Raw genomic sequence first — 57,292 nt, 5'->3', positions numbered from 1 at the left:
TCGTCTCATGCTCAACGTGTGATGACAGGCCGCTCCGGCGACACAATTGCGCCGATGATAACACGAAGCGCGCCGGATCTCTGCCTCAGCGTTGGAGATAGGTTGGAGTGAAACGCGCGCAACGTTATACTGACACTCCAATTAACCACGCCGAAGCAAAATTAAACGCTATGCCAGTTTTCTCCATTGTGGCTTTGATGGCCTACCTGCTCAGCCTTGGACTGATCATTCCCAGCTTGTTGCGGAAGAACAGCGCATACCGTCGGCTTGCCCTCGTCTCGGCGGTGGTGGCGCTGATTTGCCACGCCATCGCGCTGCAGCAGCGCATCTTCGACGTCAGCGCCGGGCAGAATCTCAGCCTGCTGAACATTGGCTCGATCGTCAGCCTGATCATCTGTTCGGTCATGACCTTCGTCGCCTCGCGCGACCGCGGCTGGTTCCTGTTGCCGATCGTCTACAGTTTCGCGATGATCAATCTGGCCTTCGCCAGCTTCATGCCCGGCGAGTTCATCACTCACCTGGAGTCCAGCCCGGAATTGATGGTGCATATCGGCCTGGCGCTGTTCTCTTACGCCACCCTGATCATCGCCGCGCTCTACGCCTTGCAGCTTGCCTGGCTCGACTACCTTCTGAAAAACAAGAAGTTGACCTTTAGCGCCGACATGCCGCCGCTGATGAGCATCGAGCGCAAGATGTTCCATATCACCCAGATCGGCGTGGTGCTGCTGACGCTCACTCTGTGCACCGGCCTGCTGTACATGGATAACCTGTTCAGCAAAGAGAACGTGCATAAAGCGGTGCTGTCGATCATGGCCTGGTTCGTGTATATCGTGCTGTTGTGGGGCCATTACCATGAAGGCTGGCGCGGCCGCCGCGTCGTCTGGTTCAGCTTCGCCGGCGCCTTCCTGCTGACGCTCGCCTACTTCGGCAGCCGTCTGATTCAGCAAGTGATGGTGCGCTAAGCCGGCCGCCTCAACTTTCCCTCTCTATAAGGAATACTGCATTGGAGCATGTGTCGACGGGGACCCTCATCATTATCCTGGTGATCATGATCGTGGTCTCCGCTTACTTCTCCGCCTCCGAAACCGGCATGATGACGCTCAACCGTTATCGCCTGCGTCACCTGTCCAAACAGGGCAATCGCTCGGCGCGCCGTGTGGAGAAGCTGCTGCAAAAACCGGATCGGCTGATCGGCCTGGTGCTGATCGGCAACAACCTGGTCAACATCCTCGCCTCGGCGCTGGCGACCATCGTCGGCATGCGGCTGTATGGCGACCTCGGCGTGGCGATCGCCACCGGCATACTGACCTTCGCCGTGCTGCTGTTCGCCGAAGTGCTGCCGAAAACCTTCGCCGCGCTCTACCCGGAACGCATCGCCTTCCCCAGCAGCTTTCTGCTGGCGCCGCTGCAAAAAGTGATGTTCCCGCTGGTCTGGCTGCTCAACGGCATTACCAGTATGACGCTGCGCCTGTTCGGCATTCGCACCAACGTGCGCATCAGCGATGCCGTCAGCAAGGATGAGCTGCGCACCATCGTGCGCGAATCCCAGTCGCAAATCTCCCGGCGCAATCAGGACATGCTGATCTCGGTGCTGGATCTGGAAAAGGTGACGGTTAACGACATCATGGTGCCGCGTACCGAGATTGTCGGCATCGACGTCAACGACGACTGGAAATCGATCATGCGCCAGTTGACCCACTCGCCGCACGGCCGCATCGTGCTGTACCGCAGTTCGCTGGACGACGCCATCGGCATGCTGCGCGTGCGCGAAGCCTACCGCCTGATGACCGAGAAAAAAGAGTTCAACAAAGAGAACCTGCTGCGCGCCGCCGACGAGATTTACTTCGTGCCGGAAGGCACGCCGCTCAACGTGCAGCTGGTGAAGTTCCAGCGCAACAAAGAGAAGGTCGGCATCGTGGTCGATGAGTACGGCGACATTCAGGGCCTGGTCACGGTGGAGGATATCCTCGAGGAGATCGTCGGCGACTTCACCACCTCGATGTCACCCACGCTGGCGGAAGAGGTCACGCCGCAGAGCGACGGTTCGGTCTTGATCGACGGCACCGCCAACGTGCGCGAGCTGAACAAGGCCTTCAACTGGACCTTGCCGGCCAACGAGGCGCGCACCGTCAACGGCATGCTGCTCGAAGAGCTGGAAGAGATCCCCGAAATCGGCACCCGGTTGCGTATCGGCCATTACGATATCGACATTCTCGACGTGCAGGGCAACATGATAAAACAGGTGCGGGTCACGCCGATCACCTCGCTGCAGTCCAGCGTCGGCCATCACTGACCGCTGGCCAGAACGTAAAAAAGACGCGAAATCGCGTCTTTTTTTCTCTGCGGGAACTCGCGGCTAGATATGCAGTTCCTGCAGCTTCTCTTTCGGCAGCGCCAGCTCGTCGTTGTGGTTCACCACCACGTCGTTATCCAGGATGTGCTTGGCGATCTCCTGCGCTTCTTCCAGCGAGTGCATATGGTAAGTGCCGCACTGGTATTCGTTCAGCTCAGGGATTTTGCGCTGGTCGGTCACTTTCAGCACGTCGGCCATCGCCGCTTTCCACGCATCAGCTACGCGCTGCTCTTCCGGCACGCCGATCAGGCTCATGTAGAAACCGGTACGACAGCCCATCGGGGAGATGTCGATAATCTCCACGCCCTGGCCGTTCAGGTGGTCACGCATAAAGCCGGCGAACAGGTGCTCCAGCGTGTGAATGCCGCGCTCGGGCATCACTTCCAGGTTCGGGCGGCAAAAGCGCAGATCAAACACCGTGATGGTATCGCCGTGAGGCGTCTTCATGGTTTTCGCAACGCGGACAGCCGGGGCTGCCATACGGGTATGATCGACGGTAAAGCTATCCAGCAATGGCATTTCGCTACCTCCTCGTAAAAGAGCATTTATTTCGAAACTTTTTTTCCTAACCGGGAAACCTTTTCCAACCCTGCGAGTCTCAGTATCTGAAAGACGCGCATTTGTTATCATCATCCCTGTCATCAGAGATGCATATTTGGCCACATTGATGTGGCCTTTTTCTTTTTCAGCTTCCGCCGTTTTGCTTCAGGAACGCTTCAAAGCTTAGCGTATCATTGGCTTCTATGTCGCGTTGGCGTTGCCACGAGGCTTCCCGCTCTTTATCCAGCTCGGCCTCGTTCAGGATTTCCAACGGCTCTTCCAGCAGCATCTTGCGATATTGCTCCGCCAATTGCAGGCCGACGCGCCCGGTGCCTTCCGCTTGCATCGCTTTCAGGATGCGCGCGGAGAAGGTCAGCTCAGGGTCGTCGAACGCGGCGACCAGCTCATCGCACACCTGCTGGTATTGGCGATCGCCGGCTTCGCCGTCCAACACTTCCGCCACTCGACGCAGATCGGCGAACAACGCCTTGCCCACTTTTTCGAGCGGTTCATGGCTGGCGCCACAGCCGATGCCGATGGTCTGGCCCGGCTTGCGGCCCTCCAGGATCACCCGGTTCCAGTTCTTGCGCGTGCACAGCAGTTCATCGCTGCTCATCTCCGGCGCATCGGCCAGCGCGCACCACACCAGGAACAGATCCAGGAAACGCGCCTGCACCGCATCCACGCCGATCGGCGAGAACGGGTTGATGTCCAGCGAACGCACTTCGATGTATTCGATACCACCGCGCAGCAGCGCGTCCGACGGCGTCTCGCCGCTTTTGGTCACGCGCTTCGGCCGGATCGGCGCATACAGCTCGTTCTCGATTTGCAGCACGTTGCTGTTCAGCTGCAGGTAACGGTCACCCTCTTTCACGCCCAGCTTGGCGAACTCTTCGGAAGGCGTCGCGATCGCCCGTTTCAGACCGGCCACATAGCTGTGCAGATCGTTAAAGGTGATGCCCAGATTGCTCTGCGACTTGTTGGTATAACCCAGGTCGCTCAGGCGCAGCGAAGTGGCGTACGGCAGGTAGCACATCCCCTGCTCGGTGCGCTCGAACGGCAGATTGGTCTCGCGCCCCTTGAGGAACGAAGAACAAATGGCCGGCGATGCCCCGAACAGATACGGGATCACCCAGCCGAAACGGTAATAGTTGCGGATCAGGCGGAAATAGCCCGCCGAGATCTGCTCTTTACCGCTTTCTGCGTCCTGCACGCCGGCCCAGGCCTGCCAAAACTCCAGCGGCAGCGAGAAGTTGTAGTGCACGCCGGAAATGGTCTGCATCAGCGCGCCGTAGCGATTCTTCAACCCTTCGCGGTACAGCGTCTTCATGCGGCCGATGTTCGACGAGCCGAACTGCGCCAGCTCGATATCCTGCTCAGCTTCGATAAAGCACGGCATGCTGAGCGGCCACATGCGCTCATCGCCGATATTGCGCGCCACGTAGCGATGAATATCGCGCAGGAACGTCAGCAGGTGGTCGATATTGTCATCAACCGGCGTAATGAACTCTAACAGCGCTTCGGCGAAATCCGTGGTGATCCAGTGGTGCGTCAATGCCGCGCCCAGCTTTTCCGGATGCCCGGTGGTCGCCAAGGTGCCGTTCGGCGTGACCCGCAGCGTTTCACGCTCGATGCCGCGACGAATGCCTTTTAATGCCTGGGGATGGGCTTCCAACCAAGAAAGCGCCTGTGATACGTCCGGGATCAAATTGACCTCCCGCTTCTAAAAACAATAACTCGTAAGCATACTGAATCCGCACCCGAGAGAATATTGAGTTATATTCACTTGGTTACTGCCACCAGGCGATGCCCTGTACCGTTATCATAGCCAAAACGATGTAACGCAGCGCCTTTCCGATACACAGAAACAGCGCGACAGAGCCCCAGGGCATGCGCAGCCAACCTGCCAACACGCACAACAAATCGCCCACCACCGGCACCCAGCTGAGCAACAGCGCAGCCGGGCCGAAGCGTTGCAGCCACCCGAGCGCCGTTGCCAGCCCCCGCTGTGGTTTCAACGCCGGTAACAGGCGCCCGATAATGACATTGGTCAAGCCACCCAGCGTGTTGCCCAGGGTCGCGGCCAGCACCAGCAACTCCGGCGAGACGCGACTCTGGGTCAGCAAGGCGACCAGAACGATTTCTGAATTTCCCGGCAGCAGCGTCGCACTGAGGAAGCTACTGCCAAATAACGATATTACGGCTAGCGTACTACTCACAGCGTACGGACGTCTACCACCGCCATACCGGCGCTTTTCGCCGCCTGAATGCCGAAATCAGCGTCTTCAAACACCACGCATTTTTCCGGCGGCACGCCGATCAGTTCGGCGCAGCGCAGGAAGGTGTCCGGCTCCGGTTTGTGGCGCTGCACGTCGTCCGCACCGACGATCGCGTCGAAGCAGTTGAACAGGCCGAGATGACGCAGCAGCATTTCCGCCATGCGGTGCTCGCTGCCGGTGCCGACCGCCATCGGACGGCGGCCATGATAGGACTTCACCACCTCGATCAGCGGCAATGGACGCACGCTGTCCAGCAGCATCGCTTCCACCGCGCGGGTTTTCTCCGCGGCCAGGTGATGAGGATCGAGATCGGCCTGATGGCTGGCGATAATCGCCTGCGCGATGCGCCAGGTCGGCGAACCGCTCAGCGCCACCATGGCCGCTTCATCAAACGTCATGCCATAACGGGACAGCACTTCCCGCCACGCTTTACGGTGCGTTGGCTCGGTGTCCAGAATCGTGCCGTCCATGTCGAAAATAAGACCCTGATAGCGGTCGTACATCGTTACTCCATGATCGTTGAGGAAAGAAAACTACTTTAGCGTAAAGCCGTTGGGTTGTCGCTGACTGCGTCATAACGGAATGTGCTGTGCCCTATCGGGCGCAAAGGAGGACAGGGGTGAAGAGAGAATGGTTAAATGCTGAAAAGCGAAAAACCCGCCGAAGCGGGTTTCTCTTAGATGGTGCATCCGGGAGGATTCGAACCTCCGACCGCTCGGTTCGTAGCCGAGTACTCTATCCAGCTGAGCTACGGATGCATTACTGTTTTTACTGCTTGCCTGCTTCGCTAATGAAGCCAGACTTAAAGAATGGTGCATCCGGGAGGATGATTCGGCGCTTGCGCCTCACCCTGCGAGCCGTTGCTGAAGCAACGTTACCCTCCCTAAGGGACACTTTCTTTTTTACTGCCCGCCTGAAGATTTCTCTTCGCAGTACGGGAAGTGAAGAATGGTGCATCCGGGAGGATTCGAACCTCCGACCGCTCGGTTCGTAGCCGAGTACTCTATCCAGCTGAGCTACGGATGCACAGTAATTCTTTGATACCCTATGGTACTTTGTTCCCAACTCTACCATACGGCTAATATGGTGCATCCGGGAGGATTCGAACCTCCGACCGCTCGGTTCGTAGCCGAGTACTCTATCCAGCTGAGCTACGGATGCAAATGGCGGTGAGGCGGGGATTCGAACCCCGGATGCAGCTTTTGACCGCATACTCCCTTAGCAGGGGAGCGCCTTCAGCCTCTCGGCCACCTCACCAAACGCTTCTTTCGAATTGTGCCTAACTCGCTTTAGAGAAGCTCATCGGCACTGCGTGGCGCACATATTACTTTCTCCGACTTTTAAGTCAAACAATTTTTCCCAACTCATGCGCGTTTGCACAATTCGCACCCAACATGGGCGATTTCACGGCAAAAAGGGCGTTTTATCAACAGGCAACCGCCGCGTCTGTAGCAACAAAGCAGGAAACTAACCGGGAAAATAATCACGAAAAAGAAGAGGGAGGGCGAAGGAAGTGGGTAAAACGATGCAGTAGCGTCTCGTCTGGCAACGAGACGCTGCTTCGGAATCAGTAAGTCGTCTGCTGAGACTTCTCTGCCTGAATGCGCTGATAGATTTCTTCACGGTGAACCGAAACCTCTTTGGGGGCGTTCACACCAATACGCACCTGGTTGCCTTTTACCCCTAGCACAGTAACCGTAACCTCATCGCCAATCATGAGGGTTTCACCAACTCGACGAGTCAGAATTAACATTCTTTGCTCCTTGAAAGATTAAAAGAGTCGGGTCTCTCAGTTTCCCCGTCATTATCCATCATATGTGGTGAAAACGTAAGCCACGCAACCCACAATAAGTGTAAGCAGACTTGGTCCCACCTCAGATAATGGTAAGTTTAGCCGACCTGAAAAACTTTGTTCCCGCAATTGTAACTAAATTGTGTTAGCACAGTATGAAAACGCCATAATCAACAAAGTATTATGGCGTTTGTGCGTGCTATTTATTTATATTCACAGCTTCGAGGCCACCCAGGCTTCTACGCTGTTTAACGCCGCTGGCAGGGCGTTGATATCCGTCCCCCCCGCCATCGCCATATCCGGGCGACCACCGCCCTTGCCGCCGACCTGCTGCGCCACGTTGCCGATCAACTCGCCGGCTTTCACGCGGTCAGTCAGATCCTTGGTCACACCAGCAACCAGGCTGACTTTGTCATCGGCCGTCGTTGCCAATACGATGATGGCCGAACCCAATTGATTTTTCAGGTCATCCACCATGGTGCGCAGCATTTTGGCTTCGACATTGTCCAACTGGCTGACCAACAGCTTCACGCCGTTAACCACTTTTGCCTGGCTGGACAACGAAGCGCTCTCCTGCGCCGCCTGCTGATCTTTCAACTGCTGCAGTTCTTTTTCCAGCGCGCGCGTGCGATCGAGCACCGAGCGCACTTTATCGGTCAGGGTGTTGCTGTCGCCTTTGACCAGTTGAGCAACGTCTTGCAACAAATCGCTTTGCTGATGCAGCGTAGCGATAGCGCCAGCGCCGGTCACCGCTTCAATACGGCGGATGCCCGCCGCGGTGCCCGACTCGCTCAGAATGCGGAACAGGCCGATATCACCGGTGCGGCTGGCGTGGGTGCCGCCGCACAGCTCGGTGGAGAAGTCGCCCATGGTCAACACGCGCACGTTGTCATCGTACTTCTCGCCAAACAGCGCCATCGCGCCCTTCTCTTTGGCATCTTCCAAGGCCATCAGCTCGGTCTGCACCGGCAGGTTACGACGCACCTGCTGGTTAACCAGATCTTCCACCGCGCGGATTTGCTCCGGCTTCATCGCTTCGAAGTGCGAGAAGTCGAAACGCAGGTATTTGTCGTTAACCAGCGAGCCTTTCTGCGCGACGTGGTCGCCCAACGTTTGGCGCAGCGCGGCGTGCAGCAGGTGAGTTGCGGAGTGGTTCAGACGAATGCTGTTGCGGCGTTCAGCGTCGATCTGCGCGTCCACGCGATCGTTCAGCTTCAGCGAACCCTGCGCCAGTTTGCCCTGATGGCCGATAGCCTGACCGTATTTCTGGGTATCGTTGACCGTAAACTCAGCGCCGGCGGCTTTCAGCACGCCTTTATCGCCGACCTGGCCGCCGGATTCGCCATAGAACGGCGTCTCATCCAGCACCACCACCGCCTCTTCTCCGGCGTTGATCTGATCGACCGGCTGGCCGTCGCGGAACAGCGCGATGACCGTCGCCTGCTGCTCGTCGTGATCGTAACCGCTGAACTGGCTGCTGCCGTCCACGCGGATCAGGCTGTTATAGTCGGCGCCAAAGCCGCTGGATTCGCGCGCACGGCGGCGCTGCGCTTCCATCGCTTCTTCAAAGCCCGCTTCGTCGACTTTCAAACCGCGCTCGCGGCAGACGTCAGCGGTCAGATCGATCGGGAAACCGTAGGTATCGTACAGACGGAAAGCGGTTTCGCCGTCCAGGGTATCGCCCTGCAGCTTGGCCAGCTCTTCGTCCAACAGCGCCAGGCCACGCTCCAGCGTGCGGGCAAACTGCTCTTCTTCGGTTTTCAGCACCTGCTCCACCAGCGATTGCTGGCGTTTCAGTTCGTCGGCCGCCGGGCCCATCACTTCGATCAACGGCGCCACCAGTTTGTAGAAGAAGGTGTCTTTCGCGCCCAGCATGTTGCCATGGCGGATCGCGCGACGAATGATGCGGCGCAGCACATAGCCGCGGTTTTCGTTAGACGGGATCACGCCGTCCGACACCAGGAAGGCACAGGAACGAATGTGGTCGGCGATAACGCGCAGGGATTTATTGTCCAGATCGGTTGCGCCGGTCACTTTAGCCACGGCGGCGATCAGGGTACGGAACAGATCGATTTCATAGTTGGAGTTCACATGCTGCAACACCGCCGCAATGCGCTCCAGACCCATACCGGTATCCACAGAAGGTTTTGGCAGCGGCAGCATGGTGCCGTCGGACTGGCGGTTGAACTGCATGAAAACGATGTTCCAGATCTCGATGTAGCGGTCGCCGTCTTCTTCTGGGCTGCCTGGAGGGCCGCCCCAGATGTGATCGCCGTGATCGTAGAAAATCTCGGTGCACGGGCCGCATGGGCCGGTGTCGCCCATCTGCCAGAAGTTGTCGGAAGCGAAAGGCGCGCCCTTGTTGTCGCCGATGCGGATAATGCGTTCGGCCGGTACGCCGATTTGCTTCTGCCAGATGTCGAACGCTTCGTCATCGGTTTCATACACGGTGACCCACAGTCGCTCTTTCGGCAGGTTGAACCAGTTTTCACCGGTCAGCAGTTCCCACGCGTAGCTGATCGCGTCATGCTTGAAGTAATCGCCGAAGCTGAAGTTGCCCAGCATTTCAAAGAAGGTGTGGTGACGAGCGGTATAACCGACGTTTTCCAGGTCGTTATGCTTGCCGCCTGCGCGCACGCAGCGCTGCGAGGTGGTGGCACGGGAATAGGCACGTTTGTCCAGCCCCAGGAAAACATCCTTAAATTGGTTCATGCCGGCATTGGTAAACAGCAATGTCGGATCATTGTTAGGCACCAGGGAGCTGCTCGCTACAACCTGATGACCCTTACTATGAAAGAAATCGAGAAACGCTTGACGGATCTCAGCGGTGCTCTTGCTCATAATTTTCCTGGAAAGGCTAGAATAACGACACGTGAGCCGGTGACGCGTCATCCCGACGATGACAACCAGCTCACGAACAAAAAGTGGGGATAAGATAAATTTTCTTCAGAGGGAAGTAAAACCCCGTGTGCGCTCATTGCGCAAAATCACGGTAAATTGACTGAATTTCTTCCTGGAAGAAGCCGCGATAGAGCAGATAACGCTGCACTTTGGCTTTCTCTTTCCAGTCGGTTGGCAACGCATCGCCAAATTTTCGCTGCGCCACCTGTTTTGCCTGTTCGCACCAGTCGATATCGCATTCCGCCAGCGCGTCCTGCACCAGCGCTTTGTCGACGCCCTTTTGCATCAGTTCGCTGCGGATGCGCTGCGCACCGTAACCTTTACGGCTGCGGCTGCCGATGTAGCTGTGAGCGAAACGCTTATCGTCTAGCCAATTATGCTGGTAACAGTAGGCAATAACCTGCTCGATCAGCGCAGGATCCACCGGCTCTTCAGCCACCGGCGGCGATGCCGGCGCATGTGGCCCCTTGCCGCCAAAACGGGCTTTCGCCACAAACGGCTGCGCCGCAAGTTTGCGGCGCAGTTCAGCTTCACTATGATCGCGTTGCGACAGCAGGCGCATGGCGCGGCTTAGCAAGTCATTCATCATTCAAGCCTGAATTTATGGGATATGCGCCACACGAACGGCGGCGCACATCTTCAGCGATTAGAACTGCTCGCTGGTTTCCGCTTCGTCGTCTTCGAAGTCGTCACCGGAAGCGGCCACCAGCTCACCGCCGCTGTGCAGCAGCAAATCGCGCAGCTTCTTATCCAGCTCGGCGGCGATAGCCGGGTTTTCTTTCAGGAAGTTACAGGCATTCGCCTTGCCCTGACCGATTTTCTCGCCGTTATAGCTGTACCAGGCGCCGGCTTTTTCGATCATCTTGTGCTTCACGCCCAGATCGACCAGCTCGCCACGGCTGTTGATGCCTTCGCCGTACATGATTTGGAATTCAGCCTGTTTGAACGGCGCAGCGATTTTGTTCTTCACCACTTTCACGCGGGTTTCGCTGCCCACCACTTCGTCGCCCTCTTTAATGGCACCGATGCGGCGGATATCCAGACGCACCGAAGCGTAGAACTTCAGGGCGTTACCGCCGGTCGTGGTTTCCGGGTTGCCGAACATCACACCAATTTTCATACGGATCTGGTTAATGAAGATCAGCAGGGTATTGGCGTTTTTCAAGTTGCCGGCCAGCTTACGCATCGCCTGGCTCATCATGCGCGCCGCCAGACCCATGTGCGAATCGCCGATTTCACCTTCGATTTCCGCCTTCGGCGTCAGCGCCGCCACGGAGTCGACGATGATGACGTCAACCGCGCCGGAGCGGGTCAGCGCATCACAGATTTCCAGCGCCTGCTCGCCGGTGTCCGGCTGGGAGCACAGCAGGTTGTCGATATCGACGCCCAGCTTTTTCGCATAGATAGGATCCAGCGCGTGCTCAGCGTCGATGAACGCACAGGTTTTGCCTTCGCGCTGCGCAGCGGCGATCACCTGCAGCGTCAGGGTGGTTTTACCGGAGGATTCCGGGCCGTAGATTTCGACGATGCGGCCCATCGGCAGGCCGCCGGCGCCCAGAGCGATATCGAGTGACAGTGAGCCGGTGGAGATCGTTTCCACGTCCATGGAGCGGTCTTCACCCAGGCGCATGATGGAGCCTTTGCCGAACTGTTTCTCAATCTGGCCCAGTGCCGCAGCTAACGCCTTTTGCTTGTTCTCATCAATAGCCATTTTTGCTCCTTCGTTTCGCAATGCCGGTGTTACCCCACACTGCCACTGAATGTATGTTGTGCAGGAAATGTCACTAATTATACTGTATGGTCATACAGTATCAAGCCTAATTTACAAAAATTCGTCGATGGCGGTTTGCAGCGCGAAAATCGTCGCCTGCAGCCGCACCGCATCGCGATCGCCCTCGAATTGCATCTTGCGTGACAGCCCCCGGCCATCGCTGCCGGCGAAGCCGAACCACACGGTGCCGACCGGCTTTTCCGCGCTGCCGCCGTCCGGGCCGGCGATGCCGCTTACCGAGAGCGCCAGATCGGCCCGCGCCGCACGCAGCGCCCCTATCGCCATCTCGCGCACCACCTCTTCGCTGACCGCGCCGTGCGCCGCCAACGTGGCTTCGCTCACCCCCAGCAGGTCGTGCTTCGCCGCATTGCTGTAGGTGACGAAACCGCGATCGAAATAGGCGGAGCTCCCCGCGATATCGGTAATGGCCTTGGCAATGCCGCCGCCGGTGCAGGATTCCGCGCAGGTGATCCAGCGGCCCTGAGCCTTCAGTTTTTCCCCCGCCAGCACGCTGAGCCGGCGCAGTTGGTCGTCACTCATAACCCCTCCCTCGCGAATTCAGGTATATGCGCCCGATAGTAGCATTTATCAAGGCGGCGCGACGGCTGGCGCGCAGAAATGCGCAGCGCCTCGCAGGAGGTGCGGTTTTAAGCGCCCGGCCAAGCTGCTAGTATCAAAAGAAGCGCCCCAGCGAGCGGCGGCGCACCAGCACAAGGAACATCACGGAGGCGGCACGCTGCGGCGGCGGCCTCAGGGCGCACCAGAAGAGATTAGGACGATAGCGTGAAAAAAACGTTGGGCGTATTCTTGCCGTTGTACACCACCACCCTGCTGCTGCTGTTGGGCTCGGGCCTGCTCACCACCTACGTCTCGCTGCGGCTGGCCTCCATCCACGTCAGCAGCGCGCTGATCGGCGCCATCATCGCCGCCAACTACATCGGGTTGGTGATCGGCGGCAAGGTCGGCCACTTTCTCATCGCCCGCGTCGGGCATATCCGCGCCTACGTGGCCTGCGCCGGCATCATTACCGCCGCGGTGCTGGGGCACGGCCTGACGGCGTTCATTCCCGCCTGGGTTGCGCTGCGCCTGGTGATCGGGCTGTGCATGATGTGTCAGTTCATGGTGCTGGAAAGCTGGCTAAACGACCAGGCGGAATCCAACCAGCGCGGCATGGTGTTCGGTTTCTATATGGCGGCGACCTATCTCGGCATGTCGCTGGGCCAGATCGTGCTGATGCTGCAAAGCAATCTGGGCATCGCCACGCTGCTGGTGATCGCACTGTGCTTCGCGCTCTGCCTGGTGCCGATCGCTCTCACCACCCGCACCAATGCGCGCCACATGTCGCCGGCGCCGATGGAACTGCGTTACTTTGTCGGCGCTATTCCCAAGGTGCTGGCCACCACGCTGGTGATCGGCATGGTGGTAGGTTCGTTTTACGGCCTGGCGCCGGTCTACGCCAGCCTGCAATCCTTAACCACGCAGCAAACCGGCCTGTTCATGGCGCTGGCCATCTTCGCCGGGCTGGTGGCGCAATTCCCGCTCAGTTGGCTGTCGGATCGCTATAACCGCCCCTTGCTGATGCGCCTCAACGCCATTTTTCTGATCGTGGCGGCGCTGCCGCTGGCGCTGCTGCCGCACATCGATTTCCCGCTGCTGCTGGCGGTGGGGTTCGTCGTCAGCATGCTGCAGTTTACGCTCTACCCGCTGGTGGTGGCATTGGCCAACGATCTGATCGAGCCGGAGCGCCGCGTCTCGCTGGCCGCCTGCCTACTGATGGCGTTCGGCGTCGGCGCCAGCATCGGGCCGCTGGCGGTCGGCGCGCTGATCGAGCCGCTTGGCGGCAATATCCTGTACGCCTTCTTCGCCCTGTGCGGCGTGCTGCTGGCGGCCCTCAGCCGCACGGCGAAAGCGGAGGAGCCGCAGCTGGCGCAGGACGCGCCGGTGCCGCACATTCCGCTGCCGGACAGCCTCGCCAGCTCGCCGCTGTCGCCGGCGCTCAATCCGACCTTTGATGAGCAGATCATTCACGACACCATGCCGCCGCCGGAAGCGGCGCCCGATGTCGACGAGCCGCAGCCTGAAGAACAGGAAGCGGAGCACTTGCCTCAGGGCGCCGATCCGCAAGAGGACACCGGCCTGAAAAAAGCGCACGCCATGCTGTAAACGGCGCGGAGCTACAGATCCAGGAAAGAGCCCAGCAGAAAACCGCGTTCGGCGATCGCCGCTTTCAGCGTCGCCGCGGTCAACACATCCAGCTCGACGAGGCGCGGGTGGCAGTATTTGCTCTGCTGGATCGTCGCGTCGAGGAACGCCGGGTGGCACATCATTTCCAATGACTCGGCGCCCAGCTCGTCGGCGCGCGCCAACCGCTGCAGGAACAAGGCTTCGGAAATCGTTTCGCCGTAGAATCCCGCGTCAAACGCGTCGGTGCTGCAGGGCGTCTGCAACGCAATATCGCGCCGTTTCGCCTCTTCGCGATCGAGGCGCAGCGGCAGACCCTGCGCCTGCGCAAACGCCTCCACCAGCGGGTAAATCTGCGGCTGCATATGTACATGGTGGTGGCTGTCGATGTGCGTCGGCGGCCTGCCGAACAGCGTCACAAACCGCGCGAACTGGCGCTGCAGTTCCTCCTGAATCTCGTCCAGCTGCAGCTCGCCGGCCTCGGCGCGGCGCCACAGCCATTTACCCAGTTCGCCATGCTCGTTGACCAGCGAAGGCATGGCGCCCAGCGGCCTGCCATGGGTCAAAACGAAATGCAGCCCGATCGGCAGCCCCGGATATTGCCGGCTGAGCGCCGCCGCGTGCTGGGCGCCGCAGCCGTTCACCATCGCCGTGGTGGAGGAAACGACGCCATGCTGATACGCCTCGACGACGCCGTAGTTCTGTCCTTTGCTCAGGCCGAAGTCGTCGGCATTCACGATCAGTAGTTTTTCCATAATGGCTCCCGCAGGATGAATTTTCGGCAAGGGAAGGCCGACCGACCGGCGCGGCATTCCCCTTCTCGAAGGTAAAAATCGAATGATTAACCGGCCGGCGGCCTAAAGCCCATCGGCATATCGGCGTTGATACTGATCGGGAGCGGCCCTAAAGAGGGCCGTAACACTTTTTTCGGTAGTTGCCTGGGGTCACGTCGGTGAGCCGCTTGAAGTTTTTAATGAACAGACTGACGTCGCCATAGCCGGAATCAAAGGCGATATCGGAAACTGAATAGTTGGTGACCTCCAGCTGCGTCTTGGCGAAGTTGATGCGGATCTCGTTGATCACCTGCATCGGCGTCTTCTGGTAGTAGCGCCGCATCGCCCGGGTCAGATACTCCTGGGTCTTCCCCGACAGCGCCACCATGTTCGCCAACGCCCTTTCGCCGAACATCGCCTTGTCATGCATGCCGGCCAGGGTGTTCTTCAGCCACTGCGGGATATCATCGCCCCCGTCATTTTCTTCCTTGTAGTGACGAATACGGCTGATCACATAGAAGGTCAGCGTTTCGAGAAATTCGGCGAAGTCATCCTCGCGAAACTGCGGCGAACTCACCACCGATTCGATATAGGCCAAAAACTCGCTTCTCAGGCTGTAGGCCTGCGAGGCGACGAAGCAACGCGGCAGCTGCTGCAAATAGTGCTCTTCAAAAAACGCCTTGCTGACCGCCACGTTGAAGATTTTCGTCGCGCCAAACTCGTAAAAGCTCTGGTGGTAGGAGCCGATAGGGATAAAGACGAAATCCCCGCGTTCCAGCAGCACCCGTTTGCCGTTGATCTCCTGATAGCATTTGCCGCTCAGCACGATGGTGAACTCGTAATAGTCATGCTGATGCAGCCCGGTAGCGCTTTCCACCTTGTTGTAGATAAACAGGTGAAAATCTTTGCAGTTAAAGAAATCCTGCTCGCGAATCAGCTTCACGTCGTTCGCACTCAGCGAAATTCGGTTGTCGGACACGGCGCCGGCCTCCCGTTAGTCAAATCCGTTGCGTCTGGCCGCCTCGGCAAACCAGTAGCCGCTTTTCTTGATGGTGCGGCGCTGATCCGCCCGATCCAGCCGCACCAGCCCATAACGATTCTTGTAGGCGTTCAGCCAGGACCAGCAGTCGATAAAGGTCCACAGATGATAGCCTTTGCACTGCGAGCCTTCCGCCAGCGCGCGGTGCAGCCATTTCAGGTGCTCGCGAATAAAGTCGATGCGGTAATCGTCCTCCACCCGCCCATCGGCGCCGATAAACGCCTCTTCGCCCTCAACGCCCATGCCGTTTTCCGAAATATAACAAGGCAGATTGCCGTAGTTCTCTTTCAGATCCATCAGGATGTCGTACAGCCCCTTTTCGTAGATCTCCCAGCCGCGGTGCGGATTGATTTTGCGGCCCGGCATTGCATAGTAACTGAACAAATCCTCCGGCGATGCGATCGGCCCCTCGGCACGGCGCCCCTCTTTCGCCTGCACCCTGCGCGGTTGGTAATAGTTGACGCCGAGGATGTCCACCACGCCGTCTTCAATCAGCTGCGCATCCTGCGGCTCGCAGTGGGGCATCAGCCCATGCCGCTCCAGCAGCTGCAGCAACGCCGCCGGATAACGCCCTTTGGCGACCGGATCGAGGAAACTGCGGTTGAGCAGCAGATCGGCGTCGTGCGCGGCCTGCCGATCCTCCGACGCATCGGAACGCGGATAGGTCGGGCTCAGATTCAGAATAATGCCGATATTCCCCGGCAGCTCCCGCGCTCTGAAACGCTGCACCGCCATGGCATGCGCCAGTACGCTGTGGTACGCCACGGTGACCGCCCGCTTGAAGTCCACCACGCAAGGGTAGTGCAGGTCATTCAGGTAACCGGCCTCCACCGGCACGATCGGCTCGTTGAAGGTGAACCAGTGGGTGACCCGATCGCCAAACAGACCGAAACAGGTATCGGCGTAACGCGCATAGGCGTCGACCACCGCCCGGCTTTCCCAGCCTCCGCGCTGCTGCATGCACAGCGGCATATCGAAGTGGTAGAGATTGATAAACGGGGTGATGCCCTGCGCCAGCAGCTCGTCGATCATCGCGTTATAGAAATCCAACGCCTGAGGGTTCACCTCGCCGTCGCCGTCCGGGATCAGCCGCGACCACGAGATCGACGTTCTGAAGGTATTGTGGCCCAGCGTTTTGAGCAGCCCAATATCGGTACGGAAATGGTCGTAAAAGGTTGAGGCCTCGCCCGGCCCCACCCGCTCGTGAAAGCGTTCGGGCGCGATCTCGAACCAATAGTCGAAGATGTTACGGCTCTTGCCGTCCCGCGCGGCCGCTCCTTCAGACTGCGGCGCGGAGGTGGCGCTGCCCCACCAGAACCCGTCGGCAAATTGATATTCCATACTCGCGTCCCTCGCAGGGCGGCCGCGCCGCCCCGTTCCACAGTTAGAATTTCAGCGCCTTGGCGATGTCTTCTTCGCTTTCCGTCGCCGCGTCGATCTGGCTCTGCGCCTTGTTGGAGATCGCCACGAACGGCAGATAAATCACGGTGGCGACCGCCAGGTTGAACAGGCTCAGCAACAGGGCCATGATGCTGCCGTTGGTGTTGAAGAACGCCCCCAGGCCGACCGGCATGGTCCAGGGCGCGATGTTGGTGATCGGCGGGATCAGCCCGGAGTAGTAAGCCAGGGAGGTGATAATGGTCAGCACCGGCTGCACCAGGATGAACGGAATGAACATCACTGGGTTCATGATCACCGGCAGGCCGAACAGTATCGGTTCGTTAATCTGGAAGATGCCGGATGGCGTCGCCAGTTTGGCGACCTGGCGGTAATCTTCGCGGCGCGAGGCGATGAAGATGGCGATGATCAAGCCCAGCGTCGAGCCGGTGCCGCCGAGGTAGATGTAGGAGTCGACGAACGGTTTCGCCCACATGTGGAACTCTTTCCCGGCGGCCACCGCCGCTTCGACCGAACCGTATTTGTTGTACAGCTCCACGTTTTCCAGCGCGAACGGCGTCATGATGCCGCTGTCCAGCGCCGCCAGCGCCATGGAGCCGTGCACCCCAAAGAACCACAGCAGCGAAGAGAACAGCACGTACACCCAGCCCACCACGCTGCCCATCTTGGCCAGCGGCGCCGAAATGCCGTCCATGATGATCTGGTGGAAGTTGGTGCCCCAGTGCGCCAGCGCGAACACCACCAGCCCCATGATGGAGAGGATGATGAAACCGGGGATCAGCGCCGAGAAGGAACGCGACACCGAGGCCGGCACGCTGTCCGGCAGGCTGATCACCCAGTTGCGCCGCACGATGAAAGCAAACATCTCGGCCACCACCAGCCCGATCACCATACCGGAAATGATGTTGGCGCCGCCCAGCCAGTTGGCGCCCACCGCATAGGCCTCGCCGACGTTGAACGGCGTGACGGTCATAAAGGCCGCCACCGCCAGCAGCGCCGAGGCGAGCGGATCGACCTTGCGCTCTTCGGCCAATGCCATGCTGATAAAGAACGGCGTCATCAGGGACATGATCCCCAGCGTGCCGTTGTACACGCTGCCGCCAATGCTCTTCAGGCTATTGAGCGTCTCGATGGTGGAGGCGTCCAGGCGCACGCCCAGCGAATAGAAGAACGATCCTTCGCCGAAGCTCAGGAACACGTTGTTGATCAACACGAACATCGCCCCGGTCAAGGTCAGCGGCATCAGGCGGATAAAGCCGTTCTTGATGGCGTTGACGTGGGGCTGCTTGCCGATTTTTACGGCGAAAGGCAGGATAACCTTCTCGAGCGAGGCAATGAGGGTATTCACGGCGGCCTCCTGTTATTGGTTGGCTTTCTTGATGGCGGCCACCGCGGCCTTCAGCACGCCCAGCCCATCGACCTTGCCGTACAGCAGCGGATCGATGACTTCAACGGGTTTGTTGGGCAGCTGTTTTTGCACTTCCGGCAAGGTGTAGGCAATCTGCGGCCCCAGCAGGATCAGATCCGCTTCAACGCCTTTCTCCGCAGCCAGCGCTTCCGGGTAGGCGGCGATGATCACCGGCACTTCGTATTTCTCGGCCTGCGCCTTCATTTTTGAAACCAACAGGGAAGTGGACATACCGGCAGAACAAAACAGATAGATTTTTTTCTTTTCCATACCAAGCACCTCAGATAATCAAAAAAACCCCGTGTTATTTGTATGCCAGATGCAATCACGATTGCTTCACGCACATTCCTTATGAAAATTTCCGTCACGTTGCCCTGGTTGCAGACAGTATACGGAGCATGAAAAACGGATCGGTAAGCCAGGGGAGAGAATAACCGTCTCTCCTTGACCTGATGGCTTGACCCCCTTCACATTTCGCATAAAAAAATAGTGTGACCGGGCTCTCAAATAACCGATATAAACTCAGAATATTCGCAATAAATACTCAAATAACAATTATAAACATACAGTTATAAACACGCCGAGAATTTAAGGGTTTATTTGCGCCTGAACAAACGAAAAGAGAATAAAAATAGTTCAAGCTTGATTCGCCTGCTGCTCTCCGAACGCGATGGCAGGCGAAGAGGATTAAGTGGGCAGACGCAGCAACTCGATCACCGTGGCCAGCGCCACGGAATGGTTCCTGCGGTTGGGGTAATAGAGGTAAAAACCGGGAAACGGCGCGCACCAGTCGGCCAACACTCGCCGCAGCCGCCCGCTCGCAAGGTATTCTTCCACCTCCTGCTCGATGGCGAAGGCGATGCCGACGTGCGCCAGCGCCGCCTGCAGCAGCAGCCTGGCGTCATCCACGATCAGCGGGCTGTTAACCGCCACGGTAAATCGCTGCTCGCCCTGCTGAAATGCCCATTTGTAGCGCTCGCCCGAAGAGGCCTTGCGCCAACCGATGCAGCGGTGCTGCAGTAAATCCTGCGGGTGCGTCGGTTCGCCGTGCCGTTGAAAATAGTCCGGCGTGGCGACGATGGCAAAACGCAGATCCGGCGTCAGACGCACCGCGCGCATATCGTTGTGCAGATCCTCGCCGAGCCGAATACCGGCGTCAAAGCCTTGCTCGACGATGTTGGCGAACCCTTCGTCCGCCACCACCTCCAGCGTAATGCCGGGATATTCGCTGGCCAACCGCCCCAGATGCGGCACGATGGCGAGATCGATCGCCGAACGCGGCGCGTTGATGCGCACCAGGCCGCGCGGCCCTTCGCGAAACGCATTCAGGCTCTCCAGCGCGGCGTCGATGTCGGTAAAGGCCGGCACCAGCTGTGCCAACAGATGCTCACCGGCCTCCGTCGGCGAAACGTTGCGGGTGGTGCGGTTCAGCAGGCGAATGCCCACCTGCGCTTCCAGTTCGCGCAGGGTGTGGGTCAGCGTCGGCGGTGTCACGCCCAATCGGGCGGCGGCGCGGCGGAAGCTGCGTTCACTGGCGATAGCCACGAAGGCCGCCAGGCCGGACAATTCGGGTTTCTTCATGCTATTAATATAAATTATCTAATAGTGAGATGAATTTTTAGCGGATAGTTATCCGTTATCTAACAACATAGCATTACGATCGAACCCATTACCAGGTATCGATGCGATGATTAATGCTACAGCTCCAACTCATGAAACGCCGCGCCGTCTGGCGGACAAAGTCGTGCTGGTGAGCGGCGGCGGCACAGGCATCGGCCGCGCCGCCGCGCTGGCCTATGCCCGCGAAGGCGCCAAAGTGGCGCTGGCCGGCCGACGCGCGGCGGAAATCGAAGCCACGGCGCGCGACATCGCGCTCGCCGGCGGCGACGCCCTGCCCATCGTGGCCGACGTCTCCCAGGAAGACGATATCCGTAGGCTGCTCGCCACGGTGACCGCCCACTACGGCCGGCTCGACGTCGCCTTCAATAACGCCGGCATCATCGGCAACTTCGCCCCCATCACCGAACAGAGCAGCGAGGATTTTGACCGGGTGATCGCCATTAACCTCAGAGGCGTCTGGCTGGCGATGAAATACGAGATTGAAACCTTTCTGGCACAGCGCTCGGGCGGCGTGATCGTCAACACCTCCTCCTGGCTGACCCACGGCGCGCTGGCCGGTTCATCCAGCTACTCCGCCAGCAAAGGCGCGCTCGATGCGATGATCCGCGCGGTGGCGCTCGAATACAGCGGCCAGGGCATCCGCGTCAACAACATCAACCCCGGCATCATCGACACGCCGATGGCGCGCGGCAGCGTGGCCGACAGCGCGGCGTTCGCGCCCTTTATCGCCCATACGCCCGCCGGCCGCCTGGGCGAATCGGAAGACATCGGCGATGTGGCGCTGTGGCTGGCGACGGACGAAGCCCGCTTCATCACCGGCCAAAGCCTGCTGGTGGACGGCGGTTACACCATCGCCGGCATGCGCTGAGGAGACGACGCCATGAACTACGTTCGGCTTGGCGACAGCGGCCTGCAGGTGTCCCGCCTCTGCCTGGGCGGCATGACCTACGGCGATCCGGCCTGGCGCCCCTGGGTGCTGAAGGAGGATGAAGCGCGCCCCTTTATCCGCGAGGCGCTGGAAGCGGGCATCAACTTTTTCGATACCGCCAACATTTACTCCGGCGGAGAAAGCGAACGCATTCTCGGCCGCGCGCTGAAGGCGTTCGCCCGTAGAGAAGACGTGGTGATCGCCACCAAGGCCTACTTTCCGATGGACGCGCAGCCGAACAGCCGGGGGCTGTCGCGCAAGCACCTGCTGCACAGCATTGACGCCTCATTGCAGCGGTTGGGAACGGATTACCTCGATTTGTTCGTGCTGCACCGCTTCGACACCGAAACGCCGATCGAAGAAACTGCCGACACCCTCGATGGCCTGGTGCGGGCGGGCAAGATCCGCTATCTCGGCGCGTCTTCACTGCACGCCTGGCGCCTGATGAAAATGCTGGCCTTTCAACGTCAGCACCGCCTGGCGCCGTTTATTTCGTTGCAAAGCCAATACAACCTGGTGACGCGTGAAGACGAAGAGGAACTGATCCCGCTGTGCCTGGAGGAAGGTCTTGGCCTGACGCCCTGGTCGCCGCTGGCTCGCGGCGTGCTGGCCGGCTCCGGCAGTGGCGGCACGCTGCGCGCCGCCACCGACGAGCAGGCTCCCCGTTGGTACGGCGGCAGAAACGAGGTCGAACGCACCGTCGCTGCGGTAGCGGAGGTGGCGGCCGCGCGCGGCGTTCCCCCGGCGCAAATCGCGCTGGCCTGGCTGTTGGCCAAACCCGGCGTGGCATCGCCGCTGGTGGGCATGTCCAAGCCACACCATCTGCAGGATGCACTGGCGGCGCTCGACCTCAGGCTATCGCAAGAAGACGTGGCCGCGCTGGAGGCGCCAATGGCGCACGCTGCCCGCCCCGAACGTTGGTAGCCCCTTTTCCTTCATTCCAGGAGAGAAACATGGCATACGCTGTGACCGCGCGAGCGGCGTTATTCACCCTCGCTACTGCACTCACCCTCAGCACGCCGGCGCAGGCCGCCGTCGATGCACACTGTACGGAAAGCAGTATGACGCTGCCGCCCGGCGCGCTTTACCCCAACGGCATCGCCCGCGCGGCGGACGGCACGCTGTATGTCGGCCTGATCACCAGCGGCAACGTGCTGCGCAAACGGCCGGGTAAAGCGTGGGAAATCTTTTTCCCCGGCGCTGACACGGTGTTCGCCTCAAACGCGCTGCGGCTGGACGAACGGCGCGGGCTGCTGTGGGGCAATTCGCCGGACTTCCTCTCCGGCGGCAAAACGCGCGCCAACCGCATCTACGCGCTGAACGTCGCGGATGGCACGCTCAACCGCAGCCTGGCGCTGCCGGCGGGAGAAATGGGCAACGATATCGTGCTCGGCGCAGACGGTACGGTATACGTGACGGAAACCCGCGGCGGCGGCATCCTGCGCCTGCGGCCGGGCGAAGCGGCATTCAGTACGCTGTATCAGGATCCACGCTTAGCGGCCCCCAGCGGGCTGGGCGCCGCCGGGATCGTGCTGCTCGACGACCGGCTGATGGCAGTCGCCAATTTCGGCACCGGTAAGCTCTACACCTTCCGCTATAACGATCCAAAGCCGCAGCTGACGGAAATGCAGCTGCCGCGCCTGATTGAAAACCCGGACGGGATGGGGTTGGCACCGGACGGCGCGCTGATCGTGCTGGAAAACGGGATCCAGAGCGGCCAGGGGCGGATCCTGCGGATCCCGTCTCCCAAGGCGGCAGGCATGCGCCGGATTGAGGTCTTGCGCGAAGGCATGGAATCGCCGGTCAATCTGACTATCACCCCACAAGGCTGCGCCTTCGTCAGCGAATCGCGCATTCGCCACCGCCTGCTGCCCGGCCATGAATCCGAAGTGCCCGACAGCTTCCGTCTCTATCAACTGCCCCTGCCCCTCACCGCCGCGCAATAAACTCCACGCCGCCTCAGCGGGCGGCGACTTGCGTTGTTGCCCGCAGGCGAACGACAATCTCGCTTCGTTACAACTCCTCCTTGCGCAGCGCTTCCCATTTTTACCTGTGACAGCCGATTGCCCGCTGGGCTAGTATAAGCGTCTGTGCAAACCTCGGGTTTGAGCGCGCCGTTTGGCGTTTTGATGATTTGATTTGCGCCGCCCGCCAAGCGCTGAATGGGGCGGCGCCTGCTGAAACAATGTGATAGCGAATGACGACAATGAAAATCACAGTTCCCTTTACATTCAATGGATTGGAAAAATAATCGCATGAATAGCACCGATAAACTCGATTCGCATACGCCAATGATGCAGCAGTACCTGCGCCTCAAGGCCCAGCATCCTGAAATCCTGCTGTTCTACCGCATGGGCGACTTCTACGAGCTGTTTTACGACGACGCCAAGCGCGCTTCCCAGCTGCTGGATATCTCGCTGACCAAACGCGGCGCCTCGGCGGGTGAACCGATCCCGATGGCCGGCGTGCCGCACCACGCGGTAGAGAACTACCTGGCCAAGCTGGTACAGCTCGGCGAGTCCGTCGCCATCTGCGAGCAGATCGGCGATCCGGCCACCAGTAAAGGGCCAGTCGAGCGCAAAGTGGTGCGTATCGTCACCCCCGGCACCATCACCGACGAAGCGCTGCTGCAAGAGCGCCAGGACAACCTGCTGGCGGCGATCTGGCAGGACGCGCGCGGCTTCGGCTACGCCACGCTGGACGTGAGCTCCGGCCGCTTTCGCGTCGCCGAGCCGCAGGATCTGGAAACCATGGCCGCCGAGCTGCAGCGCACCAATCCGGCCGAGCTGCTCTACCCGGAAACCTTCGAACAAATGGCGCTGATCGAACAGCGCCACGGCCTGCGCCGCCGCCCGCTGTGGGAATTCGAGCTTGAGACCGCGCGTCAGCAGCTCAACCTGCAGTTCGGCACCCGCGATTTGACCGGTTTCGGCGTCGAGCAAGCGCACCAGGCGCTGCGCGCCGCCGGCTGCCTGCTGCAGTATGTCAAAGATACTCAGCGCACTTCGCTGCCGCACATTCGCGGCATCACCATGGAGCGCCAGCAGGACGGCATCATCATGGACGCCGCCACCCGCCGCAACCTGGAACTGACGCAGAGTCTGTCCGGCGGCAGCGACAACACGCTGGCGGCGATCCTCGATCGCACGGTCACGCCGATGGGCAGCCGCATGCTGAAACGCTGGCTGCACATGCCGACCCGCGATATCAAGGTTCTCACCGCCCGCCAACAGGCGATCGGCGCATTGCAGGAGCTGTGCACCGATCTGCAGCCTTCGCTGCGTCAGGTAGGCGATCAGGAGCGAATTTTGGCGCGTCTGGCGCTGCGCACCGCCCGGCCGCGCGATCTGGCGCGCATGCGCCATGCTTTCCAGCAACTGCCGGACATCCGCGCGCTGCTGCAAGATGTGGATACCCCGCACGTGCAGCAGCTGCTGTCTCAGGTGGGCCAGTTCGACGAGCTGCGCGAGCTGCTGGAGCGCGCGGTCATTGAATCCCCGCCGGTGCTGGTGCGCGACGGCGGCGTGATCGCCCCCGGTTACAACAGCGAGCTGGACGAGTGGCGCGCACTGGCCGACGGCGCCAGCGATTACCTCGATCGGCTGGAGATCCGCGAGCGTGAAAAGCTGGGGCTGGATACGCTCAAGGTCGGCTTCAACGGCGTACACGGCTACTACATTCAGGTCAGCCGCGGCCAAAGCCACCTGGTGCCGATCCACTATGTGCGCCGTCAGACGCTGAAAAACGCCGAGCGCTACATCATCCCGGAATTGAAAGAGTACGAAGACAAAGTGCTCACCTCCAAGGGCAAGGCGCTGGCGATCGAGAAAAGCCTGTACGACGAGCTGTTCGATCTGCTGCTGCCGCACCTGGCGGAGCTGCAGCAAAGCGCCGCCGCACTGGCCGAGCTGGACGTGCTGGCCAACCTGGCCGAGCGCGCCGATACCCTGAACTACGCTTGCCCGACCATGAGCGAGCAGCCGGGGATCCGCATTACCGAAGGCCGTCACCCGGTGGTGGAGCAGGTGCTGAGCGAGCCGTTTATCTCCAACCCGCTCACCCTGTCGCCACAGCGCCGTATGCTGATCATTACCGGCCCGAACATGGGCGGTAAAAGCACTTATATGCGGCAAACGGCGCTGATCGTGCTGATGGCGCACATCGGCAGTTACGTGCCGGCCACCAAGGCCACCATCGGCCCGGTGGATCGCATCTTCACCCGCGTCGGCGCGGCGGACGATCTGGCTTCCGGCCGCTCCACCTTCATGGTGGAGATGACCGAAACCGCCAACATCCTGCACAACGCCACCGAGCATAGCCTGGTGTTGATGGATGAAATCGGCCGCGGCACCTCCACCTACGACGGCCTGTCGCTGGCCTGGGCCTGCGCCGAGAACCTGGCCAACCGCATCAAGGCGATGACGCTGTTCGCCACCCACTACTTCGAGCTGACGACCCTGCCGGAGAAAATGGAAGGCGTGGTCAACGTGCATCTGGACGCGCTCGAACATGGCGATACCATCGCCTTCATGCACAGCGTGCAGGACGGTGCCGCCAGCAAAAGCTATGGCCTGGCGGTCGCCGCATTGGCCGGCGTACCGCGCGACGTCATCAAGCGCGCCCGCCAGAAGCTGCGCGAGCTGGAGTCTATCTCCAGCCACACCGCCTCGGGCAGCGTCGATGCCACCCAGATGACGCTGCTGCAGGAAGAAACCTCGCCGGCGGTTGAAGCCCTGGAAGCGCTGGATCCGGATTCCCTGTCGCCGCGCCAGGCGCTGGAATGGATCTACCGGCTGAAAAATATGGTGTAGTCTGGCGCCAAACGCGGGCATAAAAAAACGGTGAGCATGACGCTCACCGTTTTTATTTGATGCGGTTCAACAACCGGCGTTATTCGCGGAACAGCGCCTCAATGCTCAGGCCCTGCATCTGCAGAATCTCACGCAGACGGCGCAGACCTTCAACCTGAATCTGACGGACGCGCTCGCGCGTCAGGCCAATCTCCCGGCCTACGTCTTCCAGCGTCGCCGCTTCATAGCCCAGCAGGCCGAAACGACGCGCCAACACTTCACGCTGTTTGGCGTTCAGTTCGAACAGCCATTTGACGATGCTTTGCTTCATATCGTCGTCTTGCGTGGTGTCTTCAGGCCCGTTGTCCTTCTCGTCGGCCAGAATGTCCAGCAGCGCTTTCTCCGAATCCCCGCCCAGCGGCGTATCCACCGAGGTGATGCGCTCATTCAGACGCAGCATGCGGCTGACGTCATCCACCGGCTTGTCGAGTTGCTCGGCAATCTCTTCAGCGCTCGGTTCATGATCCAGCTTGTGGGAAAGCTCGCGCGCGGTGCGCAGATAGACATTCAGTTCTTTGACGATATGGATAGGCAAACGAATGGTACGGGTTTGGTTCATGATCGCCCGTTCAATCGTCTGACGGATCCACCAGGTTGCGTAAGTGGAGAAGCGGAAACCGCGTTCCGGGTCGAATTTTTCCACTGCGCGAATCAGACCGAGGTTACCCTCTTCGATCAGATCCAGCAGCGCCAAACCGCGGTTGCTGTAGCGGCGGGCGATTTTCACCACCAGCCGCAGGTTGCTTTCAATCATGCGGCGGCGGGACGGCACGTCACCGCGCAGAGCACGCCGCGCAAAATAGACTTCTTCCTCTGCGGTCAGCAGAGGTGAATAACCGATCTCACCCAGATAGAGCTGCGTCGCATCCAATACGCGTTGCGTAACGCCTTGAGACAACAGCTCTTCTTCCGCTAAATCGTTCTCACTGGTCTCTTCTTCTACCAGCGCTTTTTCATCAAACGACTCGGCCTCAGCTCCATTCTCGTCGAAATCCGCATCATCATGTAACTCGTTAACTTTCAGCGTATTTTGGCTCATATGCTGCTCCTACCCGTGATACCGCGAGCAGAATCTCAGCGTATTCTGCCCAATCTATCGCTGCGGAAGATAACGCAGCGGGTTTACGGATTTCCCCTTGTAACGAATTTCAAAATGCAAACGTACTGAACTGGTACCGGTGCTACCCATGGTGGCTATTTTTTGACCCGCCTTCACTTCTTGTTGTTCCCGGACCAGCATTGTGTCGTTATGAGCGTAGGCGCTCAGGTAATCATCATTATGTTTGATGATGATTAGATTACCGTAACCCCGTAAAGCGTTGCCTGCATACACTACGCGGCCATCGGCGGTAGCGAAGATCGGCTGCCCACGGGAACCGGCGATATCGACACCCTTATTCCCACCTTCTGATGAGGAAAAGTTATCAATAACCTTACCGTCAGTCGGCCATCTCCAGGTACTGACCGGAGCGCTGTTGCTGACGGTGCTGCTCACTGGTGGAGCGGCTTCCGGCGCGGTAACAGGCGCAGCCGCGGTCCCAACCGCTGCGGCCCCTGCTGCAGGTAACATCTTACCTACATTCTGTTTACCCGAGTTTTCAGAATACGCGTTAGTTGATTGAGAATCAACCGTTGCCGTCTGGATCTGGGAGGTGGAAGGTGGCTTCGGAACGCCGCCTTGGGTCGCGTCCGTCGTCGCCAACATACCGCCGCCGCCGTTGGCAGAACCATTACCAAGCTGAATGGTTTGGCCAACATTCAGGCTGTATGGCTCGGGAATATTGTTGCGCTGCGCCAGGTCGCGGAAATCGTTGCCGGTGATCCAGGCAATATAAAAAAGCGTGTCGCCGCGCTTGACCGTATAGGTGTCGCCGCCGCTGTAACTCCCTTTAGGAATGGCGTTATAACTGCGGTTATAAACAATGCGGCCCTCTGGACTGGCCTGCTGCGCCCCGCCATTATTATTGCCGGATGGAACGGCGCCGCCGCCACCCACGCTGCTGATAGGGGCCGACGTTGAGGCATTGTTCGTACAACCCGCCAACCACAAACTTACCATCGTACACACCGCAACCCGGCGTAACGTAATCATTGGGCTTCCCGTGCTCATGCTTCCCCCATGACAGCAATATCAGTGATATATCCAAAATACCCTTTACATCGTAGCCGAGCTTTTGCCACTTCCCAGTTTCTGCGATGTAAAGGCGCCGCCGGCCGATCCCTGAATGCCAGGTCATCTCGCGCCGGAGCATCAAAACGCGCGCCAATGCTAACCAGATTGGCATTGCCGCACCATAAGACAACTACGTAGAAAGGCCAATTCTAGTGAAAATTAACCTGATTGGAACGAGAAAACCTTATCCGGGCATGATGAAAGTGCAACAGATTTTGCCGACGGTCGAAAAATCAGACGATCGCTAGGCCAATTCGCCTTTCACCAGCGGCACAAAGCGCACCGCTTCTACCGCATCGACAACGAACTCGTTGCCATGACGCTGAATGCGTTTGAGAGTTTGAGCCTGCTCCCCCACCGGCAACACCAGAATACCGCCGTCGTCCAACTGTTCCACCAGCGCCTGCGGGATCTCCGGCGGCGCGGCAGTGACGATGATCGCATCGAACGGGCCGCGCGACGCCCACCCCTGCCAGCCATCGCCGTGGCGGGTGGAAACATTGTGGAGATCGAGCTGCTTCAGGCGGCGCTTGGCCTGCCACTGCAACCCCTTGATGCGTTCGACGGAACAAACGTGTTGCACAAGATGCGCCAGGATGGCGGTCTGATAGCCGGAGCCGGTGCCGATCTCCAGCACCCGCGAGGTGGGCTTCAGATTCAGCAGTTCGGTCATCCGCGCCACCATATAAGGCTGGGAAATGGTCTGGCCGGAGCCGATCGGCAATGCGGTGTTTTCGTAGGCCTTATGATCCAGCGCTTCGTCGACAAAACGCTCGCGCGGCACCGCCTCGATCGCCCGCAGCAGCTTTTCGTCCCGGATCCCCTGCTGCCGCAGCTGCGTCAGCAATGTTTGCATGCGCTTGTTCACCATTCCCCGCTAACCTCTGCTTTGGTTAACCATGTTTTCACGACTTCTTGCGCCGCGTAGGCGGTTAAATCCACCTGCAGCGGCGTTATCGCCACATAGCCTTGTTCCACCGCCGCAAAGTCGGTATCCGGCCCGGCATCAAATTTATCACCAGGCGGCCCGATCCAGTAGATATTTTGTCCGCGCGGATCCTGCTGGCAGAAGACCTTGTCGGCTGGATGGCGGCTGCCGCAGCGGGTCACGCGCAGGCCTTTGATCTCCGCCAGCGGCAGATCCGGTACGTTGATATTCAGGATTTTTCCGGTTCGCAACGGTTCGCGCTGCAGCGCGCGCAGGATGCGGCAGGTAATGACGGCGGCGGTCGCGTAGTGCCGGTGGCCGTTCAGCGACACCGCCAGCGCCGGCAGCCCCAGGTGCCGGCCCTCCATCGCCGCCGCGACGGTGCCGGAATAGATGACGTCGTCGCCTAAATTCGGCCCGGCGTTGATGCCGGAGACCACGATATCCGGCGCCGGACGCATCAAGGCGTTGACGCCAAGGTAAACGCAGTCGGTCGGCGTCCCCTGCAGCACCGCAATATCCCCGTTGGCCAGCGTCTGCGTGCGCAGCGGCGACTCCAGCGTTAAGGCATTGGAAGAGCCGCTGCGGTTACGATCCGGCGCCACAACCTGCACTTCGGCGAATTCCCGTAGCGCCGCCGCCAGCACCTGAATGCCCGGAGCGCTGACGCCGTCATCGTTACTCAGCAATATCCGCATCGCTGTCATCCTGCTGCATGATCTCGCGAACCACGCTGGTGGCGAAGCTGCCTGCCGGCAGCCAGAAGCGCAGTTCCACGGTAACGTCATCCCACCAGCTCCACCGCATATTTTGCGGCTGCAGCAGCAGGGCCCGACGAGCGGGGTCGACACGCTCGCGCTTTAAAAGCGTAAGCAATTCCGGCTGCTCCGCCAAGCATTGTTGTTCAAATGCCAACGCGCTGCCGGCGCTGCCCGGCTCGCCGTCGCCCGGCAACGTCGCGGTGACAACCAGCTCACCGGCATCCAAGCGCTGTTGCAACGTCTCCAGCTCATCGGCTTTGGCGACAAACCAGCTGCCGCGGCCGCTCAGCTGCAGGGCGTCACCTTCCAGCACGGTGCGCTGCAGGCCGTCCGCCAGGCGCCTGCTCGCGACCTGATTAAACAGCGCGCTGCGGCTGGCAGAGAGGTAAAAACTGCGCTTGCTGCGCTCTTTGACGCGAATTTCATCATTCGCCCAGCGGCGCGCCATCACCAGGTTGTTGCCGCTACGGCCGAAACGCTGGCTGCCGAAGTAGTTCGGCACGCCCTGCGCGGCGATGGCCTGCAGGCGGTGTTCCACATCCTGCCGATCGGAAATATGGCGCAGCACCAGCGTAAAGTGGTTGCCCTTCAGGTTGCCGATGCGCATTTTACGCAGGTGGCGGGCGTACGAGAGCACCTCGCAGCCTTCCAGCGCAAACCGGGAGAAATCCGGCGTGTCCTTGCCCGGCATATGCAGGCAGAACCACTGTTCGGTCACCGCGTGGCGATCCTTCAAGCCGGCATAGCTGACGGAACGGGCGTGAATACCGGCGAAGCGCGCCAGATAGTCGGCCACGAACTGGGTATTGCAGCCGTTTTTGCGGATGTTCACCAGCACGTGCTCGCCTTCACCGTCCGGTGCAAAGCCCAGATCTTCCACCACCACGAAATCTTCCGGATTGGCTTTCAACACCCCGGTGCTCTGCGGCCGGCCATGCAGCCAGGTCAGATTCGCCATATCCATGCGGTTATTCCTTGATCAGCAAGGCAACCGCTTCGCAGGCGATGCCCTCACCGCGCCCGGTGAAGCCGAGCTGCTCGGTGGTGGTGGCCTTCACGTTGACGTCATCCATATGGCACTGCAGATCTTCCGCCAGGAAAACGCGCATCTGCGGGATGTGCGGCGCCATTTTCGGCGCCTGGGCGATAATGGTGATATCGAGGTTACCGAGGCGATACCCTTTGGCGCGAATGCGTTTCCAGGCTTCGCGCAGCAGTTCGCGGCTGTCGGCGCCTTTGAACGCCGGATCGGTATCGGGGAACAGCTTGCCGATATCGCCCAGCGCCGCCGCGCCCAGCAGGGCATCGGTCGCGGCGTGCAGCGCGACGTCACCGTCGGAGTGGGCCAGCAAACCTTTGTCGTAAGGGATGCGAACACCGCCGATCACCAACGGGCCTTCGCCGCCGAATTTATGTACGTCAAAACCGTGACCGATACGCATGATGCGCTCCTTAATTGTCTAACTGAGTCAAATAGAACGCCGCCAGCGCCAAATCCTCCGGCCGCGTTACTTTAATGTTGTCCGCCCGGCCGGCGATCAGCAGCGGATGGTAACCGCAATGCTCCAGCGCCGAGGCTTCGTCGGTGACGTTCGCGCCTTCATCCAGCGCGCGCTGCAGGCACTGCTTGAGCAACGGCAGCGGAAACAGCTGCGGCGTCAGCGCGTGCCACAAATCCTGCCGATCGACGGTATGGGCGATGGTTTCGCAGCCGGGTTCGGCGCGTTTCATGGTGTCGCGCACCGGCGCGGCGAGAATGCCGCCGACCTTGCTGTGTGCGGTAATCGCCAGCAGGCGCTCGAGATCGTCGGCGTGCAGGCAGGGGCGCGCGGCGTCGTGCACCAACACCCAGTCCGCATCGCCCGCCAGATTCAGCCCGGCCATCACCGAATCCGCGCGCTGCTTGCCGCCCTCGGTGACGATCACCCGCGGATCCTGGGCGATCGGCAACTGTTCGAACTGGCGATCTTCGGGGCCGATCGCCACGATCACCCGCTCGATGCGCGGGTGGCGCAACAGGGCATGGATGGCGTGTTCGACGATACTATGCCGGCCGATAGTTAAATATTGCTTCGGGCATTCCGCCTGCATGCGGCTGCCGATACCGGCAGCGGGCAGGACGGCAATCACCGAGGGAAAGGTGCCTGCGGAGTGATTCATGCGTTATTTTTGTGCGTTGTTTTGCGAGGAAGACGCCGCGTTGCGTCTGGATTGGTCAGGAACCAGACGATAGAAAGTCTCACCGGGCTTGATCATGCCCAGCTCATTACGCGCACGCTCTTCGATCGCTTCCTGTCCGCCGTTCAAATCGTCGATTTCGGCAAACAGCTGATCGTTACGCGCTTTCAACTTGGCGTTGTTGCCCTGCTGGACCGCAACGTCTTCATTGACCCGCACGTAATCGTGAATACCATTTTTGCCCAGCCACAGTGAATACTGTAACCAACCGAGCAATGCCAGCAATAGCAGCGTAAGTTTTCCCATCTCCGCCCCCTGAAAAACCGACCAATCATCCCACAACTTCTCGTTGGACTCCACACTGAGAGCGGCATTTCAACGCCAAATTCAGAATACGGATGAAGGGTTCCCGAGTTTATAACCCAAATCCGCGGCGAAAGCGGCAAAAAAAGCCCCTTTTACCCGACGCGCGCGGCGCGTTTTCCGATGAGAGACACACTGCCCTTCCTCCATTATGCAGCAAGAATCACTGCACCGCCGCTTACCGGCCCATCGCTTACGCCACAGCAATGCAAAAAATGAATATTTACCACCATAGAAAGAATAATTCTCATGCAGCGGTTGCACTTTCATTCATTGAAGCTTATTTTTATGCACTACTAGTGCATAAATAATTCCAATGTATAACCTTTCATTATCGGGGATCGCGATGTTAAAACGTTTAGTTCTGATCGGCGCCTGCCTGGCCGCCACCTTCTCCACCGCCGCGTTGGCGGCTGAACCTACCTACGTCGTCGGCTCCGGCGGCACCTATCGGCCGTTCGAATTTGAAAACAGCCAAAAACAGCTGGAAGGGTTCGACATCGACATCATCAAAGCGGTGGCCAAGGCCGAAGGCTTCCAAATCAAACTGATCAATACGCCGTGGGAAGGGATCTTCGCCACGCTGAATTCCGGCGATCGCGATATCATCATTTCCGGCATCACCATCACCGACAAACGCAAGCAAATGGTTGATTTCTCTGCGCCTTATTTCCCGGCCGAACAGGCCATCGTCGTGCCGCAAGACTCGACGGTCGATTCCATCGCCGCGCTGAAAGCGCTGAAGGTCGGCGTGGTGAACTCCAGCACCGGCGACATCGTGGTGTCCGATGTGCTGGGCAAAAACAGCACCGCCATCAAGCGCTTCGACAATACGCCGCTGATGCTGCAGGAGCTGTATGAAGACGGCATCGGCGCGGCGGTCGGCGACGTCGGCGTGGCCAAGTTCTATATCAAAACCCACCCTGAGAAGGCCTTCAAGCTGGTGTCCGATGCCAAGTTCGAGCGCCAGTATTTCGGCATCGCCGTCGCCAAAGGCAACGACGAACTGCGTAACAAGATTAACGCCGGCCTGAAGAAGATCGTCGCCGACGGCACCTACGCCAAGATCTACCAAACCTGGTTCGACAGCAACGTACCGACGCTGCCGGCGGAATAATCAACTGGCGCGCCTCAGCGCAGTAGGCCAGTAAATAAACAGGCGTAGCGAGCTAAGTCAGATTGGGTGCGGCCAGCGCACAGCCACCGGAGTGGACACGCAATCCATGAGGATGGCGAGCACTGCCCTATCCCAAGATGACAACGCGCAGTAGCCTTAACACGCTTAAATAAGGATCTGATCTTGAACTTCCGCTGGGAGATTATCCAGGAATACGCGCCGCTGTTTATGGAAGGCGCCTGGATGACCATCAAATGCACCATTATCTGCGTGCTGCTGGGCACCACCTGGGGATTGATCCTCGGGCTGGGTCGTTTGGCGCAGGCGCCGCACGGCATCTGGAAACCCATACTGCATTACGGCGTTCAGTGGCCGGTGCGCATCTACATCAGCGCCTTTCGCGGCACGCCGTTGTTCGTACAAATCATGGTGGTGCACTTCGCGCTGGTGCCGCTGTTCATCAACCCGCGCGACGGCCTGCTGGTCACCAGCGGCCTGATGAGCGTCGATTTTGCCCGCGCGCTGCGCGCCGACTACGGCGCCTTTCTCTCCTGCGTGGTGGCGATCACGCTCAATGCCGGCGCTTATGTGTCGGAAATCTTCCGCGCCGGGATCCAGTCTATCGACCGCGGCCAAATGGAAGCTTCGCGTTCGCTGGGCATGAGCTACGGCAAGACCATGCGCCAGGTGATCCTGCCGCAGGCCTTCCGCCGCATGCTGCCGCCGCTGGGCAACAACGCCATCGCCATCGTCAAGGATTCGTCGCTGGCCTCCGCCATCGGCCTGGCGGATCTGGCCTATGCCGCCCGCACCGTCTCCGGCGCCTACGCCACCTACTGGGAGCCCTACCTGACCATTTCGCTGGTCTATTGGGTCATCACCTTCCTGCTCTCGCTGCTGGTGCAACACATGGAAAAGAGGTTCGGTAAAAGTGATTCGCGTACATAACCTGCAAAAACAGTTCGGCGAGAGCCACGTGCTGCGCGGCATTTCCTGCCGGATCGCCACCAACGAAGTGGTGTGCGTCATCGGCCCTTCCGGCTCCGGGAAGAGCACCTTCCTGCGCTGCATCAACGCGCTGGAAACGCTCTCCGGCGGCGAGATCGAGGTCAACGGCTTCGCCATCCACGATCAGAAAACCGACCTGAACAAGATGCGTGAAAGCGTGGGCATGGTGTTCCAGCGCTTCAACCTGTTCCCGCACATGACGGTGTTGGAAAACATCATCATGGCGCCGGTGAGCGTGAAGAAACGGCCGCGCGCCGAAGCCATCGCGCAAGCCGAACAGCTGCTGCGCAAGGTCGGCCTGCTCGACAAGATCGACGCCTACCCCAACAGCCTGTCCGGCGGCCAGCAGCAGCGGGTGGCCATCGCCCGCGCGCTGGCGATGGAGCCGAAGATCATGCTGTTCGACGAACCCACCTCCGCGCTCGATCCGGAGCTGGTGGGCGAAGTGTTGGCGGTGATGAAATCGCTGGCCCACGAGGGCATGACCATGGTGGTGGTCACGCATGAGATGGGCTTTGCCCGCGAGGTGGCCGATCGGGTGCTGTTTATCGATCAGGGGATCATTCAGGAGGAAGGTGCGCCGCAGCAGATCTTCAGCCATCCGGCCAATCCGCGCACACAGGCGTTTCTGAGCAAAGTTTTGTAACCTTCGGCACCGCTTTGCAATCCTTCGGGCGCCGGCATCGGCGCCCGCTCTCTCACCACCCGGTCAAGAAGCTAAACACCAGCCAGAACAGGCACAGCACGATGGCGCCGGTCAGCAACAGCGTCAGGATCAGACGGCCGCGCAACAGCATGCTGAGGGTGATGCCGATCAGCACCGACAGCGGCATCAGCGCCAGGAAGAACGGCCAGGTATAAAGCAGGAAAAACAGCGTGTTGGAACCGTAAACCAGAAACGGCAACGCGAACGCCAGCCAGTAGAAAACAAAGCCGCTGACGCCGCCCAGGAAAGAATAAGAAGGCTCCTCTCTCTCCTGTTTTGACTGCTTGGAGTCGATCAAGATAGGCGTGACATTTTGCATAGTGATCCCTGGTTATTCGGCTCGCTCTGCGGCGGCTTAGAGTAAAAAGCGCATGGCGAAAAACGCCACACGCTTTTTTTGAATTCAGGGTTTGATAATAGCCTGACCACGCAACACGTCTAACAATTGCGCAATCAAATTTGTTACCAATTGTTGGCCATCGAGGTGGATTTCCGGCTGCTGCGGCGCCTCGTAAACCGCGTCGATGCCGGTGAAGTTGCGCAGCTCGCCGGCGCGCGCTTTTTTATACAATCCCTTCGGATCGCGCGCCTCGCAGATCGCCAACGGCGTGTCGACGAACACTTCGATAAAGCGATCGTCGCCGAGCATCTCGCGCACCATCTGCCGCTCGGCGCGGTGCGGCGAAATGAACGCCGTCAGCACCACCAGCCCGGCATCCACCATCAGTTTGGCCACTTCCCCCACTCGGCGAATGTTCTCGCGCCGATCTTCGTCCGAGAAGCCGAGATCGCGGCACAGGCCGTGGCGCACGTTATCGCCGTCCAGCAGATAGGTGCTGACGCCGAGCCCGTGCAGCGCCTGCTCCAGCGCGCCGGCGACGGTGGATTTGCCCGAGCCGGACAGCCCGGTAAACCACAGCACCGCGCCGCGGTGGCCGTTGCGCGCTTCGCGATCCGCGCGCGTCACCGCGTGCGGATGCCAAACCACGTTCTCATCGTCCGGCCCTGTCGCCCTCAGTTCAGCGGCCACCTTATCGGCCACCGAGCAGATCGCGTGCGCCCCAGTGCGGGAAGTGCTTGCGCACCAGCGCATTCAACTCCAGCTCGAAAGCGCTGAACTCGCCGCGCGCCGCCGATGCGGCCTGCAGCGTTTCGCGTACCAGACCGGCGCCCACCGTGACGTTGCTCATGCGATCGATAAAGATCAGCCCGCCGGTGTCGTGATTGCTCTGATAGCTGTCCAGCATCAACGGCTCGTCGAAGGTCAGCTCCACCAACCCGATACCGTTGAGCGGCAACGTGCCGGCCGAGTGTTGCGCCAGCGTATTGATCTCCACCTGATGGCGGATGCTCTCCACGCGGGCGCGGGTCTTTTTACCGGCGATCTTGATGTCGTAGCTCTGGCCCGGCACCAGCGGCTGCTCGGCCATCCATACCACGTCCACCAGCGCGCTCTGCGCCGCCTGCAGGCTTTCGCCGGCGTCGACCAGCAGATCGCCGCGGCTGATGTCCACCTCATCCTTCAGCACCAGCGTAATCGCCTCGCCCGGCACCGCCTCTTGCAGATCGCCGTCGAAGGTCACGATGCGCGCTACGCTGGACTCCACGCCGGAAGGCAGCACCTTGACCCGTTGCCCCACCCGCACCACGCCGGCGGACAGCGTGCCGGCATAGCCGCGAAAATCGAGGTTCGGGCGGTTGACGTACTGCACCGGGAAGCGCAGCGGCTGGTTTTCTCGCTCGCTGACCACGTCCACGCTTTCCAGCACTTCCAGCAGCGTCGGGCCGCTGTACCACGGCATATGGGCGCTTTCGCTCGCCACGTTGTCGCCGTCCAGCGCCGACAGCGGCACGAATTTGATGTCCAGATCGCCTGGCAGCTGCTGGGCGAAGGTCAGGTAATCCTGTTTGAACTGCTCGAACACCGCTTCCTGGTAGTCCACCAGATCCATCTTGTTCACTGCCACCACCAGATGGCGAATGCCCAGCAGGGTCGCGATAAAACTGTGGCGGCGGGTCTGATCCAGCACCCCTTTGCGCGCGTCGATCAACAGGATCGCCAGATCGCAGGTGGAGGCACCGGTGGCCATGTTGCGGGTGTACTGCTCATGCCCCGGGGTATCGGCGATGATAAATTTGCGTTTTTCGGTCGAGAAATAGCGATAGGCCACGTCGATGGTGATGCCCTGTTCGCGCTCGGCCTGCAGGCCGTCCACCAGCAGCGCCAGATCGAGCTTCTCGCCCTGGGTGCCGATGCGTTTGCTGTCGCTGTGCAGCGTCGATAGCTGATCCTCGTAGATCTGGCGGGTATCGTGCAGCAGGCGGCCAATCAGGGTGCTTTTGCCGTCATCGACGCTGCCGCAGGTCAGAAAGCGCAGCAGGCTTTTGTGCTGCTGCGCGTGCAGATAGGATTCGACGCCGCCCTGGTCGGCTATTTGTTGTGCGATTGCGTTGTTCATCCGGCGGCTCCTTAGAAATACCCTTGACGCTTTTTCAGCTCCATCGAGCCGGACTGATCGCGATCGATCATCCGCCCCTGGCGTTCACTGGTGGTGGAGACCAGCATCTCTTCGATGATCTCCGGCAGGGTTTGCGCCTGCGAGTCCACCGCGCCGGTCAGCGGCCAGCACCCCAGAGTGCGGAAACGCACCATGCGCTGGCTGATCACTTCACCCGGCTGCAGATCGATGCGATCGTCGTCCACCATCATCAGCATGCCGTCGCGCTCCACCACCGGGCGAGGTTTCGCCAGGTACAGCGGCACGATGTCGATCTTTTCCAGGAAGATGTACTGCCAGATATCCAGCTCGGTCCAGTTCGACAGCGGGAAGACGCGGATGCTCTCCCCTTTGTTGATCTGGCCGTTGTAGTTGTGCCACAGCTCCGGCCGCTGGTTTTTCGGATCCCAGCGGTGGAAGCGATCGCGGAACGAATAGATGCGCTCTTTGGCGCGCGATTTCTCCTCGTCGCGTCGCGCACCGCCGAAGGCGGCGTCGAAACCATACTTGTTCAACGCCTGCTTCAGGCCCTCGGTCTTCATGATGTCGGTATGCTTGGCGCTGCCGTGCACGAACGGGTTGATGCCCATCGCCACCCCTTCCGGGTTTTTATGCACCAGCAGCTCGAAGCCGTACTCCTTCGCGGTGCGATCGCGGAATTCGTACATTTCGCGGAACTTCCAGCCGGTATCGACGTGCAGCAGCGGGAACGGCAGCGTGCCGGGGAAGAACGCCTTGCGCGCCAGATGCAGCATCACGGAAGAGTCTTTACCGATGGAATACAGCATCACCGGGTTGGCGAATTCAGCGGCGACTTCACGGATGATATGGATACTCTCCGCCTCCAATTGCCGCAAATGAGTGAGTCGTTTTTCGTCCATAACAGATCCTTAAAAGCCTTGCCTATGCCAAATTCACGACGGCCGGGCGCGCGGCCCCTTCCGTCTGCGATTGATGCCCGAACCAGGCGATTTGATGGTGCAGTTCCACCACTTCGCCAATCACCAGCAGCGCCGGCAGCGGCGCCCGTTGGGCCAGATGTTCCAGTTGATCCAGCGTGCCGATCTGCACCTGCTGATCGGCGCGCGTGCCGCGGCTGATCACCGCCACCGGCGTATCGGCAGCGCGGCCGTGGGCGATCAGGCGTTGGCTGATGTCCGCCGCCTTCATGGTGCCCATATAGATAGCCAGCGTCTGCCGCGCCCGGGCCAGATCGGCCCAGTCCAGGCCATCGCCGTCGGGGCGGCAGTGGCCGGTGATAAAGGTCACGCTCTGCGCGTGGTCGCGGTGCGTCAGCGGAATGCCGGCGTAGGCGGTCGCCCCCGCGGCGGCCGTGACGCCCGGCACCACCTGAAACGGAATGCCGGCGGCGGCGGCCACCTGCAGCTCTTCGCCGCCGCGGCCAAAGATGAACGGATCCCCGCCCTTCAGGCGCACCACGCGTTTGCCCTGCTGCGCCAGCTCCACCAGCAGCCGGTTGGTCTCTTCCTGGATCACCGAGTGCGCGCCGGCGCGCTTGCCCACGCAGATGCGCTCGGCGTCGCGGCGCACCAGATCGAGGATCTCGCCGCTGACCAGGTGGTCATACAGCACCACGTCCGCCTGCTGCATCACCTGCAGCCCGCGCAGGGTCAACAGCCCCACGTCGCCCGGCCCGGCGCCCACCAGGGCTATCTCGCCCTGCACGCCTTCATCGCCTGCGGCGAAGCTTTGCAAATCCTGCTCCAGCTGCCGCTCCGCCTGCGCCGTCTGGCCGTTGGCCACCAGCGTGGCGAAACGGCCGCCGAAGGTTTTCTCCCAGAAACGACGACGTTCGCCGATCGAGGCCAGCCGCTGTTTGGCCTGGCCGCGCCAGCGGCCCGCCACCTGCGCCATCTGCCCCAAACTGGCGGGCAGCAACGCCTCCAGCTTTTCGCGCAGCAACCGCGCCAGCACCGGAGCCTGGCCGCTGGACGACACCGCCACCACCAGCGGCGAGCGATCGATGATCGACGGGAAGATGAACGAACAGCGCGGCTGATCGTCCACCACGTTGGCCAACACCCGGCGTTTATCCGCCTCGGCGAACACCGCGGCATTCAGCGCGTTGTCGTCCGTGGCGGCGATCGCCAGAAACACGTCGTCCAGCTGTTGCGGGTCAAAGGTTTTCCCCAGCCAGAGCAGTTGCCCTTGCTGACGTTGTTGTTCCAGTTCCGGTGAGAGCGACTGCGCAACTATCCGTATTTCAGCCCCGGCGCGCTGAAGCAGGTCGACTTTGCGCGCCGCCACGTCACCACCGCCAACGACCAGTACCGGACGTTGTTTCAGGTCGGCGAATATTGGTAGATAGTCCACAACAGCCTTTTCATATAACAGAAAGATAGTGTGACTATACGGGCTGAGATTTAGCCTCTGAAATGACGAAAAGGAATGATTAGTTCCTTTATGGAATATAGGCCGCAACGCCGAAGGCAAACGGTGATACTCACGACAGCAGTTTGCGCGTTGGCGCGAAAATTAAGAGACAGGGAAATTGTGTAATGCCGCCCGGCGTCTCATACTGGGTGCCGAAGAAAAATGATCGGCAGCGCCGATAGCAAAGAAGGATTTTTCGGTATGTTTTCCCGTTTTTACCTGAAGACCAGCCTGCTGGCCCTCGCACTCGGCGGCGTCTTCAGCGTGTGTGCCGCACAGCCCGTAAAAGACGCGCCAATGGGCCGTTTCGCCGCCGAACAGACCCGCCACATCGCCACTTACTTCCCCGGCCGCATGGCGGGCAGCCCGGCCGAATTGCTCACCGCCGACTACCTGAAGCAGCAATTCAGCAAGATGGGTTACCAAAGCGATATTCGCAGCGTCAATACGCGCTATCTCTACACCAGCAAAGATGGCAAGAAGAACTGGAACAACGTCACCGCCAGCTCGGTGATCGCCGCCCGCAACGGCGACAGCCCGAAACAAATCGTGGTCGTCGCCCACTTCGACACCTATACGCCGCAGAGCGACGAGGATCTGGATAACAACCTCGGTGGCTTGACGCTGCAGGGCGTCGACGACAACGCCTCCGGCATCGGCGTAATGCTGGAACTGGCGGAACGCCTGAAGAACATCCCCACCGCCTACGGCCTGCGCTTCGTCGCCACCAGCGCCGAAGAGCTCGGTTCGCTGGGGGCGCAGAACTACCTGCAGCGAATGAGTGCGGAAGAGAAAAGCAACACCGTGCTGGTGATCAATCTCGACAGCCTGATCACTGGCGATCGGCTGTACTTCAACGCCGGGCGCAACACGCCGCCGCAGATGGCGAAGCGCTCCCGCGATCGCGCGCTGGATATCGCCCATCGCTACGGCATCGCCGCCGCCACCAATCCAGGCAGCGCACAGCATCCGCAGGGCACCGGCTGCTGCTCCGATCAAGAGGTGTTCGATGCCGCAGGCATCCCGGTATTGTCGGTAGAGGCCACCAACTGGTCGTTGGGGGAGAAGGACGGCTATCAGCAGCGCGCCGTCAGCCCGCACTTCCCGCAGGGCATCACCTGGCACCGCCCGCAATACGACAACCTGCAGTATCTGGATCGCTATCTGCCGGGGCGGATCGACAAACGCAGCCGCGACAGCGTGCAGATCCTGCTGCCGCTGATCAAAGAGTTGGCGCAGGCGCACCCGCCGAAAGCACAAAAGAAAAAGTAGCCTACAAAAAAACAGGGCCCAGCATTGCTGAGCCCTGTCGGGTGATTCGCCTCTTTTAGCCTTCGTGCAGACCGCACTCGCGCTTCAGGCCGAAGAAACGCGTCTCTTCCTCACTCATGCCCGGCTCCCATTTCTGGGTGGTGTGGGTATCGCCTACCGACAGGTAGCCCTGTTCCCACAGCGGGTGATAACTCAGCCCGTGTTCGGTCAGATACTGGTAAATCTTGCGGTTGTCCCAGTCAATGATCGGCAGGATCTTGAACACCCCACGCTGCACCGCCAGCACCGGCAGATTGGCGCGGCTACCGGACTGCTCGCGCCGCAGGCCGGCGAACCAGCTCTGCGCCCCCAGCGTCTCCAGCGCGCGGTTCATCGGCTCAACCTTGTTGATCTGGTTGTACTTTTCAATCCCTTCCACGCCCTGTTCCCACAGCTTGCCATAGCGCGCCTCTTGCCAGGCGGGAGACTGTTCGGCGCGGAACACCTGCAGATTCAGCTTCAACTGGTCGGTCAGTTGATCGATAAAGCGATAGGTTTCCGGGAACAGGTAACCGGTGTCGGTCAGGATCACCGGGATATCCGGCCGGATGCGCGTCACCAGGTGCAGGCATACCGCCGCCTGAATGCCGAAACTGGACGAGAGTACGAACTCGCCGGGCAGATGCTCCAGCGCCCATGCAACGCGCTGTTCGGCGCTGAGGGTCTCCAGTTGGCCGTTGACTACCGCCAATGCCAGCGCCTGCCCGGATTTGGGCAACGCGTTCAGCGCCGCCAGATCGAATTCAGCCATGTTGTCTCTCCTGATGCTTGAAATTACCTGCGCGGCCCCTCTGCCCAGAGGCCGCCCGGCCTCACTCCCAGAAATCTCGCGCCGGATCCAGCACCGGTTTGACGATGCCCGCACGCACGGTGAAGTCGCCGAAGCCTTCGCCGCCGTTGCGCTCCTCCGCCCAGCGCCCCACCAACAGGTCGATCTCGTTCAGGATCTCGTCTTCGTTGATGTTCTCGCGGTACATGCGCGGAATGCGCGTGCCTTCGCGGTTGCCGCCCAAATGCAGGTTATAACGGCCGACCGCCTTGCCCACCAGCCCCAGCTCCGCCAGCAGCGCGCGGCCGCAGCCGTTCGGGCAGCCGGTAATGCGCAGTACGATATGCTCGTCGCCCACCCCGTGCCGATGCATGATCCCCTCCACCTTGGTGACGAACTGCGGCAGGAAGCGCTCGGCCTCCGCCATCGCCAGCGGACAGGTCGGGAACGACACGCAGGCCATCGAATTCTTGCGTTGCTCGCTGATCTCGTCGTCGATCAGGCCATGATCGCGCGCTAGGGCTTCGATCTTCGCCTTCTCGCTTTCCGGCACGCCGGCGATGATCACGTTTTGGTTCGCCGTCAGACGGAAGTCACCTTTATGGATCTTGGCGATCTCCGCCATGCCGGTCTTCAGCGGGCGCCCCGGATAGTCCAGCAGGCGGCCGTTCTCGATAAACAGCGTCAGGTGCCATTGATCGTCGATGCCCTTCACCCAACCGATGCGATCGCCGCGGCCGGTGAATTCATACGGCCGGATCGGCGCGAAGGTAATGCCGGCGCGCTTTTCCACTTCGGCGCGGAAAACATCTACCCCGACGCGCTCCAGCGTGTATTTGGTCTTGGCGTTCTTGCGATCGGTGCGGTTGCCCCAGTCGCGCTGCGTGGTCACCACCGCTTCCGCTACCGCCAGCGTATGTTCGAGCGGAATGTAGCCGAACTCGCTGGCCTGGCGCGCGTAGGTTTTCTTGTTGCCGTGTTCGATGGACAGCCCGCCGCCCACCAGCAGGTTGAAGCCTACCAGCTTGCCGTTTTCGGCGATCGCCACAAAGTTCATGTCGTTGGCGTGCAGATCGACGTCGTTCTGTGGCGGGATCACCACCGTGGTTTTAAATTTGCGCGGCAGGTAGGTCGGCCCCAGAATCGGTTCTTCGTCGGTGGTGGCCACCTTTTCCTGATCCAGCCACACCTCGGCGTAGGCGCGGGTGCGCGGCAGCAGGTGTTCGGAGATCTTCTTCGCCCACTCGTAGGCTTCCTGATGCAGCTCGGACTCCACCGGGTTGGAGGTGCACAGCACGTTGCGGTTCACGTCGTTGGCGGTCGCCAGCGCGTCCAGCCCCAGGCGGTTCAGCAGCTGGTGCACCGGTTTGACATTGCCTTTCAGGATGCCGTGAAACTGGAACGTCTGGCGGTTGGTGATGCGAATGCTGCCGTACAGCGTGCTCTCCTGCGCGAACTTGTCGATGCCCAGCCACTGCTGCGGGCTGATGACGCCGCCCGGCAGGCGGCAGCGCAGCATCATGGCGTGGCGCGGCTCCAGCTTCTGCTCGGCGCGTTCGGCACGAATGTCACGGTCATCCTGCTGGTACATGCCGTGAAAACGGATCAGCAGGAAGTTGTCGCCGTTGAAGCCGCCGGTCAGGCCGTCGTTCAAATCTTCGGCGATGGTGCCACGCAGGAAGTTGCTTTCCTTCTTCATGCGCTCCGCATCGGCCAGTTTGCCTTCGACTACCAAAGGCCCGGGGTGTTTATCACTCATCAGTAAACATCTCGCTGATAACGGCGCTCAAGGCGCAGCTCACTTAAAAATTCATCCGCCTGCTCGGTATCCATGCCACCGTGCTCGGCCACCAGTTCCAGTAATGTGTTTTCCACGTCTTTCGCCATGCGATTGGCATCGCCGCAGACGTAAATGTGCGCGCCTTCCTGAATCCAGCGCCACACTTCTGCGCCCTGTTCGCGCAGTTTGTCTTGTACGTATATTTTATGTTGCTGGTCACGGGACCAGGCCAGATCGATGCGGGTCAGCAGGCCGTCTTTCACGTAGCGCTGCCATTCGACCTGGTACAGGAAATCTTCGGTAAAGTGCGGGTTGCCGAAGAACAGCCAGTTCTTGCCGCCGGCGCCGTCGGCGTCGCGCTGCTGCATAAAGGCACGGAACGGCGCGATGCCGGTGCCCGGGCCGATCATGATCACCGGCGCTTCCGGATTGGCCGGCAGGCGGAAGTTGTCGTTGTGTTCGATAAACACCCGCACGTCGCCGTCCTCCTCCAGGCGATCCGCCAGGAAGCCGGAGGCGCCGCCGCTGCGGGCGCGCCCGTCGATGTCGTAACGCACCACGCCCACGGTGATGTGCACTTCGCTTTCGTTCTCCGCCTGCGAAGAGGCGATGGAATACAGGCGCGGCGTCAACGGGCGCAGCAGGCCAACCAGCTGTTCGGCGCTCAGATCCGCCGGCGCCTGCCGCACCATATCGACGATCGGCGTATTGTGCGCGTACTGCTGCAGCGCAGCCTTATCCGCCAACAGGCCGATCAGCGTTTCGTCGCGCGACAGCGCGGCGTATTTATCGACGATCGGCGTGGTGTTCTGCGTCAGCTCAAAATGGCTGCGCAGCGCCTGCGCCAGCGGCAGGGTCTGCCCTTCCACCTCGACCGGCTCGTCGCCTTTCAGCCACAACAGCTGCACCAGTTCGTCCACCAGCGCCGGATCGTTGTCGAACCATACGCCGAGCGCATCGCCCGGCTGATAGCGCAGGCCGGAGTCGCCCAGATCGATCTCGATATGGCGCACGTCTTTATCCGACGCGCGGCCGGTAATTTTCTGCTTAACCGCCAGTTGGGCGGTGAGCGGTTGTTCCTTGCTGTACGGGCTGCTGTCGATCAGGTCAACCGCGCCGCTGGCCAACACGCCCGGCGCAGCGCTTTCCGCTGGCGCACGGGCCTTCAGCACCGATACCACCTGTTTGCGCCAGGCGGCGGCCAGCTCCTGGTACTCCACGTCGGCATCCACGCGCTCCACCAGGCGCTCGGCACCCAACTCGGCCAGCTTGCCGTCGAAATCTTTACCAGACTGACAGAAATTCTCATAAGAGGTGTCGCCCAGCCCGAACACCGCAAACGCGGTGTCATTGAGCTTCGGCGCCTTCTTCGAGAACAGGAATTTATGCAGCGCCACCGCTTCTTCCGCCGGTTCGCCTTCCCCTTGCGTGGAGGCGACGATCACCAACAGGCGCTCTTGCGCTATCTGTTTGAACTTGTAGTCGCCGGCGCTGACCAACGTGGCGCTCAGATTGGCGGCCAACAGATCGTCGCGCAACTGCTCCGCCAGGCGGCGCGCATTGCCGGTCTGCGAAGCGGAAATGATGGTGATGGCGGCCGCAGCCGCAGGGGCGGCAGGCGCAATGGCCACGGCTCCGGGCTGTTGATTGACCATGCCCCAAAAATAACCGGACAGCCACGCCAGCTGCGTCGGCGAATAGTCGCCGATCGTCGCCTGTAAGCGCGCCAGCTGTTCGGGCGTCAGCGGGAGCAAAGATGTTGGAGGAGCCTGAGTCGTCATTGCTGTACTTATTTCCTATACTTAGCGCCTTTCCTGCCAGGCGCGCGCCAGTGCCAGTCGCTGTCTCTTCGCTGCGTCGGGTGTGCGGAAAAGATCAGGAGAGTTTGTAAGGTTACCGAGCAGAATAGCAACGATTAAATAAGGGATAGCAATAAATCATAACCAAAATGACTAAGCTGTTTTTCTGGTAAGGGATAACGCTTAAACCGTTAAACAAAGTTTTTTATCCAGATGAAAATAAAGCACTTTTTTTCATCATTTTTTCACCGTTCAACATTTCGGCTCATAACCCCAGCCGATAGGTGCCGCAGACACCAAACAAAAAAAGTGTTAACCGGGTGCGTTTGCCGTGGCGGTAGACCATAACGGTATAAATGGCAAGCAGGCGCGCTTTCCGGTACTATGCGGCGGTTTTTGAGTCAATGAGGCCGTAATAATGGCAACCACGCTGTTTAAAGATTTTCAGTTTGAAGCCGCACACCGTTTGCCGCATGTACCGGAGGGCCACAAATGCGGCCGTCTGCATGGGCATTCGTTTATGGTGCGTCTGGAAGTGACCGGTGACGTGGATCCCCACACCGGTTGGGTGATGGATTTCGCCGAGCTCAAGGCTGTGTTTTCCCCGATCTGGGAGCGGCTGGATCACCATTATCTGAACGATATTCCAGGATTGGAAAATCCCACCAGCGAAGTGCTCGCCGCCTGGATTTGGCAGCAGCTCAAGCCCCAGTTGCCGGAACTGACTGCGGTGATGGTGAAAGAGACCTGTACTGCGGGATGCGTATATAAAGGTTAAAAGAAAGGGCGCCCAAGGGCGCCCTGATTTTAGGCGATGTTCAGATACTTGTGGGTCTGCATCGACAGCCGCCAGTTGCGCGCGATGCAGGTTTCGATGCACAGGCGGGTCGCCTCTTCTTTCTGGCTGATCGGCTGCAGCGCGATAATGCGCGCCTTGTCGTCCTGCAGCGTCGCCAGCAGCGCGTCCAGCGCCTCGATGTCGCGCTCGCGCGCCACCGGATGCTTCACCTCGTCGGCGCGCCGCAGCGCCTGATCCAACACCTTCATGCCGCCGCGCATATTCACCTTCGGCGAAACCGTCACCCAGGTCTTGGCGGAACAGCGAATGTCGTGGGTGCCGCTGGTCTCAATCTGGCAGCCGTAGCCATGCTGTTCGAACAGCTCGGTCAGCGGCGTCAGATCGTAGATGCAGGGTTCGCCGCCGGTGATCACCACATGGCGCGCGGTGTAACCTTGTTGGCGCATCACCGCCAGCAGCTGCTCGGCGCCGGCATTGCCCCAGGCGTCGCTTTCCTCTGTTTTGACCAGGATCCGTTGCAGGTCGACTTCCCGATTGGCTTCCTTTTCCCAGGTATGTTTGGTATCGCACCAACTGCACCCTACCGGGCAGCCCTGCAGGCGGATGAAAATGGCCGGCACGCCGGTGAAAAAGCCTTCGCCCTGCAAGGTTTGGAACATCTCATTGATCGGGTACTGCATCGGTTTCTCAATCTGGAAAAGTAAAAAGCGATTATCGCAGATTCCGGCCCGCCGACCAAACGGCCAAAATTGTATTAAATTTTATTCTCCGCGCCGCCGCCAGCATATCCCACCGCCAATGGCGCTCATTTAATTTGTGAGTCGTGCTTTGGCCTTTCATCCGCGGTGCAACCTGCTCCACAGAAAACAACACGCAGTTAACAAATAAGATAATTATATTTGACATAAAGCGCCGACGCGCAGATGTATATACAAGCAAACACAAGCCGAGCGCCAGTTTCGGCCACGTTCCATCCATCACGACTACATCTGCGTTTAGAGGGTGCCATGACTCATTCCACCAGCGAGTTGAACATTCAGCAGGCCATCGACGACAGCAAGTTTTCGCTGTTTCACTGGACCCTGATCATTCTCGGATTCCTGATCCTCGCCATCGACGGTTTCGATACCGCCGCCATGGGCTATATCGCCCCCTCGGTCGCCAAAGACTGGGGCATCGTCAAACAGGATCTGGGGCCGGTGCTGAGCGCCGCGCTGCTGGGGCTGTCGCTCGGCGCGCTGATCGCCGGGCCAATCTCCGACCGCATCGGCCGCAAGCGCGTGCTGGTGTTTTCCTGCCTGTTCTTCGGCCTGTCGAGCCTGGCCACCGCCTACGCCGGCTCGCTCAATAGCCTGACGCTGTGGCGTTTCCTCACCGGCCTCGGGCTGGGAGCGGCAATGCCCAACGCCATCACGCTGATCTCCGAATACGCGCCGCAGCGCTGCCGTTCGCTGGCGATCAACACCATGTACTGCGGTTTCCCGCTGGGCGCGGCCGGCGGCGGCGCCATTTCATCGTGGCTGATCCCGAGCTACGGCTGGCACAGCGTGCTGCTGCTCGGCGCCATTGCGCCGTTGGCGTTGACGGTTTTGCTGATCCTGCTGCTGCCGGAATCGGTCAAATACATGGTCAACCGCGGGCAGGATGCGGCGAAGATCAAGCGCATCGCACAGCGCTTCGTCAGCCAGAGCCTGGACGGCGTGACGCGTTTTTACCTGTACGAAGAGAAGCTGACGCACACCAAGACCAGCGTCGGCCTGCTGTTCAGCCGCCCTTACCTGCTCGGCACGCTGATGCTGTGGCTGACCTACTTTATGGGGCTGGTAATCTACTACGTGTTGCTGAGCTGGATGCCGATCCTGATGCAGGGGCTGGGTTACCAGCTGGAGCAATCGGCGATGCTCACCTCGCTGTTCACCTTCGGCGGCACGCTTGGCATCCTGGTGGCCGGCTGGCTGATGGATCGCTGGAACGCGCATAAGGTGGTCTCGAGCGGCTTTGTCGCCACTGCCCTGCTGATCGTGGCGATGGCGACCGAGGACAAACACATCGTGCTGCTGGGCGCCTTCATCTTCCTGATGGGCGTCACCATGAACGGCGCGCAGTCCGGGCTGCAAACGCTGGCGGCCACCTTCTACCCCACCCACAGCCGCGCCACCGGCATCGCCTGGATGCAGGGCATCGGCCGCTTCGGCGGCGTCGCCGGCACCATGATGGGCGCCCAACTGCTGGCGATGCAGTGGGAGGTGCAGAGCATCCTGATGTTCCTGTGCGTGCCGGCGCTGATCGCCGCCATCGCCACGGTATGCAAAATGAGCCGCAAACCGACGCTACAACCGGCGGCCTGACCCTGACAAGCCTGCCACCGACGGCGGGCTTTTTCCCTGCGGCGATAGGGTTTGTTTATCCCCTGGCCGCAACTGTAATCAGTCTGTAAAAATATTGTGACTAGCCGCCCAAAAATGAGTCATTTTTAATTCATTTTTGCCGAACAGCTCACTTTTCTCCGGCTTTCCATACATGAAGCCGGCGATAAAAAATCGCATATCAAACTGATATAAAAAGAAAATAACTTTTTCTTATGCCACTTTTAAGCGGCAACTGGTCAGTGTTGCATATGCTTGTACATACAAGTATATGTTAATAAACCCTACGCATTGTTATGCCGTGGTACTCATCCCCCACCGCGGCATGGAATCTGCACCGATACTGTTTGAGGAAACTGCTGTGACTACAAATAACAAAGTTCGCAATGTCGATGTACGCGCGCCACGCGGCACACAATTAAACGCAAAAAGCTGGCTGACCGAAGCGCCGTTACGCATGCTGATGAACAACCTCGATCCTGAAGTTGCGGAGAACCCACACGAGCTGGTGGTGTACGGCGGCATCGGCCGCGCCGCGCGCGACTGGGATTGCTACGACAAGATCGTCGAAACGCTGAAAACGCTGGAGGAAGACGAAACCCTGCTGGTGCAGTCCGGCAAGCCGGTCGGCGTCTTCAAAACCCACAGCAACGCGCCGCGCGTGCTGATCGCCAACTCCAACCTGGTGCCCCACTGGGCAACCTGGGAACACTTCAACGAGCTGGACGCCAAAGGCCTGGCCATGTACGGCCAGATGACCGCCGGCAGTTGGATCTACATCGGCAGCCAGGGCATCGTTCAGGGCACCTATGAGACCTTCGTCGAAGCGGGCCGCCAGCATTACGACGGCAGCCTGCAGGGCCGCTGGGTGCTGACCGCCGGCCTGGGCGGCATGGGCGGCGCGCAGCCGCTGGCCGCGACGCTGGCGGGCGCCTGCTCGCTGAACATCGAATGTCAGCAGAGCCGCATCGATTTCCGCCTGAAAACCCGCTACGTCGATGAGCAGGCCAACGATCTGGACGACGCGCTGGCCCGCATCAAAAAATACACCTCAGAAGGCAAAGCCATCTCCATCGCCCTGTGCGGCAACGCGGCGGAAATTCTGCCTGAGCTGGTTCGCCGCGGCGTGCGCCCGGACATGGCCACCGATCAGACCAGCGCCCACGATCCGCTGAACGGCTACCTGCCGAAAGGCTGGAGCTGGGAAGAATATCGCCAGCGCGCCCAGACCGAGCCGGCTAAAGTGGTCGCCGCCGCCAAGCAGTCGATGGCCGATCACGTCAAAGCCATGCTGGCCTTCCAGCAGATGGGCGTGCCGACCTTCGACTACGGCAACAACATTCGGCAGATGGCGAAAGAAACCGGCGTCGACAACGCCTTCGACTTCCCGGGCTTCGTGCCGGCCTACATCCGTCCGCTGTTCTGCCGCGGCATCGGGCCATTCCGCTGGGCGGCGCTGTCCGGCGATCCGCAGGACATCTACAAAACCGACGCCATGGTGAAAGAGCTGATCCCGGATGACGAACACCTGCACCGCTGGCTGGACATGGCGCGCGAGCGCATCAGCTTCCAGGGCCTGCCGGCGCGCATCTGCTGGGTTGGCCTCGGCCAGCGCGCCAAGCTGGGCCTGGCGTTCAACGAAATGGTGCGCCGGGGCGAACTGTCCGCCCCGATCGTCATCGGCCGCGACCACCTGGATTCCGGCTCCGTTTCCAGCCCGAACCGTGAAACCGAAGCGATGAAAGACGGCTCCGATGCGGTTTCCGACTGGCCGTTGCTGAACGCCCTGCTGAACACCGCCAGCGGCGCCACCTGGGTTTCCCTGCACCACGGCGGCGGCGTCGGCATGGGCTTCTCCCAACACTCCGGCATGGTGATCGTCTGCGACGGCACCGACGAAGCCGCCGAGCGCATCGCCCGCGTCCTGCACAATGACCCGGCTACCGGGGTCATGCGTCACGCCGACGCCGGTTACGATATCGCTATCGACTGCGCCCGCGAGCAAGGCCTGAACCTGCCGATGGTTGCCGCGACCCAAGGAGAAAAAGCATGAAAGCGCTGACTATTCGCCCAGGCAAACTGACGCTGGCCCAGCTACGCGACGTCTATCAACACCCGGTGACGCTGACGCTGGACGACAACGCCTACGGTCCTATCCAGCAGAGCGTGGCCTGCGTGGAGCGCATCGTTGAAGAAAACCGCACCACTTACGGCATCAACACCGGGTTTGGCCTGCTGGCTTCGACGCGCATCGCCCGCGACGATCTGGAAAACCTGCAGCGTTCGATCGTGCTGTCGCACGCCGCCGGCGTGGGCGAGCCGACCGACGACAACCTGGTGCGCCTGATCATGGTGCTGAAGATCAACAGCCTGTCGCGCGGCTTCTCCGGCATTCGTCTGGAAGTCATCCAGGCGCTGATCGCGCTGGTCAACGCCGAAGTTTATCCGCATATCCCGTTGAAGGGCTCGGTCGGCGCTTCCGGCGACCTGGCGCCGCTGGCGCACATGAGCCTGGTGTTGCTGGGCGAAGGCCAGGCGCGCCATCAGGGGCAATGGCTGCCGGCGACCGAAGCGCTGGCCAAGGCCGGTCTGAAACCGCTGACGCTGGCGGCGAAAGAGGGCCTGGCGCTGCTGAACGGCACCCAGGTCTCCGCCGCCTTCGCGCTACGTGGCCTGTTCGATGCCGAAGATCTGTTCGCCGCCGCGACCGTGGCGGGCAGCCTGACGGTGGAAGCGGCGCTGGGCTCTCGCAGCCCGTTCGATGCGCGTATCCACGAGGTGCGCGGCCAGCGCGGCCAGATCGACGCCGCCCTCGCCTATCGCCACCTGCTCGGCGCGCGCAGCGAAGTCTCCGACTCGCACCGCAACTGTGAAAAAGTGCAGGATCCTTACTCCCTGCGCTGCCAGCCACAGGTAATGGGCGCCTGCCTGACGCAGATCCGCCAGGCCGCCGAGGTGCTGGAAATTGAAGCCAACGCCGTCTCCGATAACCCGCTGGTGTTCGCCGAACAGGGCGACGTGCTGTCCGGCGGCAACTTCCACGCCGAACCGGTAGCGATGGCCGCCGACAACCTGGCGCTGGCGTTTGCCGAAATCGGTTCGCTGTCCGAACGCCGCATCTCGCTAATGATGGACAAGCACATGTCGCAGCTGCCACCGTTCCTGGTGGAAAACGGCGGCGTGAACTCCGGCTTCATGATCGCCCAGGTGACCGCCGCAGCGCTGGCCAGCGAAAACAAAGCGCTGGCGCACCCGTCGAGCGTCGACAGCATTCCGACCTCCGCCAACCAGGAAGACCACGTTTCCATGGCCCCGGCCGCCGGTCGCCGTCTGTGGAGCATGGCGGACAACGTGCGCGGCATTCTGGCGGTCGAATGGCTGGCCGCCTGTCAGGGCCTGGATTTCCGCAACGGCCTGAAGACCTCGGAAGGTCTGGAGCAGGCGCGCCGTCTGCTGCGCGAGCATGTCAGTTTCTACGACAAGGATCGTTTCTTCGCCCCCGACATTGAAGCCGCCAGCCAACTCTTGGCGGCCGGTCACCTGACATCGCTGCTGCCTGCGGCGCTGCTGCCTAGCCAGGCATAATCATCACACACTGAATCACGCAGTTTGTTCTGCCCCGCCGGGTGCGTTCCACCCGGCGCGGGCAGCGCGTGCCTGTTCGGCAAACACTTAACGGGAAGCAACATGCGTAACGAAACGACACAACTCAGACGCGGACTAAACGCGCGGCACATCCGTTTCATGGCTCTTGGCTCGGCGATCGGCACCGGCCTGTTCTACGGCTCCGCCGGCGCCATCCAGCTGGCCGGCCCGGCCGTGCTGCTGGCTTACCTGGTGGGCGGCGCGGCGGTGTTCATGGTGATGCGCGCGCTGGGTGAAATGGCGGTGCACCAGCCGGTTTCCGGCTCGTTCGGCCACTACGCCAGCCACTATCTCGGCCCACTGGCCGGGTTCCTCACCGGTTGGACCTACACCTTCGAAATGGTGATCGTCGCCCTGGCGGACGTCACCGCCTTCGGCATTTATATGGGGCTGTGGTTCCCGGAGGTCGCCCAGTGGGTCTGGGTGCTCAGCATCATCTTGTTTATCGGCGCGCTCAACCTGTGCAGCGTCAAGGTATTCGGCGAGCTGGAGTTCTGGCTGTCGCTGGTCAAGGTCGCCGCCATCGTGGCAATGATCGTCGGCGGTGCAGCGGTGATGCTGTTCGGCTTCGGCCAAACCCAGCACGCCACCGGCATCAGCAATCTGTGGCAGCACGGCGGCTTTATGCCTAACGGCATCGGCGGCGTGGTCGCGTCATTAGCGGTGGTGATGTTCGCCTTCGGCGGCATTGAGATCATCGGCATTACCGCCAGCGAGGCGAAAGACCCCGCCAAAGTGCTGCCGAAGGCGATCAACGCCGTACCGGTGCGCATCTTGCTGTTTTACGTGCTGACATTGATGGTGCTGATGGCGATCTATCCGTGGAACAGCATCGGCCAGAACGGCAGCCCGTTCGTCGAGATTTTCAGCAACCTCGGCATCAGCTCCGCCGCCAACGTGCTGAACGTGGTGGTGATCACCGCCGCCATTTCGGCCATCAACAGCGACATCTTCGGCGCCGGCCGCATGATGTACGGCATGGCGCAGGACGGCCAGGCACCGCGCAGCTTCACCAAACTGACCGCCAGCGGCGTGCCGTGGATGACGGTGCTGGTCATGTCGGTCGCCCTGCTGTTGGCGGTGGTGCTCAACTACCTGATCCCGGAGAAGGTCTTCATGATCATCGCCTCGATCGCCACCTTCGCCACCGTCTGGGTGTGGCTGATGATCCTGCTGTCGCAGATCGTCATGCGCCGCACGCTGTCGCCGGAAGAAACTCGTGAGTTGAGCTTCCCGGTGCCGTGGTGGCCGGTGGCGCCGGCATTGGCGACCGCCTTTATGGCATTCGTCATCGGCCTGCTCGGCTACTTCGAAGAGAGCCGCATCGCGCTGTACGTCGGGCTGGTGTGGATCGCTTTACTCACCGTGGCTTACTGGCTGTGGGTGCGCAAGAAAGGCGGGGGTTCGCCGGTGACCGCGGCAACGCAGCAGATGTAACGCTCGCTTCTGATAAAACCCGCTGCGGCGGGTTTTTTAATGCGCCTGCGCCAATGCTTGCAGGACATCCGCCTGCAAGTCGTCAAACGCCTCCAGCCCGGCGGACAAACGCACCAATCCCTCGCTGATATGATGGCGCCGCCGCTCTTCGGGGCTGTAGGCCGAATGCGTCATGCTGGCCGGGTGTTGCGCCAGGCTTTCGCAATCGCCCAGACTGACCGCGCGTAAGATGAGCTGCAGCGCATTGAGGAAGCGAATGCCTGCACTCATGCCGCCCCGCAGTTCAAACGCCAGCATGCCGCCGGGGCGCGCCATTTGCCGCTGCGCCAACGCATGCTGCGGGAAGTTCGCCAGGCCGGGATAATACACCCGCTCAACCGCAGGATGCTCCGCCAACATCTCCGCCAGACGCTGCGCGTTATCACAATGACGATCCATGCGCAGCGGCAAGGTTTTCAAACCGCGCAGTACCAGCGCAGCATCCTGCGCCGACAGCACTGCCCCGTTCATGTCCTTAAGCCCCTCAAGCCGGATCGTCTGCGCCAGCGCCTCGCTCGTCACCGCCAGCCCGGCCAGCAGATCGCCGTGGCCGCCGAGGTACTTGGTGGCCGAGTGCACCACGATGTCGGCGCCCAGCGTCAGCGGCCGCTGCAGGTACGGCGTACAGTAGGTGTTGTCCACCAGCAGCAACGCCTGATGCCGGTGTGCAATCTCCGCCACTGCTGCGATATCGATCAGTCGCATGTTGGGGTTGGCCGGGGTTTCGCAATACACCAGCCGGGTGCGCTTACCGATCGCGGCGGCCAGCCGCTCCGGCCGGGTCAGATCAACATGGGTTATCTTGACGCCAAAGCGCGCCAGACCGTGATGAAAATAGCTGAAGGTGCACCCATACACCGTTTCATCGACGATCAGCTCATCGCCCGGGCTGAGCAACGTCCAGCAACAGGCGGTGATCGCTCCCATGCCGGAAGAGAACGCCACCGCCGCTTCCCCCTCTTCGAGGTTGGCGATGCGCTGCTCCAGCAGATTCAGCGTCGGGTTGGCGATACGTGAATAGAAATACCCCGGTTCGGTGCCGGCAAAGCAAGCGCCGCCATATTCCGCCGTGGGAAAGGTAAAAGTGGAGCTCATAAACACCGGCGGGCTCAGCGCCCCCTGATGCTGCTGAGGATCGTAGCCATAATGAATAGCGCGGGTAGCGAAGGCATGGTCAAGTTTGCCGGACATAACGACTCCTTATCTGAGTGAACGAAGCCGATTCAATTATTCATCGGAAGCATCCGGCGGCAACGCGCCATCCCGTGTACGCCGCCCGATAATTTGTAGAGTGCGCAGCAGCAGCATGACGCCCAGCAGGGTGTCCGGCTGCTTCAGCAAGGCGTAAGCCGCACGAAAATTGGCGGGCGGCGGGTTCAATTGCAGCTCGCTGTGCGCCATCTTCAACGCAGTCCCTCCCTCCCAACCGACCGTAACCAGCCCTTCGAATACGCCGGCCAGTTTTTCCACCAGCGCGTTGTCGGCGATATCCACTACGTCCGACAGCAACGACAGCAGATCGACCACGTTGTCCAGCCGCCCGCCGGCCAGCAGCGGCCGCAGTTTTTCCAGCAAGCCCGCCAGCGATTGGAGTTCATCACCATGCACCGTGCTTTCCGTCATATCAGCCCCCTTACCGTGGCCCAATACAGACCGCGGTTAAAACCGTTGCGCAGCATGCCGCCCACCTTGGTGGCCGGGGTCGGCAGCACGTCGTGACGGTAGTCGTACACCAGCGGCATGCCGGCATTCAGCCCCATTTGCGCGACCGCCTGCACCTTGCCGTCGTAATGGCTGACCGTTTGCCCCAGCCGTATTTCCGCCACGATGTTGTCAGCGATCACCGGCGCCTGATTGTGGCAAGAACCGCCCGCCTTGCTGACCGGCAGATCCACGGTGTCGCCTATCACGTATACGCCCTGCTGGCCGTACACCTGCAGCGTTTGGTGATCGGTCGGCAACCACCCCTCGCCGTTTTGAATATCGCTCAGGCCGGTGTTGCGCACCGCTTCCACCGCCCGGATCGGCGGCGTGGCCATCAGGATGTCAAACGGCTGTTCCTCCCCCTCGGCGGAATAGGCGATGTTGCGCTGTGCGTCCACCCGGCAGAGGGTAAAACCGCGCTGGTGACGGATATCGCGCGCGGCAAAAATGGCGGGCAGCGCTTCGCCGGTCGGGCGCTGCAAAAACAGGCAGTTCCGCAGCAATTGGGAAATGGTCGGGTAGGTATAGACGATCTCCACCGCCTTACGCACGCCGCGCCGCCGCAGATAGTCATCCAGCATCAACGTGGTTTCGATCGGCGCGATGCCGCACTGGTGGGGCACGTTGGGGGTTTCAGGGAAGGAAACGGTGATGAAGATACGCCCTTTCTCGATAGTCGCCAGTTTTTGCGCCAACCGCCTGGCGGCCTGATACTGGTAAAAATGATCGCCCGCCTGCGCCAGCCCTTCGATTCGCTCCGGCCAGGGGACGCAGCCGGTAGCAAAGACCAGAAAGTCATAGGAATAAATTTTACCGCTTTGCGTGGCTATATTTCGCTGTTTTAAATCGAAAGATTCCGCTTTATCAAAAATGAATTGTATTTCAGGGCGCAATAAACTCCGCTGTGAGCGCGTGAGTTCCTGCTTGAAAAAAGTATTGAACGCCACATACATAAATGCCGGTTTGTAATAATGCAGAGGTGAATCCGATATCATTAACAACTCAACTTTATTATTAATAATTTCTCGGTGCAATTTTCCGGCCAATATATTGGCCAGGATGGTGCCGCCGGTTCCGCCGCCGACAATGACAATTCGCTGTCGCATCAAGCCCTCGCTCAACCGGCCAGCAAGCCGGCAGTATTAAGGTATAGTGATGATGAAGGTCTACGGCAGAACGGCGAGAAATAAACTGCCTCATTGGCAGTCTAGTAACGAATAATTATAAAGCAAATAAAAATGGAATATAAAATAGACGCAGTTACTATCTTTAATAAAATTATCGGGTTAAATAAGATCACGTTTTCAATAAAAAACTTATTATTAAACTGACAATCATCACGAATTTAAAACATAAAAAAACCCGCCGAAGCGGGTTTTTATTTAACAACCGAATCGGTCGAACTTACTGGCCTTTAACTTCTTTCAGGCCGTTGAACGGCGCACGGTCACCCAGCGCTTCTTCGATACGGATCAGTTGGTTGTACTTAGCAACGCGGTCAGAACGGCTCATGGAACCGGTTTTGATCTGGCCAGCCGCAGTCCCTACCGCCAGGTCGGCGATGGTCGCGTCTTCGGTTTCACCGGAACGGTGAGAGATCACCGCGGTGTAGCCGGCGTCTTTCGCCATCTTGATAGCCGCCAGAGTTTCGGTCAGAGAACCGATCTGGTTGAATTTGATCAGG

Annotated in this window: 53 protein-coding genes and 4 tRNA genes (2 of these 57 only partly in view); 16 read left to right on the top strand and 41 right to left on the bottom strand. The window is 60.2% G+C overall.

The features are described from left to right. A protein-coding gene (gene ffh, locus ACJ8HN_RS16225) for a signal recognition particle protein (RefSeq protein WP_004932504.1) crosses the window boundary here: on the bottom strand, position 1 shows a 1-nt sliver of it. 1,361 nt of this gene lie to the left of the window's left edge; only 1 of the gene's 1,362 nt is visible here; the start codon is cut by the window's left edge — 1 of its three bases falls inside, at position 1; its stop codon lies off the left edge, out of view. A gap of 169 nt (positions 2–170) precedes the next feature. Here ffh and ACJ8HN_RS16220 point away from each other — a divergent pair, with 169 nt between their 5' ends. Beyond that, on the top strand, positions 171–962 hold the full coding sequence (locus ACJ8HN_RS16220; RefSeq protein ID WP_033637181.1) for a cytochrome C assembly family protein: 792 nt from the start codon (positions 171–173) through the stop codon (positions 960–962). Between the two features lie 41 nt (positions 963–1,003). Further along, positions 1,004–2,293: an HlyC/CorC family transporter gene (locus ACJ8HN_RS16215; RefSeq protein WP_033637180.1), complete on the top strand. Its 1,290-nt coding sequence runs from the start codon at positions 1,004–1,006 to the stop codon at positions 2,291–2,293. A 63-nt stretch (positions 2,294–2,356) separates the two neighbouring features. On the opposite strand, the gene luxS is transcribed toward ACJ8HN_RS16215, so the two are convergent. From luxS to pncC, 13 genes are all read right to left on the bottom strand, one after another. Beyond that, entirely contained in the window at positions 2,357–2,872 is a 516-nt protein-coding gene (gene luxS / locus ACJ8HN_RS16210) for an S-ribosylhomocysteine lyase (RefSeq protein ID WP_019455133.1), read from the bottom strand. A gap of 166 nt (positions 2,873–3,038) precedes the next feature. Then, a complete protein-coding gene (gshA, locus tag ACJ8HN_RS16205; protein WP_033650024.1) occupies positions 3,039–4,601 on the bottom strand; it encodes a glutamate--cysteine ligase in 1,563 nt (520 codons plus the stop codon). An 82-nt stretch (positions 4,602–4,683) separates the two neighbouring features. Then, entirely contained in the window at positions 4,684–5,112 is a 429-nt protein-coding gene (locus ACJ8HN_RS16200) for a YqaA family protein (protein ID WP_004932520.1), read from the bottom strand. Further along, positions 5,109–5,675, bottom strand: coding sequence for a fructose-1-phosphate/6-phosphogluconate phosphatase (gene yqaB / locus ACJ8HN_RS16195; RefSeq protein ID WP_033637176.1), 567 nt, complete (start codon positions 5,673–5,675; stop codon positions 5,109–5,111). The genes ACJ8HN_RS16200 and yqaB overlap by 4 nt, the downstream gene beginning before the upstream one ends. Positions 5,676–5,853: 178 nt before the next feature. Beyond that, positions 5,854–5,930 (bottom strand) — tRNA-Arg (locus tag ACJ8HN_RS16190). A gap of 191 nt (positions 5,931–6,121) precedes the next feature. Next, positions 6,122–6,198: transfer RNA gene (locus ACJ8HN_RS16185), tRNA-Arg, on the bottom strand. Positions 6,199–6,256: 58 nt separating this feature from the next. After that, positions 6,257–6,333: transfer RNA gene (locus tag ACJ8HN_RS16180), tRNA-Arg, on the bottom strand. A 3-nt stretch (positions 6,334–6,336) separates the two neighbouring features. Beyond that, a tRNA-Ser gene (locus tag ACJ8HN_RS16175) sits at positions 6,337–6,429 on the bottom strand. 310 nt (positions 6,430–6,739) lie between these two features. After that, positions 6,740–6,925 (bottom strand): carbon storage regulator CsrA, encoded by a 186-nt coding sequence (gene csrA, locus ACJ8HN_RS16170; protein WP_004091602.1) that lies wholly within the window; start codon positions 6,923–6,925, stop codon positions 6,740–6,742. 252 nt (positions 6,926–7,177) lie between these two features. After that, positions 7,178–9,805 carry an alanine--tRNA ligase gene (gene alaS / locus ACJ8HN_RS16165; protein WP_442523702.1) on the bottom strand — a complete coding sequence of 876 codons (2,628 nt, stop codon included), beginning with the start codon at positions 9,803–9,805 and terminating at the stop codon, positions 7,178–7,180. A 133-nt stretch (positions 9,806–9,938) separates the two neighbouring features. Next, positions 9,939–10,451 (bottom strand): recombination regulator RecX, encoded by a 513-nt coding sequence (recX, locus tag ACJ8HN_RS16160; RefSeq protein WP_043135802.1) that lies wholly within the window; start codon positions 10,449–10,451, stop codon positions 9,939–9,941. A 60-nt stretch (positions 10,452–10,511) separates the two neighbouring features. Next, positions 10,512–11,576 (bottom strand): recombinase RecA, encoded by a 1,065-nt coding sequence (recA, locus tag ACJ8HN_RS16155; protein WP_004932541.1) that lies wholly within the window; start codon positions 11,574–11,576, stop codon positions 10,512–10,514. Positions 11,577–11,687: 111 nt separating this feature from the next. Further along, the gene (gene pncC, locus ACJ8HN_RS16150) at positions 11,688–12,176 is read right to left on the bottom strand and encodes a nicotinamide-nucleotide amidase (protein WP_041033341.1); all 489 of its coding nucleotides are present in this window, start codon (positions 12,174–12,176) and stop codon (positions 11,688–11,690) included. Positions 12,177–12,419: 243 nt separating this feature from the next. On the opposite strand from pncC, the gene ACJ8HN_RS16145 reads away from it, so the two are divergent. Then, entirely contained in the window at positions 12,420–13,799 is a 1,380-nt protein-coding gene (locus tag ACJ8HN_RS16145; RefSeq protein ID WP_442523701.1) for an MFS transporter, read from the top strand. 11 nt (positions 13,800–13,810) lie between these two features. Here the strand turns inward: ACJ8HN_RS16145 and chbG are convergent, their stop codons facing one another. From chbG to ACJ8HN_RS16115, 6 genes are all read right to left on the bottom strand, one after another. After that, positions 13,811–14,572, bottom strand: coding sequence for a chitin disaccharide deacetylase (chbG, locus tag ACJ8HN_RS16140; protein ID WP_442523700.1), 762 nt, complete (start codon positions 14,570–14,572; stop codon positions 13,811–13,813). A 148-nt stretch (positions 14,573–14,720) separates the two neighbouring features. Continuing rightward, the gene (gene chbR / locus ACJ8HN_RS16135; RefSeq protein ID WP_089191198.1) at positions 14,721–15,569 is read right to left on the bottom strand and encodes a transcriptional regulator ChbR; all 849 of its coding nucleotides are present in this window, start codon (positions 15,567–15,569) and stop codon (positions 14,721–14,723) included. 15 nt (positions 15,570–15,584) lie between these two features. Next, on the bottom strand, positions 15,585–16,970 hold the full coding sequence (locus ACJ8HN_RS16130) for a glycoside hydrolase family 1 protein (protein ID WP_442523699.1): 1,386 nt from the start codon (positions 16,968–16,970) through the stop codon (positions 15,585–15,587). 43 nt (positions 16,971–17,013) lie between these two features. Next, positions 17,014–18,375 (bottom strand): PTS N,N'-diacetylchitobiose transporter subunit IIC, encoded by a 1,362-nt coding sequence (gene chbC, locus ACJ8HN_RS16125; RefSeq protein WP_442523698.1) that lies wholly within the window; start codon positions 18,373–18,375, stop codon positions 17,014–17,016. Between the two features lie 12 nt (positions 18,376–18,387). Then, a complete protein-coding gene (locus ACJ8HN_RS16120) occupies positions 18,388–18,705 on the bottom strand; it encodes a PTS sugar transporter subunit IIB (protein WP_004932561.1) in 318 nt (105 codons plus the stop codon). Between the two features lie 417 nt (positions 18,706–19,122). Beyond that, entirely contained in the window at positions 19,123–20,016 is an 894-nt protein-coding gene (locus ACJ8HN_RS16115; RefSeq protein WP_060428624.1) for a LysR family transcriptional regulator, read from the bottom strand. Positions 20,017–20,122: 106 nt separating this feature from the next. Here ACJ8HN_RS16115 and ACJ8HN_RS16110 point away from each other — a divergent pair, with 106 nt between their 5' ends. The 4 genes from ACJ8HN_RS16110 (at position 20,123) to mutS (ending at position 25,794) form a co-directional block, all read left to right on the top strand. Then, on the top strand, positions 20,123–20,923 hold the full coding sequence (locus tag ACJ8HN_RS16110; RefSeq protein ID WP_048321287.1) for an SDR family NAD(P)-dependent oxidoreductase: 801 nt from the start codon (positions 20,123–20,125) through the stop codon (positions 20,921–20,923). Positions 20,924–20,935: 12 nt separating this feature from the next. Next, entirely contained in the window at positions 20,936–21,907 is a 972-nt protein-coding gene (locus ACJ8HN_RS16105) for an aldo/keto reductase (RefSeq protein ID WP_060706240.1), read from the top strand. A gap of 29 nt (positions 21,908–21,936) precedes the next feature. Beyond that, on the top strand, positions 21,937–22,929 hold the full coding sequence (locus ACJ8HN_RS16100) for a Vgb family protein (RefSeq protein WP_442523697.1): 993 nt from the start codon (positions 21,937–21,939) through the stop codon (positions 22,927–22,929). Positions 22,930–23,238: 309 nt separating this feature from the next. After that, positions 23,239–25,794, top strand: coding sequence for a DNA mismatch repair protein MutS (mutS, locus tag ACJ8HN_RS16095; RefSeq protein WP_197807756.1), 2,556 nt, complete (start codon positions 23,239–23,241; stop codon positions 25,792–25,794). A gap of 79 nt (positions 25,795–25,873) precedes the next feature. On the opposite strand, the gene rpoS is transcribed toward mutS, so the two are convergent. From rpoS to ftsB, 8 genes are all read right to left on the bottom strand, one after another. Next, entirely contained in the window at positions 25,874–26,872 is a 999-nt protein-coding gene (gene rpoS, locus ACJ8HN_RS16090; protein WP_004932578.1) for an RNA polymerase sigma factor RpoS, read from the bottom strand. Positions 26,873–26,926: 54 nt separating this feature from the next. Continuing rightward, the gene (nlpD, locus tag ACJ8HN_RS16085; protein WP_033649258.1) at positions 26,927–27,925 is read right to left on the bottom strand and encodes a murein hydrolase activator NlpD; all 999 of its coding nucleotides are present in this window, start codon (positions 27,923–27,925) and stop codon (positions 26,927–26,929) included. Positions 27,926–28,250: 325 nt separating this feature from the next. Further along, positions 28,251–28,877, bottom strand: a complete 627-nt coding sequence (locus ACJ8HN_RS16080) for a protein-L-isoaspartate(D-aspartate) O-methyltransferase (protein ID WP_047728898.1) — start codon at positions 28,875–28,877, stop codon at positions 28,251–28,253. Continuing rightward, a complete protein-coding gene (surE, locus tag ACJ8HN_RS16075; protein ID WP_033637163.1) occupies positions 28,871–29,632 on the bottom strand; it encodes a 5'/3'-nucleotidase SurE in 762 nt (253 codons plus the stop codon). The genes ACJ8HN_RS16080 and surE overlap by 7 nt, the downstream gene beginning before the upstream one ends. Continuing rightward, complete coding sequence (truD, locus tag ACJ8HN_RS16070; RefSeq protein WP_164105364.1) at positions 29,613–30,659, bottom strand: tRNA pseudouridine(13) synthase TruD; 1,047 nt, start codon at positions 30,657–30,659, stop codon at positions 29,613–29,615. The genes surE and truD overlap by 20 nt, the downstream gene beginning before the upstream one ends. 4 nt (positions 30,660–30,663) lie before the next feature. Continuing rightward, positions 30,664–31,137, bottom strand: coding sequence for a 2-C-methyl-D-erythritol 2,4-cyclodiphosphate synthase (gene ispF, locus ACJ8HN_RS16065; protein WP_004932594.1), 474 nt, complete (start codon positions 31,135–31,137; stop codon positions 30,664–30,666). Positions 31,138–31,147: 10 nt separating this feature from the next. After that, positions 31,148–31,855 (bottom strand): 2-C-methyl-D-erythritol 4-phosphate cytidylyltransferase, encoded by a 708-nt coding sequence (gene ispD, locus ACJ8HN_RS16060; protein WP_060430866.1) that lies wholly within the window; start codon positions 31,853–31,855, stop codon positions 31,148–31,150. Positions 31,856–31,858: 3 nt separating this feature from the next. After that, positions 31,859–32,179, bottom strand: coding sequence for a cell division protein FtsB (gene ftsB / locus ACJ8HN_RS16055; protein ID WP_016929043.1), 321 nt, complete (start codon positions 32,177–32,179; stop codon positions 31,859–31,861). A gap of 403 nt (positions 32,180–32,582) precedes the next feature. Here ftsB and ACJ8HN_RS16050 point away from each other — a divergent pair, with 403 nt between their 5' ends. The 3 genes from ACJ8HN_RS16050 (at position 32,583) to ACJ8HN_RS16040 (ending at position 35,007) form a co-directional block, all read left to right on the top strand. Next, positions 32,583–33,353 (top strand): basic amino acid ABC transporter substrate-binding protein, encoded by a 771-nt coding sequence (locus ACJ8HN_RS16050; protein ID WP_033637160.1) that lies wholly within the window; start codon positions 32,583–32,585, stop codon positions 33,351–33,353. Between the two features lie 180 nt (positions 33,354–33,533). Next, positions 33,534–34,301, top strand: a complete 768-nt coding sequence (locus ACJ8HN_RS16045; protein WP_086556831.1) for an amino acid ABC transporter permease — start codon at positions 33,534–33,536, stop codon at positions 34,299–34,301. Further along, the gene (locus ACJ8HN_RS16040) at positions 34,285–35,007 is read left to right on the top strand and encodes an amino acid ABC transporter ATP-binding protein (RefSeq protein WP_049234102.1); all 723 of its coding nucleotides are present in this window, start codon (positions 34,285–34,287) and stop codon (positions 35,005–35,007) included. The genes ACJ8HN_RS16045 and ACJ8HN_RS16040 overlap by 17 nt, the downstream gene beginning before the upstream one ends. 52 nt (positions 35,008–35,059) lie before the next feature. On the opposite strand, the gene ACJ8HN_RS16035 is transcribed toward ACJ8HN_RS16040, so the two are convergent. From ACJ8HN_RS16035 to cysG, 5 genes are all read right to left on the bottom strand, one after another. Next, positions 35,060–35,386 carry a DUF3561 family protein gene (locus ACJ8HN_RS16035; protein ID WP_004932611.1) on the bottom strand — a complete coding sequence of 109 codons (327 nt, stop codon included), beginning with the start codon at positions 35,384–35,386 and terminating at the stop codon, positions 35,060–35,062. An 84-nt stretch (positions 35,387–35,470) separates the two neighbouring features. Beyond that, positions 35,471–36,160 (bottom strand): adenylyl-sulfate kinase, encoded by a 690-nt coding sequence (gene cysC, locus ACJ8HN_RS16030; protein WP_077791443.1) that lies wholly within the window; start codon positions 36,158–36,160, stop codon positions 35,471–35,473. Beyond that, the gene (gene cysN, locus ACJ8HN_RS16025; protein WP_039568891.1) at positions 36,099–37,526 is read right to left on the bottom strand and encodes a sulfate adenylyltransferase subunit CysN; all 1,428 of its coding nucleotides are present in this window, start codon (positions 37,524–37,526) and stop codon (positions 36,099–36,101) included. Before cysN ends, cysC begins: the two co-directional genes overlap by 62 nt. Before the next feature lie 11 nt (positions 37,527–37,537). Further along, a complete protein-coding gene (cysD, locus tag ACJ8HN_RS16020) occupies positions 37,538–38,446 on the bottom strand; it encodes a sulfate adenylyltransferase subunit CysD (protein WP_004932620.1) in 909 nt (302 codons plus the stop codon). 22 nt (positions 38,447–38,468) lie between these two features. Beyond that, positions 38,469–39,899 carry a siroheme synthase CysG gene (gene cysG, locus ACJ8HN_RS16015; RefSeq protein ID WP_060422416.1) on the bottom strand — a complete coding sequence of 477 codons (1,431 nt, stop codon included), beginning with the start codon at positions 39,897–39,899 and terminating at the stop codon, positions 38,469–38,471. A 261-nt stretch (positions 39,900–40,160) separates the two neighbouring features. On the opposite strand from cysG, the gene ACJ8HN_RS16010 reads away from it, so the two are divergent. Beyond that, positions 40,161–41,231: an aminopeptidase gene (locus tag ACJ8HN_RS16010; RefSeq protein ID WP_025301612.1), complete on the top strand. Its 1,071-nt coding sequence runs from the start codon at positions 40,161–40,163 to the stop codon at positions 41,229–41,231. A 55-nt stretch (positions 41,232–41,286) separates the two neighbouring features. Here the strand turns inward: ACJ8HN_RS16010 and ACJ8HN_RS16005 are convergent, their stop codons facing one another. The 3 genes from ACJ8HN_RS16005 to cysJ all read right to left on the bottom strand — a co-directional run bounded on the left by ACJ8HN_RS16005 (position 41,287) and on the right by cysJ (position 45,600). Beyond that, positions 41,287–42,021 carry a phosphoadenylyl-sulfate reductase gene (locus tag ACJ8HN_RS16005; protein WP_016929052.1) on the bottom strand — a complete coding sequence of 245 codons (735 nt, stop codon included), beginning with the start codon at positions 42,019–42,021 and terminating at the stop codon, positions 41,287–41,289. Positions 42,022–42,082: 61 nt separating this feature from the next. Continuing rightward, positions 42,083–43,798: an assimilatory sulfite reductase (NADPH) hemoprotein subunit gene (cysI, locus tag ACJ8HN_RS16000; protein WP_043135856.1), complete on the bottom strand. Its 1,716-nt coding sequence runs from the start codon at positions 43,796–43,798 to the stop codon at positions 42,083–42,085. After that, positions 43,798–45,600 (bottom strand): NADPH-dependent assimilatory sulfite reductase flavoprotein subunit, encoded by a 1,803-nt coding sequence (gene cysJ / locus ACJ8HN_RS15995; RefSeq protein ID WP_049294836.1) that lies wholly within the window; start codon positions 45,598–45,600, stop codon positions 43,798–43,800. Before cysJ ends, cysI begins: the two co-directional genes overlap by 1 nt. A 436-nt stretch (positions 45,601–46,036) precedes the next feature. On the opposite strand from cysJ, the gene queD reads away from it, so the two are divergent. Further along, positions 46,037–46,396: a 6-carboxytetrahydropterin synthase QueD gene (gene queD / locus ACJ8HN_RS15990; RefSeq protein WP_025301608.1), complete on the top strand. Its 360-nt coding sequence runs from the start codon at positions 46,037–46,039 to the stop codon at positions 46,394–46,396. A gap of 29 nt (positions 46,397–46,425) precedes the next feature. On the opposite strand, the gene queE is transcribed toward queD, so the two are convergent. Beyond that, a complete protein-coding gene (queE, locus tag ACJ8HN_RS15985; protein WP_047728915.1) occupies positions 46,426–47,097 on the bottom strand; it encodes a 7-carboxy-7-deazaguanine synthase QueE in 672 nt (223 codons plus the stop codon). 327 nt (positions 47,098–47,424) lie between these two features. Here queE and ACJ8HN_RS15980 point away from each other — a divergent pair, with 327 nt between their 5' ends. From ACJ8HN_RS15980 to ACJ8HN_RS15965, 4 genes are all read left to right on the top strand, one after another. Further along, positions 47,425–48,765 carry an MFS transporter gene (locus ACJ8HN_RS15980; protein WP_033637149.1) on the top strand — a complete coding sequence of 447 codons (1,341 nt, stop codon included), beginning with the start codon at positions 47,425–47,427 and terminating at the stop codon, positions 48,763–48,765. Between the two features lie 379 nt (positions 48,766–49,144). Continuing rightward, entirely contained in the window at positions 49,145–50,836 is a 1,692-nt protein-coding gene (hutU, locus tag ACJ8HN_RS15975; RefSeq protein WP_442523696.1) for a urocanate hydratase, read from the top strand. After that, a complete protein-coding gene (hutH, locus tag ACJ8HN_RS15970) occupies positions 50,833–52,368 on the top strand; it encodes a histidine ammonia-lyase (RefSeq protein ID WP_025301604.1) in 1,536 nt (511 codons plus the stop codon). Before hutU ends, hutH begins: the two co-directional genes overlap by 4 nt. A gap of 102 nt (positions 52,369–52,470) precedes the next feature. After that, complete coding sequence (locus tag ACJ8HN_RS15965) at positions 52,471–53,865, top strand: amino acid permease (protein WP_442523695.1); 1,395 nt, start codon at positions 52,471–52,473, stop codon at positions 53,863–53,865. A 36-nt stretch (positions 53,866–53,901) separates the two neighbouring features. Here ACJ8HN_RS15965 and ACJ8HN_RS15960 read toward each other — a convergent pair whose 3' ends face one another. The 4 genes from ACJ8HN_RS15960 to eno all read right to left on the bottom strand — a co-directional run. After that, the gene (locus tag ACJ8HN_RS15960) at positions 53,902–55,095 is read right to left on the bottom strand and encodes a methionine gamma-lyase (protein ID WP_442523694.1); all 1,194 of its coding nucleotides are present in this window, start codon (positions 55,093–55,095) and stop codon (positions 53,902–53,904) included. A gap of 36 nt (positions 55,096–55,131) precedes the next feature. Continuing rightward, a complete protein-coding gene (locus ACJ8HN_RS15955) occupies positions 55,132–55,527 on the bottom strand; it encodes a hypothetical protein (protein WP_077791442.1) in 396 nt (131 codons plus the stop codon). Next, positions 55,524–56,714, bottom strand: coding sequence for an NAD(P)/FAD-dependent oxidoreductase (locus ACJ8HN_RS15950; RefSeq protein ID WP_442523693.1), 1,191 nt, complete (start codon positions 56,712–56,714; stop codon positions 55,524–55,526). The genes ACJ8HN_RS15955 and ACJ8HN_RS15950 overlap by 4 nt, the downstream gene beginning before the upstream one ends. Before the next feature lie 298 nt (positions 56,715–57,012). Then, positions 57,013–57,292, bottom strand: partial view of a phosphopyruvate hydratase gene (gene eno, locus ACJ8HN_RS15945; RefSeq protein ID WP_033637140.1) — the 3' end only. It continues 1,016 nt past the right edge of the window; the window shows 280 of its 1,296 coding nt (coding positions 1,017–1,296); the start codon falls outside the window, past its right edge; it ends in the stop codon at positions 57,013–57,015.

The organism is Serratia sp. CY29653, from assembly GCF_052169255.1.
Taxonomy (GTDB): Bacteria; Pseudomonadota; Gammaproteobacteria; order Enterobacterales; family Enterobacteriaceae; genus Serratia; species Serratia sarumanii.
Note: the sequence above shows the minus strand (reverse complement) of the source record. Positions and strands in the feature narration are given on the sequence as shown.

Bases quoted from the DNA above. Each gene is read 5' to 3' on its own strand.
- ispF (WP_004932594.1), bottom strand. From the start codon at position 31,137: ATGCGTATCGGTCACGGTTTTGACGTACATAAATTCGGCGGCGAAGGC.
- ACJ8HN_RS16105 (WP_060706240.1), top strand. From the start codon at position 20,936: ATGAACTACGTTCGGCTTGGCGACAGCGGCCTGCAGGTGTCCCGCCTC.
- ACJ8HN_RS16080 (WP_047728898.1), bottom strand. From the start codon at position 28,877: ATGGTGAACAAGCGCATGCAAACATTGCTGACGCAGCTGCGGCAGCAG.
- recX (WP_043135802.1), bottom strand. From the start codon at position 10,451: ATGAATGACTTGCTAAGCCGCGCCATGCGCCTGCTGTCGCAACGCGAT.
- ACJ8HN_RS15955 (WP_077791442.1), bottom strand. From the start codon at position 55,527: ATGACGGAAAGCACGGTGCATGGTGATGAACTCCAATCGCTGGCGGGC.
- ACJ8HN_RS16130 (WP_442523699.1), bottom strand. From the start codon at position 16,970: ATGGAATATCAATTTGCCGACGGGTTCTGGTGGGGCAGCGCCACCTCC.
- ACJ8HN_RS16010 (WP_025301612.1), top strand. From the start codon at position 40,161: ATGTTTTCCCGTTTTTACCTGAAGACCAGCCTGCTGGCCCTCGCACTC.
- truD (WP_164105364.1), bottom strand. From the start codon at position 30,659: ATGGATATGGCGAATCTGACCTGGCTGCATGGCCGGCCGCAGAGCACC.
- hutH (WP_025301604.1), top strand. From the start codon at position 50,833: ATGAAAGCGCTGACTATTCGCCCAGGCAAACTGACGCTGGCCCAGCTA.
- alaS (WP_442523702.1), bottom strand. From the start codon at position 9,805: ATGAGCAAGAGCACCGCTGAGATCCGTCAAGCGTTTCTCGATTTCTTT.
- cysI (WP_043135856.1), bottom strand. From the start codon at position 43,798: ATGAGTGATAAACACCCCGGGCCTTTGGTAGTCGAAGGCAAACTGGCC.
- surE (WP_033637163.1), bottom strand. From the start codon at position 29,632: ATGCGGATATTGCTGAGTAACGATGACGGCGTCAGCGCTCCGGGCATT.
- ftsB (WP_016929043.1), bottom strand. From the start codon at position 32,179: ATGGGAAAACTTACGCTGCTATTGCTGGCATTGCTCGGTTGGTTACAG.
- cysC (WP_077791443.1), bottom strand. From the start codon at position 36,160: ATGCGCTGGTGCGCAAGCACTTCCCGCACTGGGGCGCACGCGATCTGC.
- pncC (WP_041033341.1), bottom strand. From the start codon at position 12,176: ATGAGTGACGACCAACTGCGCCGGCTCAGCGTGCTGGCGGGGGAAAAA.
- recA (WP_004932541.1), bottom strand. From the start codon at position 11,576: ATGGCTATTGATGAGAACAAGCAAAAGGCGTTAGCTGCGGCACTGGGC.
- nlpD (WP_033649258.1), bottom strand. From the start codon at position 27,925: ATGATTACGTTACGCCGGGTTGCGGTGTGTACGATGGTAAGTTTGTGG.
- ispD (WP_060430866.1), bottom strand. From the start codon at position 31,855: ATGAATCACTCCGCAGGCACCTTTCCCTCGGTGATTGCCGTCCTGCCC.
- ACJ8HN_RS16050 (WP_033637160.1), top strand. From the start codon at position 32,583: ATGTTAAAACGTTTAGTTCTGATCGGCGCCTGCCTGGCCGCCACCTTC.
- ACJ8HN_RS15950 (WP_442523693.1), bottom strand. From the start codon at position 56,714: ATGCGACAGCGAATTGTCATTGTCGGCGGCGGAACCGGCGGCACCATC.
- cysD (WP_004932620.1), bottom strand. From the start codon at position 38,446: ATGGACGAAAAACGACTCACTCATTTGCGGCAATTGGAGGCGGAGAGT.
- queD (WP_025301608.1), top strand. From the start codon at position 46,037: ATGGCAACCACGCTGTTTAAAGATTTTCAGTTTGAAGCCGCACACCGT.
- cysN (WP_039568891.1), bottom strand. From the start codon at position 37,526: ATGAACAACGCAATCGCACAACAAATAGCCGACCAGGGCGGCGTCGAA.
- ACJ8HN_RS16100 (WP_442523697.1), top strand. From the start codon at position 21,937: ATGGCATACGCTGTGACCGCGCGAGCGGCGTTATTCACCCTCGCTACT.
- luxS (WP_019455133.1), bottom strand. From the start codon at position 2,872: ATGCCATTGCTGGATAGCTTTACCGTCGATCATACCCGTATGGCAGCC.
- chbG (WP_442523700.1), bottom strand. From the start codon at position 14,572: ATGGAAAAACTACTGATCGTGAATGCCGACGACTTCGGCCTGAGCAAA.
- ACJ8HN_RS16220 (WP_033637181.1), top strand. From the start codon at position 171: ATGCCAGTTTTCTCCATTGTGGCTTTGATGGCCTACCTGCTCAGCCTT.
- ACJ8HN_RS15965 (WP_442523695.1), top strand. From the start codon at position 52,471: ATGCGTAACGAAACGACACAACTCAGACGCGGACTAAACGCGCGGCAC.
- mutS (WP_197807756.1), top strand. From the start codon at position 23,239: ATGAATAGCACCGATAAACTCGATTCGCATACGCCAATGATGCAGCAG.
- csrA (WP_004091602.1), bottom strand. From the start codon at position 6,925: ATGTTAATTCTGACTCGTCGAGTTGGTGAAACCCTCATGATTGGCGAT.
- ACJ8HN_RS15960 (WP_442523694.1), bottom strand. From the start codon at position 55,095: ATGTCCGGCAAACTTGACCATGCCTTCGCTACCCGCGCTATTCATTAT.
- ACJ8HN_RS16120 (WP_004932561.1), bottom strand. From the start codon at position 18,705: ATGGAAAAGAAAAAAATCTATCTGTTTTGTTCTGCCGGTATGTCCACT.
- cysJ (WP_049294836.1), bottom strand. From the start codon at position 45,600: ATGACGACTCAGGCTCCTCCAACATCTTTGCTCCCGCTGACGCCCGAA.
- ACJ8HN_RS16115 (WP_060428624.1), bottom strand. From the start codon at position 20,016: ATGAAGAAACCCGAATTGTCCGGCCTGGCGGCCTTCGTGGCTATCGCC.
- ACJ8HN_RS16005 (WP_016929052.1), bottom strand. From the start codon at position 42,021: ATGGCTGAATTCGATCTGGCGGCGCTGAACGCGTTGCCCAAATCCGGG.
- yqaB (WP_033637176.1), bottom strand. From the start codon at position 5,675: ATGTACGACCGCTATCAGGGTCTTATTTTCGACATGGACGGCACGATT.
- ACJ8HN_RS16035 (WP_004932611.1), bottom strand. From the start codon at position 35,386: ATGCAAAATGTCACGCCTATCTTGATCGACTCCAAGCAGTCAAAACAG.
- rpoS (WP_004932578.1), bottom strand. From the start codon at position 26,872: ATGAGCCAAAATACGCTGAAAGTTAACGAGTTACATGATGATGCGGAT.
- queE (WP_047728915.1), bottom strand. From the start codon at position 47,097: ATGCAGTACCCGATCAATGAGATGTTCCAAACCTTGCAGGGCGAAGGC.
- ACJ8HN_RS15980 (WP_033637149.1), top strand. From the start codon at position 47,425: ATGACTCATTCCACCAGCGAGTTGAACATTCAGCAGGCCATCGACGAC.
- ACJ8HN_RS16110 (WP_048321287.1), top strand. From the start codon at position 20,123: ATGATTAATGCTACAGCTCCAACTCATGAAACGCCGCGCCGTCTGGCG.